The 57,101-nt window shown below is 71.1% G+C and carries 46 protein-coding genes, 5 tRNA genes and 1 pseudogene (1 of these 52 running past the window's edge); 33 read left to right on the top strand and 19 right to left on the bottom strand.

The genetic code is table 11. The features are described from left to right. Positions 1-122: 122 nt before the first annotated feature. Positions 123-1,655: an MFS transporter gene (locus tag ACIRU3_RS21550; protein WP_404058493.1), complete on the bottom strand. Its 1,533-nt coding sequence runs from the start codon at positions 1,653-1,655 to the stop codon at positions 123-125. A 97-nt stretch (positions 1,656-1,752) separates the two neighbouring features. Between ACIRU3_RS21550 and ACIRU3_RS21555 the strand changes: the two genes are divergently transcribed. Beyond that, positions 1,753-2,349 carry a TetR/AcrR family transcriptional regulator gene (locus tag ACIRU3_RS21555; RefSeq protein ID WP_404058495.1) on the top strand — a complete coding sequence of 199 codons (597 nt, stop codon included), beginning with the start codon at positions 1,753-1,755 and terminating at the stop codon, positions 2,347-2,349. Between the two features lie 30 nt (positions 2,350-2,379). Here ACIRU3_RS21555 and ACIRU3_RS21560 read toward each other — a convergent pair whose 3' ends face one another. Next, positions 2,380-3,651, bottom strand: coding sequence for an MFS transporter (locus ACIRU3_RS21560; protein WP_404058497.1), 1,272 nt, complete (start codon positions 3,649-3,651; stop codon positions 2,380-2,382). 47 nt (positions 3,652-3,698) lie between these two features. Here ACIRU3_RS21560 and ACIRU3_RS21565 point away from each other — a divergent pair, with 47 nt between their 5' ends. Next, a complete protein-coding gene (locus ACIRU3_RS21565) occupies positions 3,699-5,150 on the top strand; it encodes a PLP-dependent aminotransferase family protein (RefSeq protein ID WP_404058499.1) in 1,452 nt (483 codons plus the stop codon). Here the strand turns inward: ACIRU3_RS21565 and ACIRU3_RS21570 are convergent. Beyond that, the gene (locus tag ACIRU3_RS21570) at positions 5,147-6,409 is read right to left on the bottom strand and encodes a PucR family transcriptional regulator (protein WP_404058501.1); all 1,263 of its coding nucleotides are present in this window, start codon (positions 6,407-6,409) and stop codon (positions 5,147-5,149) included. The genes ACIRU3_RS21565 and ACIRU3_RS21570 overlap by 4 nt on opposite strands. A gap of 167 nt (positions 6,410-6,576) precedes the next feature. Between ACIRU3_RS21570 and ACIRU3_RS21575 the strand changes: the two genes are divergently transcribed. The 5 genes and pseudogenes from ACIRU3_RS21575 (at position 6,577) to ACIRU3_RS21595 (ending at position 10,652) form a co-directional block, all read left to right on the top strand. Beyond that, positions 6,577-7,503 carry a proline dehydrogenase family protein gene (locus tag ACIRU3_RS21575; RefSeq protein WP_404058503.1) on the top strand — a complete coding sequence of 309 codons (927 nt, stop codon included), beginning with the start codon at positions 6,577-6,579 and terminating at the stop codon, positions 7,501-7,503. A 39-nt stretch (positions 7,504-7,542) separates the two neighbouring features. Next, entirely contained in the window at positions 7,543-9,174 is a 1,632-nt protein-coding gene (gene pruA, locus ACIRU3_RS21580) for an L-glutamate gamma-semialdehyde dehydrogenase (protein WP_404058505.1), read from the top strand. A 156-nt stretch (positions 9,175-9,330) separates the two neighbouring features. Next, on the top strand, positions 9,331-9,873 hold the full coding sequence (locus tag ACIRU3_RS21585) for an aminoglycoside 2'-N-acetyltransferase (RefSeq protein ID WP_404058507.1): 543 nt from the start codon (positions 9,331-9,333) through the stop codon (positions 9,871-9,873). A gap of 87 nt (positions 9,874-9,960) precedes the next feature. Next, positions 9,961-10,305 (top strand): annotated as a pseudogene (locus tag ACIRU3_RS21590) (LysR substrate-binding domain-containing protein); the annotation flags it as partial. A 218-nt stretch (positions 10,306-10,523) separates the two neighbouring features. Continuing rightward, the gene (locus tag ACIRU3_RS21595) at positions 10,524-10,652 is read left to right on the top strand and encodes a hypothetical protein (RefSeq protein ID WP_404058508.1); all 129 of its coding nucleotides are present in this window, start codon (positions 10,524-10,526) and stop codon (positions 10,650-10,652) included. Positions 10,653-10,768: 116 nt separating this feature from the next. Here ACIRU3_RS21595 and ACIRU3_RS21600 read toward each other — a convergent pair whose 3' ends face one another. Beyond that, entirely contained in the window at positions 10,769-12,322 is a 1,554-nt protein-coding gene (locus ACIRU3_RS21600) for a purple acid phosphatase family protein (protein ID WP_404058510.1), read from the bottom strand. 142 nt (positions 12,323-12,464) lie between these two features. Between ACIRU3_RS21600 and ACIRU3_RS21605 the strand changes: the two genes are divergently transcribed. Next, positions 12,465-13,508 carry a 3-isopropylmalate dehydrogenase gene (locus tag ACIRU3_RS21605; RefSeq protein WP_404058512.1) on the top strand — a complete coding sequence of 348 codons (1,044 nt, stop codon included), beginning with the start codon at positions 12,465-12,467 and terminating at the stop codon, positions 13,506-13,508. Between the two features lie 252 nt (positions 13,509-13,760). Further along, positions 13,761-14,867 (top strand): branched-chain amino acid aminotransferase, encoded by a 1,107-nt coding sequence (locus tag ACIRU3_RS21610; protein ID WP_404058514.1) that lies wholly within the window; start codon positions 13,761-13,763, stop codon positions 14,865-14,867. Here ACIRU3_RS21610 and ACIRU3_RS21615 read toward each other — a convergent pair. Continuing rightward, positions 14,864-16,309, bottom strand: a complete 1,446-nt coding sequence (locus tag ACIRU3_RS21615; RefSeq protein WP_404058516.1) for a cytosine permease — start codon at positions 16,307-16,309, stop codon at positions 14,864-14,866. The genes ACIRU3_RS21610 and ACIRU3_RS21615 overlap by 4 nt on opposite strands. Before the next feature lie 147 nt (positions 16,310-16,456). Here ACIRU3_RS21615 and ureA point away from each other — a divergent pair, with 147 nt between their 5' ends. From ureA to ACIRU3_RS21645, 6 genes are all read left to right on the top strand, one after another. Continuing rightward, positions 16,457-17,149 carry an urease subunit gamma gene (gene ureA / locus ACIRU3_RS21620; protein WP_404058518.1) on the top strand — a complete coding sequence of 231 codons (693 nt, stop codon included), beginning with the start codon at positions 16,457-16,459 and terminating at the stop codon, positions 17,147-17,149. Next, positions 17,149-18,873, top strand: coding sequence for an urease subunit alpha (locus ACIRU3_RS21625; RefSeq protein ID WP_404058520.1), 1,725 nt, complete (start codon positions 17,149-17,151; stop codon positions 18,871-18,873). The genes ureA and ACIRU3_RS21625 overlap by 1 nt, the downstream gene beginning before the upstream one ends. 11 nt (positions 18,874-18,884) lie before the next feature. After that, the gene (locus tag ACIRU3_RS21630; RefSeq protein ID WP_404058522.1) at positions 18,885-19,925 is read left to right on the top strand and encodes an agmatine/peptidylarginine deiminase; all 1,041 of its coding nucleotides are present in this window, start codon (positions 18,885-18,887) and stop codon (positions 19,923-19,925) included. Positions 19,926-19,941: 16 nt separating this feature from the next. After that, complete coding sequence (locus tag ACIRU3_RS21635; RefSeq protein ID WP_404058524.1) at positions 19,942-20,553, top strand: TetR/AcrR family transcriptional regulator; 612 nt, start codon at positions 19,942-19,944, stop codon at positions 20,551-20,553. A gap of 299 nt (positions 20,554-20,852) precedes the next feature. Beyond that, a complete protein-coding gene (gene cimA, locus ACIRU3_RS21640) occupies positions 20,853-22,463 on the top strand; it encodes a citramalate synthase (protein ID WP_404058526.1) in 1,611 nt (536 codons plus the stop codon). A 43-nt stretch (positions 22,464-22,506) separates the two neighbouring features. Then, entirely contained in the window at positions 22,507-22,929 is a 423-nt protein-coding gene (locus ACIRU3_RS21645; RefSeq protein WP_404058528.1) for a VOC family protein, read from the top strand. A gap of 19 nt (positions 22,930-22,948) precedes the next feature. On the opposite strand, the gene ACIRU3_RS21650 is transcribed toward ACIRU3_RS21645, so the two are convergent. Both ACIRU3_RS21650 and ACIRU3_RS21655 read right to left on the bottom strand, forming a co-directional pair. Continuing rightward, positions 22,949-23,563, bottom strand: a complete 615-nt coding sequence (locus ACIRU3_RS21650) for a GPP34 family phosphoprotein (RefSeq protein WP_404058530.1) — start codon at positions 23,561-23,563, stop codon at positions 22,949-22,951. A 700-nt stretch (positions 23,564-24,263) separates the two neighbouring features. Next, entirely contained in the window at positions 24,264-26,132 is a 1,869-nt protein-coding gene (locus ACIRU3_RS21655) for a lectin (protein WP_404058532.1), read from the bottom strand. Between the two features lie 249 nt (positions 26,133-26,381). On the opposite strand from ACIRU3_RS21655, the gene ACIRU3_RS21660 reads away from it, so the two are divergent. From ACIRU3_RS21660 to ACIRU3_RS21670, 3 genes are read left to right on the top strand one after another with little or no spacing between them, the layout of a single operon-like run. Next, positions 26,382-29,438, top strand: coding sequence for a glycoside hydrolase family 3 protein (locus tag ACIRU3_RS21660; RefSeq protein ID WP_404058534.1), 3,057 nt, complete (start codon positions 26,382-26,384; stop codon positions 29,436-29,438). 58 nt (positions 29,439-29,496) lie between these two features. Beyond that, complete coding sequence (locus ACIRU3_RS21665) at positions 29,497-30,864, top strand: hypothetical protein (RefSeq protein ID WP_404058536.1); 1,368 nt, start codon at positions 29,497-29,499, stop codon at positions 30,862-30,864. A gap of 8 nt (positions 30,865-30,872) precedes the next feature. After that, the gene (locus ACIRU3_RS21670; RefSeq protein ID WP_404058935.1) at positions 30,873-31,316 is read left to right on the top strand and encodes an FUSC family protein; all 444 of its coding nucleotides are present in this window, start codon (positions 30,873-30,875) and stop codon (positions 31,314-31,316) included. Here the strand turns inward: ACIRU3_RS21670 and ACIRU3_RS21675 are convergent. After that, positions 31,292-31,507, bottom strand: coding sequence for a hypothetical protein (locus ACIRU3_RS21675; protein ID WP_404058538.1), 216 nt, complete (start codon positions 31,505-31,507; stop codon positions 31,292-31,294). The genes ACIRU3_RS21670 and ACIRU3_RS21675 overlap by 25 nt on opposite strands. Before the next feature lie 274 nt (positions 31,508-31,781). Continuing rightward, positions 31,782-32,387 carry a YceI family protein gene (locus ACIRU3_RS21680; RefSeq protein ID WP_404058540.1) on the bottom strand — a complete coding sequence of 202 codons (606 nt, stop codon included), beginning with the start codon at positions 32,385-32,387 and terminating at the stop codon, positions 31,782-31,784. Positions 32,388-32,646: 259 nt separating this feature from the next. On the opposite strand from ACIRU3_RS21680, the gene ACIRU3_RS21685 reads away from it, so the two are divergent. From ACIRU3_RS21685 to ACIRU3_RS21700, 4 genes are all read left to right on the top strand, one after another. Beyond that, the gene (locus tag ACIRU3_RS21685) at positions 32,647-33,144 is read left to right on the top strand and encodes a hypothetical protein (protein WP_404058542.1); all 498 of its coding nucleotides are present in this window, start codon (positions 32,647-32,649) and stop codon (positions 33,142-33,144) included. 21 nt (positions 33,145-33,165) lie between these two features. After that, the gene (locus ACIRU3_RS21690) at positions 33,166-35,484 is read left to right on the top strand and encodes a polysaccharide lyase 8 family protein (protein WP_404058544.1); all 2,319 of its coding nucleotides are present in this window, start codon (positions 33,166-33,168) and stop codon (positions 35,482-35,484) included. A 154-nt stretch (positions 35,485-35,638) separates the two neighbouring features. Next, the gene (locus ACIRU3_RS21695) at positions 35,639-37,234 is read left to right on the top strand and encodes an acyl-CoA carboxylase subunit beta (protein WP_404058546.1); all 1,596 of its coding nucleotides are present in this window, start codon (positions 35,639-35,641) and stop codon (positions 37,232-37,234) included. 57 nt (positions 37,235-37,291) lie between these two features. Beyond that, positions 37,292-37,480: an acyl-CoA carboxylase subunit epsilon gene (locus ACIRU3_RS21700; protein ID WP_404058548.1), complete on the top strand. Its 189-nt coding sequence runs from the start codon at positions 37,292-37,294 to the stop codon at positions 37,478-37,480. A gap of 231 nt (positions 37,481-37,711) precedes the next feature. Here ACIRU3_RS21700 and ACIRU3_RS21705 read toward each other — a convergent pair whose 3' ends face one another. The 8 genes from ACIRU3_RS21705 to ACIRU3_RS21740 all read right to left on the bottom strand — a co-directional run bounded on the left by ACIRU3_RS21705 (position 37,712) and on the right by ACIRU3_RS21740 (position 48,239). After that, positions 37,712-38,293 carry an ATP/GTP-binding protein gene (locus tag ACIRU3_RS21705; RefSeq protein WP_328678727.1) on the bottom strand — a complete coding sequence of 194 codons (582 nt, stop codon included), beginning with the start codon at positions 38,291-38,293 and terminating at the stop codon, positions 37,712-37,714. Next, a complete protein-coding gene (locus ACIRU3_RS21710; protein ID WP_404058550.1) occupies positions 38,274-38,837 on the bottom strand; it encodes a DUF742 domain-containing protein in 564 nt (187 codons plus the stop codon). Before ACIRU3_RS21710 ends, ACIRU3_RS21705 begins: the two co-directional genes overlap by 20 nt. 94 nt (positions 38,838-38,931) lie before the next feature. Continuing rightward, the gene (locus ACIRU3_RS21715; RefSeq protein WP_005479603.1) at positions 38,932-39,345 is read right to left on the bottom strand and encodes a roadblock/LC7 domain-containing protein; all 414 of its coding nucleotides are present in this window, start codon (positions 39,343-39,345) and stop codon (positions 38,932-38,934) included. Positions 39,346-39,355: 10 nt separating this feature from the next. Further along, positions 39,356-42,613, bottom strand: a complete 3,258-nt coding sequence (locus ACIRU3_RS21720; protein ID WP_404058552.1) for a nitrate- and nitrite sensing domain-containing protein — start codon at positions 42,611-42,613, stop codon at positions 39,356-39,358. Between the two features lie 380 nt (positions 42,614-42,993). Next, a complete protein-coding gene (locus tag ACIRU3_RS21725) occupies positions 42,994-43,569 on the bottom strand; it encodes an ATP/GTP-binding protein (RefSeq protein WP_358653295.1) in 576 nt (191 codons plus the stop codon). Further along, a complete protein-coding gene (locus ACIRU3_RS21730) occupies positions 43,550-43,948 on the bottom strand; it encodes a DUF742 domain-containing protein (RefSeq protein ID WP_019058642.1) in 399 nt (132 codons plus the stop codon). The genes ACIRU3_RS21725 and ACIRU3_RS21730 overlap by 20 nt, the downstream gene beginning before the upstream one ends. Positions 43,949-44,060: 112 nt before the next feature. After that, on the bottom strand, positions 44,061-44,474 hold the full coding sequence (locus ACIRU3_RS21735) for a roadblock/LC7 domain-containing protein (RefSeq protein WP_005479910.1): 414 nt from the start codon (positions 44,472-44,474) through the stop codon (positions 44,061-44,063). A 9-nt stretch (positions 44,475-44,483) separates the two neighbouring features. Beyond that, positions 44,484-48,239, bottom strand: coding sequence for a nitrate- and nitrite sensing domain-containing protein (locus tag ACIRU3_RS21740; protein WP_404058555.1), 3,756 nt, complete (start codon positions 48,237-48,239; stop codon positions 44,484-44,486). 569 nt (positions 48,240-48,808) lie between these two features. Between ACIRU3_RS21740 and ACIRU3_RS21745 the strand changes: the two genes are divergently transcribed. The 10 genes from ACIRU3_RS21745 (at position 48,809) to ACIRU3_RS21790 (ending at position 55,287) form a co-directional block, all read left to right on the top strand. Beyond that, complete coding sequence (locus tag ACIRU3_RS21745) at positions 48,809-49,003, top strand: hypothetical protein (protein ID WP_404058557.1); 195 nt, start codon at positions 48,809-48,811, stop codon at positions 49,001-49,003. A 249-nt stretch (positions 49,004-49,252) separates the two neighbouring features. Further along, positions 49,253-50,038: a fumarylacetoacetate hydrolase family protein gene (locus ACIRU3_RS21750; protein ID WP_404058559.1), complete on the top strand. Its 786-nt coding sequence runs from the start codon at positions 49,253-49,255 to the stop codon at positions 50,036-50,038. Next, a complete protein-coding gene (gene gltX, locus ACIRU3_RS21755) occupies positions 50,031-51,515 on the top strand; it encodes a glutamate--tRNA ligase (protein ID WP_404058561.1) in 1,485 nt (494 codons plus the stop codon). Before ACIRU3_RS21750 ends, gltX begins: the two co-directional genes overlap by 8 nt. Before the next feature lie 211 nt (positions 51,516-51,726). Further along, a complete protein-coding gene (locus tag ACIRU3_RS21760; RefSeq protein WP_404058563.1) occupies positions 51,727-53,976 on the top strand; it encodes a FlgD immunoglobulin-like domain containing protein in 2,250 nt (749 codons plus the stop codon). A 27-nt stretch (positions 53,977-54,003) separates the two neighbouring features. Beyond that, complete coding sequence (locus ACIRU3_RS21765) at positions 54,004-54,735, top strand: HAD family hydrolase (RefSeq protein WP_404058565.1); 732 nt, start codon at positions 54,004-54,006, stop codon at positions 54,733-54,735. Between the two features lie 91 nt (positions 54,736-54,826). Further along, a tRNA-Gln gene (locus ACIRU3_RS21770) sits at positions 54,827-54,898 on the top strand. A 21-nt stretch (positions 54,899-54,919) separates the two neighbouring features. Then, a tRNA-Glu gene (locus ACIRU3_RS21775) sits at positions 54,920-54,992 on the top strand. A gap of 29 nt (positions 54,993-55,021) precedes the next feature. Continuing rightward, positions 55,022-55,094, top strand: a tRNA-Glu gene (locus tag ACIRU3_RS21780). A 20-nt stretch (positions 55,095-55,114) separates the two neighbouring features. Further along, positions 55,115-55,186 (top strand) — tRNA-Gln (locus tag ACIRU3_RS21785). Between the two features lie 28 nt (positions 55,187-55,214). Continuing rightward, positions 55,215-55,287: transfer RNA gene (locus tag ACIRU3_RS21790), tRNA-Glu, on the top strand. Positions 55,288-55,338: 51 nt separating this feature from the next. Here ACIRU3_RS21790 and ACIRU3_RS21795 read toward each other — a convergent pair. Further along, positions 55,339-55,983, bottom strand: a complete 645-nt coding sequence (locus ACIRU3_RS21795; RefSeq protein WP_404058567.1) for a MerR family transcriptional regulator — start codon at positions 55,981-55,983, stop codon at positions 55,339-55,341. An 81-nt stretch (positions 55,984-56,064) separates the two neighbouring features. Here ACIRU3_RS21795 and ACIRU3_RS21800 point away from each other — a divergent pair, with 81 nt between their 5' ends. Then, positions 56,065-56,583: a DUF4188 domain-containing protein gene (locus ACIRU3_RS21800; protein ID WP_404058569.1), complete on the top strand. Its 519-nt coding sequence runs from the start codon at positions 56,065-56,067 to the stop codon at positions 56,581-56,583. 88 nt (positions 56,584-56,671) lie between these two features. Here ACIRU3_RS21800 and ndgR read toward each other — a convergent pair whose 3' ends face one another. Beyond that, on the bottom strand, positions 56,672-57,101 hold the 3' portion of the coding sequence (gene ndgR / locus ACIRU3_RS21805) for an IclR family transcriptional regulator NdgR (protein ID WP_053762813.1). The gene runs 287 nt beyond the window's last position; the window shows 430 of its 717 coding nt (coding positions 288-717); its start codon lies off the right edge, out of view; the stop codon is at positions 56,672-56,674.

The raw sequence follows: 57,101 nt of genomic DNA on the forward strand, positions 1-57,101 counted from the left end.
GCCTCGGCCCCCCGGCCCGCGCCCCCGGGGGGGGGGGGGCCCCCCCCCGCGCCCTTGGGCTGGGGTGCGGGGGGGGGGGGGGGGGGCGTATCCCCCCCCCCCCCGGCGCTCTGTCGTGCGGCCTACTTGCCGGCCGCCCCGATCCTGCGCAGCGTCACCGCCGCACCAGCGGCGGCTCCCGCGAGGACCACCGCCCCGGCGATCGCCGCCCCGTGCATCCCCGTGGTGAAGGCGTCGCGGGCCGTGGCGAGCAGGGTCTCGCCGCTGCGGCCGGGCAGCTGGGCGGCCGTAGCGAGGGCGCCGCCCAGGGTTTCGTGAGCCTCGGCCGGGGCCGAGGACGGCATCTCGTGGCGGTACAGGGCCGTACCGATGGAGCCGAGGACCGCCATGCCGAGCGCGCCGCCGAACTCCGTGCCGGTCTCCAGGAGCGCGGAGGCCGTGCCCGCCCGCTCCACCGGGGCCGTGCTCAGCGCGAGGTCCGTCAGCTGGGACATCACCGTGACGACTCCGCAGGCGAGGACACCGGCGGCCACCAGGACCAGCCACAGGGAGTCGGTGCCGGTGGAGGCGAGGAGCGCGTAGCCGGCCGCGGAGACGGCGAAGCCGGTGGCGACGACGTAGCCGCGGTTGGCGCCACGGGCGACGAGCTGTCCGGTGACCGGGCCGGCGATGCCGATGAGGACCGAGGGGAGCAGGCTCCACAGCGCGGCCTGGAGCGGGCTCTTGCCGAGGACCGACTGCAGGTACTGCGTGGTGAAGATGGCCGAGCCCATCATGCCGAACGCCGAGACCAGGGTCAGGGCCAGCGCCGGGGTGAAGCCGTGGCCCCGGAGCAGGGCCGGCGGGATCAGCGGGGAGGCCGTGGTGCGCTGGCGGTGGACGAAGAGCGCGGCGAAGAGCAGACCGACCGTCACCGAGACGACGTACTGCGGGTGCCAGCCCTCGGAGGGGATCTCCTTGAGGCCGTAGACCACGGGGAGCACGGCGGCCATCGACAGCGGGACGCTCAGCCAGTCGAAGCGGCCGGGGTTCGGATTCTTCGACTCGGGGAGCAGGACCGGGCCGAGGATCAGCAGAAGGGCCATCGCGGGCAGGTTGACCAGGAAGACCGAGCCCCACCAGAAGTGCTCGACGAGGACGCCGCTCATCACCGAGCCGAGCGCGATGCCGCCGGTCATCACGCCGGACCAGAGCCCGATCGCCTTCGCCCGCTCGCCCGGGTCGGTGAACATCGTGCGCACGAGGGCCATCGTGGACGGCATCAGGGTCGCCCCGCCGATGCCGAGGATCGCGCGGGCCGCGATGAGCGTCTCGGCGCTGTTCGCGTACGCCGCGAGGAGCGAGGCGGCACCGAAGGCGGCGGCGCCCGTCAGCAGGAGCCTGCGGCGGCCGATGCGGTCGCCCAGCGATCCCATCGTCATCAGCAGGCCGGCCAGGACGAAGCCGTAGATGTCGAAGATCCACAGCTGCTGGGCGCCGCTCGGCCGCAGGTCGGCGCTGATCGCGGGGGTCGCGAAGTAGAGGACGGAGACGTCCATCGAGACCAGCAGCAGCGGGAGCATCAGCACGCCGAGAGCGGTCCATTCGCGGCGTCCGGCGCGGACGGGGGCGCTCTCGGCGCCGACGGGGACGTTCGTACTCGTCGAGTTCGTCATGCCAGTGACTGTACGGGCGTCTTAAACGCTTGTCTAGAACATTTGTATAGGTCATGCGTCTAGGACGGTTGTATGGATCGGCGGTAGGGTGGTCCGCATGGGACACCGTGAGGATCTGCTCGAAGGCGCCAAGCGCTGCCTGCTGGAAAAGGGCTTCGCGCGCACGACGGCACGCGACATCGTGAAGGCGTCGGGGACCAACCTCGCCTCCATCGGCTACCACTACGGTTCGAAGGACGCGCTGCTCGCGCAGGCCTACGTCGCGCTCGTGGAGAACATGTCCGACGCTTTCGACGGGCGCGGCCCCGGCATCGAGGGTGCGCCCGGTTCGCTGGAGCGCTTCCGCTGGGTGTGGTCGAACATCGTCGCCACCATGCGGGAGCCCGGCTCGGTGTGGCGGCTCAGCATGGAGGTCATGACGATCGAACTGCCCGAGGTCCGCGAACACTTGGCCAGTGCCCAGCGCGAGGGCGGGCGCGGTCTCGTGGCGCTGCTGACGGGGGTGCCGGAGGAGGACGTCACGGACGAGACCGCGGACACGCTCGGCAGGTTCTATATGACGCTGATGACCGGACTCATCGCGCAGTGGACGTTCGACGCCAGGACCGCGCCCGACGGGGATGCCCTCACCGAGGGCCTGCGTCAGGTCATCGAAGCGGCCGTGAAACCGGCCTCGGACGCGGGAACACGGTGAACGGGCCTCGGCCGGTACCGCGCCGATGACTCACCGGTCGGCGCGGCGCGGGTCTTCCGTCCCGTCGGCCCGGCGCCCGTGACCGGTCTGCCGGTCGTGCACCACCGGGGCCAGTGCGCCCAGCATCAGCACCGCCGTCAGGGCGAACGCCCACGCATACCCCGTGTGCCCCGCGAGAAGGCCGAAGCCGGCGGCGCCCACGCCCATGCCCCCGTCGTAGCCGAGGTTCCACAGCGCGGTGACCGTGCCGTACGAGGGGCGGGAGACACGGCTGTACATGACGGCGAGGGTGGCGTTCTGGGCGACTCCGAAGCCCGCCCCGAAGACCACCGCGCCCACGAGCACGGCGACCGGACTGGAGGTCGCGGCCATGGCGAGCATGCCGGCGGCCGACAACAGCAGGCCCGGGGCGACCAGTTGCCCGGAGCCGTGTCGGTCGCCGTACCGCCCGGCCGCCCAACGGGCCGCGGTCGAGGCGGCGCTCTGCGCCAGCAGCGCCGCCGTCGCCACGCCGGCCGACGCGTGCGGCACGGCCAGCGGCAGAAAGGTGACCAGGATCCCGGCGGCGAGCGCGGTGGTGGCGAAGACCACCGCGGGCCGCCGCAGACCGGCGACGCGCACGGCCGCGATCATGCCGAGGGCCGCCGGCCCGGCACCCGGTGCCCGTGGGCCCGGTGCCCGCGTCCCACCGCCGGTCGTCCCGCGCTCCGCCGGCGCACCCTCCCGCAGCCCCGGCACCGAGGGGATCGTCGCCAGTGCCGCCACGCCCGCGGCCACGGTGACCGCCCCGTAGCCGACGTTCCCGGCCAGCCACACGCCCAGGGGCAGGGCGACGAGCGACGGCACACCCCCGACCACTCCGACGAGGGCCAGTCCTTCGCCCCTGCGCTCCGCCGGGATCAGCGCCGCGGTCAGGGCGCCGCCCGCGACGATCGTGAGGGCGAACCCCAGCCCGCGCACCAGGCACACCGCCGCGGTCCAGGCCTGGGCCTCGGAGGCGGGCAGCGCCAACGCGGGCGCACCGAGCAGGAACAGCCCGGCCATCAGCGGCCCCCGGGTGCCGTACCGGGCGATGATCCAGGGTCCGGCCAGTTCACCCAGCACCGTGGACAGCATCAGCGCGCCGGTGGCGAGGCCCGCCCCACCGCGTCCGGCGTGCGCGGGCACCGCCGACAGCAGCAGGAAGAAGCTCACCGAGGCGCCGACCATGCTCACGAACCGCAGCAGCAGCGCGCGGGTCAGCAACGGTGGCCGGGCACGCGAAGTCAGCTCATGGTCAGAGGAGTCGGCGTGGGTCGTCATGCCGTCGACGCTAGGTGGCGAGCGGCCCCCCGGTAAGCTCCAATCTCATGCTTGTGAAGTGGGCCGGTCTGTCCCCCGAGTTGCTGCTGACCGTGGACCGGAGCAGCGGCGAACAGCTGCGCGCGCAGCTGGAGAGCCAGCTGCGCGACGCGATCCGCACGGGGCGGCTGCGGGAGGACGAGCGCCTGCCCTCCTCCCGCGAACTCGCCCGCGCCCTGGGCCTGTCCCGCGGCCTCGTCCAGGACTGCTACGCCCAACTGCAGGCCGAGGGCTACCTGGTGACCCGCGTCGGCTCGGCCACCCGGGTGGCGCCCTGCGGACAGCCCCCGGCGCCGCCCGCCACCGAACGGGCCGCCGAACTCCCGCGCCTGATCGCCGACTTCCGCCACGGCGTCCCCGACCTGGCCTCCTTCCCGCGCGCCGACTGGCTGTGGGCGGTTCGGGAGGCGGCCCGCCACATGCCCACGGCCGACCTCGGCTACGGCGACCCAGGCGGCAGCAGGGCCCTGCGTACGGTCGTCGCCGCCTATCTCCGCCGGGTCCGCGCGGCCGCGGCCGATCCCGGCCACACCCTCGTCTGCTCCGGCTACGCCCAGGGTCTCGGCCTCGCCCTCCAGGCCCTGGCCCGCACCGGGGTCCGCGCGGTGGCCCACGAGGACCCCGGGAGCCCCGCCACCGCCACCGCCTCGGTACGGACGGCGGGCCTCACGCCCGTCCCCGTCCCGGTCGACGCACACGGCATCGACGTACGGGCCCTGGACGCGACCGGAGCGCGCGTCGTGATCGTCACCCCCGCCCATCAGTGGCCGACCGGTGTCGTCCTCGCGCCGGAGCGCCGGCACGCGCTTCTCGCCTGGGCACGGCGACGCGACGCCTACGTCATCGAGGACGACTACGACGCCGAGTTCCGCTACGACAAGGAGCCGGTCGGCGCGCTCCAGGGCCTCGCGGCCGACCGCGTGATCTCCATCGGGACGGTCAGCAAGTCCCTCGCACCCGCCCTGCGCATCGGCTGGCTGCTGAGCCCGCCCGCGCTCACCCCACAGCTCACCGAGCTGAAACGGATCGCCGACCGGGGCACACCCACCCTCGACCAGCTGGCCCTCGCCCTGCTGATCGAGTCCGGCCGCTACGACCGCCATCTGCGCCGCATGCGCACGACGTACGCGGCCCGCCGCACCGCCCTGGTCGCGGCCCTCGCCGCACACGCGCCGCAGGTACGGCTGACGGGCCTGGCCGCGGGCTTCCACGCGGTGGCCCACCTGCCGGACGGGACCGAGGAGGAGCAGGTGCTCACCGAGGCGCGGTCCCGGCGCGTCGGGCTGTACGGCATGAGCGCCTGCCGCGCGTCACGGGCACCCGGCCCGCCCCAGCTCGTCCTGGGCTTCGGCGACGTCCCCGAGCGCGCGATCACGGACGGCATCACGGCGGTGGCCGACCTGCTCGGCGGGCAGGGCCCGTCAGGGACTGTCCGGCATGATCCGCCGGACGGGCCTTAGAGCCGCGCCCTCTTGAGCGCCATGTGCAGCAGCAGACGGTCCTCGCCGTCGTCCAGGTCCAGGCCCGTCAGCTGCTCCACGCGGGAGAGGCGGTAGTAGAGGGTCTGCCGGTGGATGCCCAGTTCGGCGGCGGTGCGGCCGGCCTGGCCCGCGCAGTCGAGGTAGACCTCGGCGGTGCGGGCAAGCTCCTGCTGGGCGGGGGAGAGGAGCGGGCCCACCACGGGGTCGTGGGCGGCCTCCGTCGGCAGTGCGGTCAGCAGCCGGTACGGCCCGATGCGCCGCCACTCGGCGACGGGCCCGAGCCGCGGCTCGGCCAGCGCGGCGCGCGCGGCGGCGGAGGCCTCCTGCCAGACGGCCCCCAGCTCGGCCAGGCCGGAGCGGGGCTCACCGAGTCCGGCGGCGACCCCGGTGCCGAGCCCGCCGGCCCCCGCCTTGCTTCCAGGTGCGCGTACGACGCCTCCCCGGGCCCCCTCCGCCTCCTTCAGCAACCGTGCGGCCGCCGTCAGCGCGGGCGTCCCCACATCCGTCGAGCGGAGCCGGACCAGGACCGCGAGGCTCTGGGCCGTGGCTCCCCACGGAACCGTGCACAGCGCCGTGGCGTGCGGGACCGTGCGGACGGACGGGGCCTCGTCGGGGTCGGCCGAGGGCCAGGGGGCGACGCAGACCAGCGTGTGGGGCGCGGCCGCGCGGGGGCCGAGGGCCGTGCGGAGTTCGGCCACCGCCATGTCCTGCTGCCAGCCGGGCTCCGCGGCCAGCACCGCCCGCAGCTCCCGGCCGAGCCCGGCCCCCGCCTGCGCCTCGTCGGCGAGCAGCGCGCCGATCCGGCCCGTCACCTGCATGGCGGCGGCCAGTTGCGCGTCCGTCGGGCCGGGATCGTCGTCCAGGAGCCAGACGTAGCCGAGGACCACACCCCGGTGGCGTACCGGCAGGCAGATGCGGCCGCGATAGACACCGGCCTCGGGTGTCGGCGGGATCCGCACCGGTCCCGTCGCGCGCGTGATGCCGAAGCCCTCGAACCAGGTCCGCACCGCCGCCGTGGAGCGCCGGGTCAGGATCGAGCGGGTGCGCACCGGGTCCAGCGCCGAGGGATCCAGATCGCCCTCGCTGTCGTACGCACCGAAGGCGATCAGCTCGAAGTCACGGTTCTCCAGGGTCGCGGGCGCGCCCAGCAGCTCCGAGATCTCGTCGACCAGCTCCTGGTAGTCACCCACGCTTTTGAAGGATGGAGTATCGGCCGCCATCCGGGCATTCTCGCGCATTTCCGCGACGCCTTCATACATCTGTCTGAGATCCAGGGCACGGATGCGTGACAGCTGTCGATGGCCGACGATCGGAGAGATCCTTAGGTTTCACGGTGGTTCTCCGTGCCGTACCCGAATCGTGGGATGGCGGCCGTCTTCTGGTGCTTTTGTTGTGGAGGTGCCCCGTGCTGGGTCCCGTGATTCTCGCCGCGTCGCGCAGCGACCGGATGCGTCGCCTGATCTCGGCCGCCCCGGTGACCAAGCAGGTCGTGGACCGCTTCATCCCCGGTGAGACCGTGGACGACATCGTTCCGATCATCAAGGACCTGACGACCAAGGGCCTGGAGCTGACGATGGACGTCGTCGGCGAGGACATCACCACCCCCGAGCAGGCCGCCGCCGCCCGGGACGCCTACCTGGAGCTGGTCGAGCGGCTGCGCGACCTGGAGCTGGGCGAGAAGGTCGAGATGTCCGTCAAGCTGTCCATGTTCGGGCAAGCACTGGAGGGCGGCCACGAGCTGGCTCTCGCGAACGTCCGCCCGGTCGTCGAGGCCGCCGCCGCCATCGGTACGACCGTCACGCTCGACGCCGAGGACCACACCACCCTGGACTCGATGTTCGCCATCCACGAGGAGCTGCGGAAGGACTTCCCGCAGACCGGCTGTGTCATCCAGGCCTATCTCTTCCGCACCGAGGCGGACGCCCGGCGCCTCGCCGCGGCCGGCAGCCGTGTCCGCCTCGTGAAGGGCGCCTACAAGGAGCCCGCCGAGGTCGCGTACCAGCAGAAGCACGAGATCGACAAGGCCTACGTGCGCATCCTGAAGACGCTGATGGAGGGCGAGGGCTACCCGATGATCGGGTCCCACGACCCGCGCCTGATCGCCATCGCCCAGGAGCTGGCCCACCAGGCCGGGCGCAAACTGGACGAGTACGAGTTCCAGATGCTCTACGGCATCCGCAGCGAGGAGCACCTGCGGCTTGCCGCGGAGGGCCACCGCATGCGCGTCTACACCGCCTACGGCACCGACTGGTACGGCTACTTCATGCGCCGCCTGGCCGAGAAGCCGGCCAACCTGCGCTTCTTCGTCCGCAGCATGATCAGCAAGGGCTGAGCCCGAACACCCGCTCACGTACAAGGAGTTACGGATCTCATGGACGCTGTGACCCAGGTCCCCACCCCCGTCAACGAGCCGGTGCACGGCTACGCCCCCGGCTCGCCCGAGCGCGCCCGCCTGGAGGCCAGGCTGAAGGAGCTGGCCGAGAACCCGATCGACCTGCCGATGACCATCGGCGGGGAGCAGCGGATGGGCGGCGGCGAGACCTTCCAGGTCGTCCAGCCGCACAACCACAAGGCCGTCATCGGCACCCTGCGCAACGCCACCCAGCAGGACGCGCAGGACGCCGTCGACGCGGCCCTCGCGGCCGCGCCCGCCTGGCGCGCGATGTCCTTCGACGACCGCGCGGCGATCATCCTGCGCGCCGCCGAGCTGCTGGCCGGCCCCTGGCGCGAGACCATCGCCGCCTCCACCATGCTCGGCCAGTCCAAGACCGCCCAGCAGGCCGAGATCGACTCCCCCTGCGAGCTGGTCGACTTCTGGCGCTTCAACGTCCACTACGCCCGCCAGATCCTCGCCGAGCAGCCCCCGGCGAACTCCCCGGGCGTGTGGAACCGCATGGACCACCGTCCGCTGGAGGGCTTCGTCTACGCGATCACGCCCTTCAACTTCAGCGCCATCGCGGGCAACCTGCCCACCGCGCCCGCGCTGATGGGCAACGTCGTGGTCTGGAAGCCGTCCCCGACGCAGACCCACGCGGCCGTCCTCCTCATGCAGCTGCTGGAGGAGGCCGGTCTGCCCAAGGGCGTCATCAACCTCGTCACCGGTGACGGCATCGAGGTCTCCAAGGTCGCTCTGGAGCACCGCGACCTGGCGGGCATCCACTTCACCGGCTCGACCAAGACCTTCCAGTACCTGTGGAAGACGGTCGGCAACAACATCGAGAAGTACCGCACCTACCCGCGTCTGGTCGGCGAGACCGGCGGCAAGGACTTCCTGGTCGCCCACCCGAGCGCCGACCGCGCCGTCCTGAAGACCGCCCTGACCCGCGGTGCCTTCGAGTACCAGGGCCAGAAGTGCAGCGCGACCTCCCGCGCCTACATCCCGGCCTCCATCTGGAACTCCGGCTTCAAGGAGGAGTTCGCGGCCGAGGTCGACTACCTGACCATGGGTGACGTCACCGACCTGTCGAACTTCATCGGCGCCGTGATCGACGACCGTGCCTTCGCCAAGAACAAGGCCGCGATCGACCGCGCCAAGCAGGACCCGACCTGCACGATCGTCGCGGGCGGCAGCTACGACGACGCGGTCGGCTACTTCGTCCGCCCGACCGTCATCGAGTCCACCGACCCGGAGAACGAGATCTTCCGGACGGAGTACTTCGGCCCGGTCCTCGGTGTGTACGTCTACGAGGACGACAAGTACGACGAGATGCTGGCCCAGATGGAGTCGGTCTCCGACTACGCCCTGACCGGTGCGGTCATCTCCAACGACCGTGCCGCGGCCGCCCACACGATGGAGAAGCTCCGCTACGCGGCCGGAAACTTCTACATCAACGACAAGTCGACCGGCGCCGTCGTCGGCCAGCAGCCCTTCGGCGGCGGCCGCGCCTCCGGCACCAACGACAAGGCCGGCGCCCCGCAGAACCTGCTGCGCTGGACCCTGACCCGCGCCATCAAGGAGACGCTGGTCGCGCCGACCGACTACACGTACCCGCACATGGGCTGACCGGCCCTTCCCCCCGAGCGACGGGCCGGGGAGCCTGACATCGGAGCAGGCTTCCCGGCCCGTTTCCAATTCCCGCCACCGGGGCGAGATCCGGACCGGAGCCGGACCCGCACCCGAGGTCCGGTCGAGTTCGGGCAGCGGGCTGATACTTGGTGCATGCCCCTTCCCCTGCGCACCGCCCACACGGCCGACCTCGATCCCGCCGAACTCCGCGCCGTCCGCTCCCTCCTGGACGAGGCGTTCGACGGGGACTTCGGCGACGAGGACTGGGACCACAGCCTCGGCGGCATGCACGCCCTCGTCCGCGACGGCGCCGGGCCGGCCGCGCACGGCTCGGTCGTGATGCGGCGGATACGGCACCGGGGACGCTGGCTGCGCACCGGGTACGTGGAGGCCGTCGCCGTACGGGCCGATGTGCGCCGGACCGGCCTGGGCGGGCAGGTCATGGCGGCGCTGGAGGGGATCGTCGACCGGGCCTACGACCTCGGCGCGCTCTCCGCGAGCGCGGACGGCGCCCCGCTGTACACGGCCCGGGGCTGGCAGCAGTGGAGCGGACGCGTGTGCGCCCTCTCGCCCGACGGGATCGTCCATCTCCCGGAGGAGGAAGGGGGCGTCCACCTGCGGCCGGCCCGCACCGGGCGGCCGCTCGACCCGGACCACGAGCTGGTCTTCGACTGGCGGGACGGGGACATCGCCTGAGAGCACCTCAGGCCTTGCGGATCAGCGTCTTCCCCGTGTTGCCGCCCCGCAGCATCAGCAGGAACGCCTCGACGATCCGCTCGAACCCGTCCACCACCGCTGGTCGACTGGATGGAGAACTGCAGCTCCTACACCCGCGACTGGTGGGCCGCCCAGGACTGGATCCCGGCCGCGACCGTGCGGGCGGAGGACGACGGAGCGGTGCTGTCGATGGTGGGCAGAGGCCTCGGCATGGCGATCATGCCCGCGCTCTCACTGGCCGAGGCCCCGCCGTCCGTGGCGGTCACCGATCTGGGACCTGAGCGTCCGTACCGCTGCGTCGGGTACGTCACCACCCCCGAACTGGCCGCGACCACCGCCGTTCGGGCGCTGGTGCGGGAGCTGCGCTCCCTCCATCCGCGTACGGAAAGAGCGCAGGTCACGGCGGTGTGACCCAATCCGCCGTCTCAGATAGTAGGAAGTCCGAGTAATTGTGCAGACAGCTGCGGCGGACTCCCTTAGTTTTGTAGGAGCCGAACGTCTCGCTCGATCCAGCGAATGGCGGTCGTGAGCCGGGCCCCGTGCAGGCAACCCCTGTGGCACCGCTCCCCGCCCCTCCGGCGTCTCGTACCCCCTTGCCGCGCTCCGTTCGCCGAAGGAGTCGATTTCCCATGGCCGAGACGACCGTCCGCCGAGTCCGTCACGTGACCCGCACCAGCGAGTCCGACCGCAAGAACGCAGCCGCCGCCCTCCAGCGTGCCCTCGACCGCCGTGACAACGGCGGCGAGACCGGCCACTGAGCGGTCCGCCGAACCGTTCACCGAGCCGTCCACCGAGCCGTCCACCGAGCCGGGAGCCGCACCCCCCACTCCGGGCTTCGCCCGAGCGGGGGACCCCCACGAGGTGCGGTGCAGCCTCAGCCGCCGCGCCGCACCTCGAAGTGGTCGATCCGCCGCCCGTCCTCGGCCAGCGCCGACACCATGAGCCGCGGTGACGGACCCGGCCGCGCCTCCACCGCGAGGAGCGAGAAGCCGGTGTACCGCACCCGCGACCACTGAGCCGTCTCCGGCGCGCGCTCCTTGCCCTCGGCCCAGTGGAAGGTGTCCACCTCGTCGTGCCGGGTGATGTTCCCCTCGTAGCTGTCCTTGACGCCCGAGGGGAAGGAGTACAGGTCCCGGCCGCCGCCGCCCGCGGTGACGTACACGATCCCGTCCCGTGCGGGGTCGGTCGAGCCGCCGACCGGCACCGCCCGGCCCACCTTCCCGTCCCGGATCGCGTCCGTGCGCTCGTAGACGTGGTTGTGCCCGTTGATCACCAGGTCCACCCGGTGCCTGGCGAACAGCGGCAGCCACTCGGCCCGCACCCCGCCGTCCGAGGCGTGCTGCGAGGTGGAGTAGGCGCAGTGGTGGAAGAAGACGACCAGGAAGTCCACGCCCTTCGCCGCGCGCAGCTCGCCCAGCTTGGCGTCCAGCCACTTGGTCTGCCGGCCGCCGCTGTGCCCGAGGTTGGCGGGGATCTCGTACGACACGTCGTTGGCGTCCAGCGCCACGAAGCCGGTGTTGCCGTAGGTGAACGCGTAGACGCCCGGCGTCCCCTGCGGGTCGAAGCCGTTGTCCGGCAGGGCGAAGCGGGCGAGCTGGCCGCCGTAGCCGTCCGGCGAGTACCACGCCTCCATGTCGTGGTTGCCGGTCGTCACCATCCACGGCACCGACTTCGCGACCGGCTCGTTCTGCTTCAGGAACTGGTCCCAGAACGTCGGGTCGTAGCCGTCCGAGGTCTGCCCTGCGCCGTTGACGTCCGCGTAGCAGATGTCGCCCGCGTGCAGGTGGAAGGCGGGATCCTGGCGCTGCACCAGGTGGTCGTTGGCGTCGGCGGCCCGTCCCACGCCCTGGTCGCCGAAGGCCGTGAAGACGAAACGCTCCGGGGAGGCGGGTGCCGTGCGGAAGGAGGCGACGGCGGAGCGCCGGCCGGCCGCGGCCGGGTCCCAGCCGTCGTGGCCGACGCCGTAGTAGTACGTCGTGCCGGGCAGCAGGCGGTCCAGGGCCGCGTGCACGTAGTACTGCTCGACCGCCGGCCGCACCCCCTGCACCCCGGGCGTGTGCAGGTCGCGCACCTCGGCCTCGATGCGCCGGCCGAGGTCGTCGGGGCGCAGCCCGATGCGCACGTACGGCCGCCGCACCGCGAACGGAACCTGCCAGGAGACCCGCATCTGCGTCTTCGGATCGGCGCCGAAGGCCAGATGGCGGCCGAACGGGCGGACCGCCGAGCCGGGCACCTGCGAGGTGGCCGGGGCCGGGCGGGCCGTGGCCCCGGAGCCGGAGGAGCAGCCCGTCAGCAGGCCGCCCGCCACCGCGCCCGCGGTCACCAGGGTGCGGCGGCGGACCAGCCGGGTGCGCAGGTACTCGTACTGTTCGGCCATGCTCATCCGCTCCGCGAGGGGCCGCGGGATGCCGAAGTCGGGGGTCTCCATGCCGGGGAACTTTCCACGGGGCTCCAACACCCGTGCCACGTCCGGGTGAACGCCAGCCGACGGGATGACACCGCGACCCGTTCGGGTGTCCGTATGGCGGACAAGGCATGTCATCCCCTGGGACGAGGAGTAGGGTGCCGACATGTCTCGCAGCATCAATCTCGCAGTGATTCCCGGTGACGGCATCGGCCAGGAAGTCGTGGCCGAAGGCCTCAAGGTCCTCTCCGCCGTCCTCCCGCAGGATGTGAAGCTGGAGACCAAGGACTACGACTTCGGCGCCAAGCGCTACCACGCCACCGGTGAGACCCTCACCGACGCCGATGTCGACGCGCTGAAGAAGCACGACGCCATCCTGCTCGGCGCCATCGGCGACCCGAGCGTCCCGTCCGGCGTTCTCGAGCGCGGCTTCCTGCTCAAGCTCCGCTTCGCCCTGGACCACCACGTCAACCTGCGCCCCTCGAAGCTGCTCCCCGGTGTCGCGACCCCGCTGGCCGGCCAGCCGGAGATCGACTTCGTCGTCGTCCGCGAGGGCACCGAGGGCCCCTACACGGGCAACGGCGGCACCATCCGCAAGGGCACCGAGCACGAGGTCGCCACCGAGGTCTCCGTCAACACGGCCTTCGGTGTCGAGCGTGTGGTCCGCGACGCCTTCGAGCGCGCCCAGGCCCGCCCGCGCAAGAAGCTCACGCTGGTCCACAAGAACAACGTGCTGACCTTCGCCGGGCACCTGTGGACGAACATCTTCAACAAGGTGGCCGCGGAGTACCCCGAGGTCACCACCGACTACATCCACGTCGACGCGGCCACCATCTTCCTGGTGACCCAGCCCGAGCGGTTCGACGTGATCGTCACCGACAACCTCTTCGGCGACATCATCACCGACCTCGCCGCGGCCGTCTCCGGCGGCATCGGTGTGGCCGCCTCCGGCAACATCAACCCCGGTGGTGAGTTCCCGTCCATGTTCGAGCCGGTCCACGGCTCGGCCCCGGACATCGCCGGTCAGGGCAAGGCGGACCCCACCGCCACGGTCCTGTCCGTCGCCCTGCTGCTGCGCCACCTCGGTTACGACGCCGAGGCCGACCGCATCGACAGGGCGGTCGCCGCCGACCTCGCCGAGCGCGGCGGCAAGCCCGCCCGCGGCACCTCCGAGATCGGCGACGCTCTCGCCGTACGAGTAGCCGGCTGACCCGCCGCGTCGCTCGACATCGTTTCGAAGCCGCCGGGTCGCATCCGCACCCGGCGGCTTTTCCTTTGCGGTCGCCGGGTGCCACCATCGACCCTGGGCCGATTTCACCCCGATTCCTTCCGTCGGGAGCCCCGCGCGATAATCGAACGCGGAGCCGCGGTATGAGGGAAAGCTCGGACGTCCTAGCACTGACGACTGGCAGTATGGGCGTGAGCGCGGCCCGACACTACAACCGGTGAAGGACACCCACTCATGACGACGCCCACGATCGAGCTCAAGCCCTCCGCCCATCCACTCGCCGCCGCGGAGCGCGAGGCGATCCTGGAGGGCCCCGGATTCGGCCGCCACTTCACCGACCACATGGTGACGATCAAGTGGACCGAGGGCCGCGGCTGGCACGACGGCCAGCTCGTTCCGTACGCGCCGATCCCGCTCGACCCGGCCACCAACGTCCTTCACTACGCCCAGGAGATCTTCGAGGGCCTGAAGGCCTACCGGCAGCCCGACGGCTCGGTCGCCACCTTCCGCCCGGACCAGAACGCCAAGCGTTTCCAGCGTTCCGCGCGCCGCCTGGCCATGCCGGAGCTGCCCGTCGAGACGTTCGTCGAGGCCTGTGACGTCCTGGTCCAGCAGGACCGGGACTGGGTGCCCGCGCACGGCGGCGAGGAGTCCCTCTACCTGCGCCCGTTCATGATCGCCACCGAGGTCGGGCTCGGCGTCAAGCCCGCCAACGAGTACCTCTTCATCGTCATCGCCTCTCCGGCCGGTGCCTACTTCCCCGGCGGCGTGAAGCCGGTGTCGATCTGGGTCTCCGAGGACCGTGTCCGCGCCGTCCCCGGTGGCATGGGCGACGCGAAGACCGGCGGCAACTACGCGGCCTCCCTGCTCGCCCAGGCCGAGGCGGCCGCCAAGGGCTGCGACCAGGTCTGCTACCTCGACGCGGTCGACCACCAGTGGGTCGAGGAACTCGGCGGGATGAACCTGTACTTCGTGTACGGCGGCGCGTCCGATGAAAAGCCGGTGATCGTCACGCCGGCCCTGACCGGCTCGATCCTGGAGGGCGTCACCCGTGACTCCCTGCTGGCCGTCGCCCGTGACCTCGGCTACGAGTCCCAGGAGGGCCGCGTCTCCGTCGAGCAGTGGCAGCGCGACTCCGAGAACGGCACCCTCACCGAGGTCTTCGCCTGCGGCACCGCGGCCGTGATCACCCCGGTCGGCACCGTCAAGCGGGCGAGCGCCGAGTGGAAGCAGGGCGGCGGAGAGCCCGGCGAGGTCACGCTGCGCCTGCGCCAGGCCCTCCTCGACATCCAGCGCGGCACCGCCGAGGACAAGCACGGCTGGATGCACAAGCTGGGCTAGGAGCGCTCCCCGCTCATGCTCAGGGCCGCCCCGGACTCCACGTCCGCGGCGGCCCTGCCGCGTTCCGGGGCGAGGGTCAGCAGCAGGTACACCAGCCCGCCGACGGCACCCGACAGCAGGAAGCTGCAGTCCACCCCGCCGGTGAGCGTCAGCAGCGGGCCCTCGTACGACGGCAGGGACACGGCCAGCAGGCCGACCGCGGCGCCGGCGGCCCAGGACACGGTGGCCCGGATGTTCCAGCCGGCCCGGTACCAGTAGATCCCGCCCCGCGAACGGCGGTTGAAGACCTGCAGGGCGTCGGCGTCGTACACGGCGCGACAGCGGGCGAAGCCGATGAGGGTGATGACCGCCCACGGTGTGCCGATGGCGGTGAGCAGCAGTACGAAGGACGTCATCGCGGACTGGGCGTCCCAGGCGTAGTGGCCGACGAAGACGCAGACCGTTGCCACGACGGCGACCGTGCAGGTGGCACGGGCACGGGAGGCCCGGGGCAGGATGGCGTCCAGGTCCAGGCCCATGGAGTACAGCATCAGGCCGGCGTTGCCGACCGAGCCCGCGGAGGCGGACAGCAGCAGCGGGACCAGGTACCAGGCGGGGGAGGCGGACACCAGGGGGCCCGCGTAGTCGGTGGTGGCGCGGGCCGCGTACGCCGTGAAGGTGCCGAACAGCTGGGGCACCAGCAGGCCGAGGATCAGCCCCAGCCAGGTGGCGTGCAGAACGCGGCGGCCGGAGTGCCGGGCGGGGGAGATGTAGCGGGTGTAGTCGCCGAGCAGGGTGATGAAGGCGATCGGACCTGACAGTCCTGCCGCCACCGCCGCCAGGAACCAGGTCGGCCAGAAGGAGCCCAGCAGATAGCCGCCCGCCCCCGGCAGCGCCGAGGTGGTGAAGTGCGGGGCGTAGGCGAAGACCCCGAGGACCAGCAGGGCGGTCATGCCGAACGCCAGCACCCGGGACATGGCGAGCAGCACCCGGTAGCCGTACACCGCGCCCGCGACCGTCGCGGCCGCGAGCAGCCCGTACACGGCGGCGTACGACAGGCCGTCCGCGGGCAGCCCGAACAGCCGGCCGAGCACGCCCAGCATCACGTCGCCGCCGATCCACACGGTCAGGGCGGTGTAGCCGAGGGCCAGCAGCAGGCCGACGACCGAGCCGACCAGCCGGCCCCGTACGCCGAACTGGGCGCCGGAGGAGGTGGAGAGGTTGGTCGCGGTGCGCAGGGAGACCAGCGCCAGCGGGGCGGTGAACAGTGTGCCGATCACCGTGCCCGCCACGACCGAGCTCACCGACGCCCACCAGCCGAGCCCGAAGGACGGCGGCAGCCAGCCGAAGATGATCACCCCGAGGCAGAGGTTGGAGCCGAGCAGGATCGAGACCAGGTCCCGTGGACCACTGGTCCGTTCCTCGTCCGGGATGGTGTCGACACCGCGCTGTTCGATCGGCATGGCTGGGTCTCCTTCGACGGCCGCCTCTGTCAGTTTGAGCGACGTTCAATGTGACGTGAACCGAGGCCGTCGGTCAATGCTTCAGTTTCATGAATAGTGCGTTTAGAGTGATGCTCAAACATAGGGAAGGCAAGGAGGTGCCGCGTCGTGAGACTGACCCCCACGGAACGTGACCGGCTGCTGCTCTTCGGGGCAGCAGAGCTGGCCCGGGCCCGCCGGGCGCGCGGTCTGCGGCTCAATGTGCCGGAGGCCACCGCGCTGATCGCGGACACGGTCTGCGAGGCCGCGCGGGACGGCCGACGGCTCGCGGAGGCCATCGAAGCGGCCCGGTCGGTCCTCGGTCCCGAGGACGTGCTGCCGGGCGTCGCCGACGTCGTCACCGAGGTGCACGTCGAGGCAGTCTTCGACGACGGCTCCCGGCTCGCCGTGGTCTCCGACCCCATCGGCGCCGGCTCGGGCGAGGACGGTCCGGGCGCGCTGCTGCCCGGCCCCGAGCACGCCGAGCCCGAGCCGGCCGTCCGGCTCACGGTCACCAACACCGCGACCGTGCCGGTCTCCGTCACCTCCCACTTCCACTTCTTCGAGGCCAACCCGCGGCTGGACTTCACCCGGGCGGAGGCCTACGGCATGCGGCTCGCCGTACCCGCCGGATCCTCGGTGCGGTTCGGCCCGGGGGAGAGCGAGGAGGTCGGGCTTCTACCGATCGGCGGCGAGCGGATCGCCATCGGCTTCGCCGGTCTGGTCGACGGGGCGCTGGATGCGCCCGGAGCGAAGGAAGAGGCCCTGCGCAGGGCCGCAGCCTGCGGATATCTGGGAGTCACGCCGGAAGGAGGCCAGTGATGAGCCGCTCGAAGGGACGCGAGGTGAGCCGGTCGACGCACATCGACCCGCACGCCTACGCCGCCACCCACGGACCCCGCGCCGGTGACCGTGTGCGCCTTGGTGATTCGGGGCTGGTGATCCGGGTGGAGTCGGACGCCCAGAAGCACGGCGACGAGTTCCTCGCCGGGTTCGGCAAGACCGCCCGCGACGGACTGCACCTCAAGGCCGCCGCCGTCCGCGAGACCTGCGACGTGGTGATCAGCAACGTCGTCGTGATCGACGCGGCGCAGGGCATCCGCAAGGTGTCCATCGGTATCCGCGAGGGCCGGATCTGCGCGATCGGGCGGGCCGGGAACCCGGACACCCTCGACGGGGTGGACGTCGTCGTCGGCACCGGCACATCGATCGTCTCCGGCGAGGGCCTCATCGCCACCGCGGGCGCCGTCGACACCCACGTGCACCTGCTGTCGCCGCGGATCATGGAGGCCTCCCTCGCCTCCGGCGTGACCACGATCATCGGTCAGGAGTTCGGCCCGGTGTGGGGCGTGGGTGTCAATTCGCCGTGGGCACTCAAGCACGCCTTCGGCGCCTTCGATGCCTGGCCGGTCAACATCGGCTTCCTGGGGCGGGGTTCGTCGTCCCACCACGCCCCGCTCGTGGAGGCTCTCGCCGAGGGCGGCGCCTCGGGCTTCAAGGTGCACGAGGACATGGGCGCCCACACCCGCGCCCTGGACACCGCGCTGCGGGTCGCCGAGGAGCACGACGTCCAGGTCGCCCTGCACAGCGACGGGCTGAACGAGTGCCTCTCGGTCGAGGACACCCTGCGCGTCCTCGACGGCCGCACGATCCACGCCTTCCACATCGAGGGCTGCGGCGGCGGACACGTCCCCAACGTGCTCAAGATGGCCGGCGTGCCGAACGTCATCGGCTCCTCCACCAACCCCACCCTGCCCTTCGGGCGGGACGCGGTCGCCGAGCACTACGGCATGATCGTCTCCGTCCACGACCTGAAGACCGACCTGCCCGGCGACGCCGCGATGGCCCGCGACCGCATCCGCGCCGGCACCATGGGCGCCGAGGACGTGCTGCACGACCTGGGCGCGATCGGCATCACCTCCTCCGACGCGCAGGGCATGGGCCGCGCCGGCGAGACGGTCCGCCGCACCTTCGCCATGGCCGGGAAGATGAAGGCCGAACTGGGCCCGATGGCGGGCGACGGCGAGGGCGACGACAACGCCCGTGTCCTGCGCTACATGGCCAAGCTGACCATCAACCCCGCCATCGCGCACGGCCTGTCCCACGAGGTCGGCTCGATCGAGACCGGCAAGATGGCCGACATCGTGCTGTGGCGCCCGGAGTACTTCGGCGCCAAGCCGCAGCTCGTCCTCAAGTCCGGCTTCCCCGCCTACGGCGTGACCGGCGACCCCAACGCCGCCACCGACACCTGCGAACCCCTCGTACTGGGCCCGCAGTTCGGGGCGCACGGCGCCACACCCGCCGAGATCTCCGTCGCCTTCGTCGCCCGGGCAGCCGTCGACCAGGGGGGCGACACGATGCCCACCCGGCGCCGCAGGGTCGCCGTGCGCGGCACCCGGGGCATCGGCCCCGCCGACCTGCGCCTGAACGCGCGCATCGGAGCGGTCGACGTCGACCAGCGCACCGGTCTCGTCACCCTCGACGGCGACCCGCTGCGCTCCGAGCCCGCCGAATCCGTCTCCCTCAACCGCCTCTACTTCCTCTAAGGACCCGCGACATGACCACCCCCGCCGCCGACGGCTTCCGCATGCCTGCCGAGTGGACCCCGCACGAGCGCACCTGGATGGCGTGGCCGGGCCCCAACCCCACCTTCGACGAACCCGAGGACCTGGCCGCCTCCCGCATCGCCTGGGCGTCGGTCGCCCGGGCCGTGCGCCGCTTCGAACCGGTGACCGTCGTGTGCGGCCTTGGCCAGGCCATGGAGGCCCAGGCGCTGCTCGGCCCGGACATCGACACCGTCGAGCGCGACCTCGACGACGCCTGGATGCGGGACATCGGCCCCACCTTCCTGACCAACGGCGAGGGCGAACTGGCGGCCGTGGACTGGACGTTCAACGGCTGGGGCGCCCAGGACTGGGCCCGCTGGGAGCACGACTCGAAGATCGGCGCGTACGTCTCGGACCTCGCGGGCGCGAGGACGTACGCCTCGAAGCTGGTCAACGAGGGCGGCGCGATCCACGTCGACGGCGAGGGCACCGTGCTGCTCACCGAGACGGTCCAGCTCGGCCCCGAGCGCAACCCGCACTGGACCCGCGAACAGGTCGAGGCGGAGATCCACGCCCACCTCGGCACCAGCAAGGCCATCTGGCTGCCGCGCGGCCTCACCGGCGACTACCCGCCCTACGGCTTCGGCACCCTCGGGCACGTCGACATCGTCGCCGCCTTCGCCCGCCCCGGTGTGGTCGTCGCCCACCACCAGCCGGACCCGGCCCACCCCGACCACGAGGTCACCAAGGAGGTCCTCGGCATCCTGAGGTCGGCGACCGACGCCCGCGGCCGCTGCCTGGAAGTGGTCGAGGTGCCCGCCCCGACCGTCCTGGAGGCCGACGGCCACTGGGCCGACTACTCCTACATCAACCACTACCTCTGCAACGGCGGGGTCGTGCTCTGCGGCTTCGACGACCCGCGCGACGAGATCGCCGCCGGGATCTTCCGCCGCCTCTTCCCGGAGCGGACGGTGACCCTGGTGGACGCCCGTACGATCTTCTCCGGTGGTGGTGGCATCCACTGCATCACCCAGCAGCAGCCGAAGGTCTGACACACAGGAGCAGCAGATGGCCGGTGCGGCCCGTGCGCGCAGGAACGCGCCGCCGCGCGAGGAGGTTCTTGTCGCCGCCATGGACATGATCGCCGAGCGCGGCCTGGAGAAACTCACCATGGCGGGGCTCGGCCGCGAGGTCGGGATGAGCAGCGGCCATCTGCTGTACTACTTCCGCTCCAAGGACGAGCTGCTGCTGCAGACCCTGGAGTGGAGCGAGGGAAGGCTGGGCGCCGAGCGCAGCCGCCTGCTCACCCGCCCGGGCTCCGCCCGGGAGCGCCTGGAGGCGTACGTCGACCTGTACGTCCCCGACGGCCACCGCGACCCGCACTGGACGCTCTGGCTGGAGGTCTGGAACCGCTCGCAGAACGCCGATGGCGACGCCCGCGAGCGGCAGGCCGCCATCGAGGGCGCCTGGCACCGCGATCTGGTCGCCCTGATCGCCGAGGGCATCTCGCGCGGCGAGTTCCGCCCGGTCGACGCCGACCGCTTCGCCGCCCGGCTGCGCGCCCTGCTGGACGGCTTCTCCATCCATGTCGCCATCGGTCTGCGCGGCACGGACCGGGACCAAGTGATCGCGCACGTCCGGGAGTTCCTGGGGGAGACACTCCTCACGCCGGACGCCTGACGACCGCATCCTGAGACGGTCGGTGAGCCGGGGACAGCACTGTGCGACACTGCCGTCGTGCTCTCGTTCGCCATGATTATTGGCAGCAGGCGCGCCGGTCCGCAGTGACCACACGTACGACCAGGTACGGGTGGCCACCGTCGTCCTCGACCCGCGCGCAGACCTCTCGCACCCGCGAGGGGTTTTTTCGTTTTCCGGCCCACCTACAGCCGGGAGCGGAGCGCGAGGGACTATTGGGGGGACGGTGGAGCCGGTCATTCCGGTAAGACCGAAGATCCACAATCAGGAGCCTTGAGACCATGACCGAGACGGCAACCAGCGAGCTCGACGACTCGTTCCACGTCTTCGACACCACGCTGCGCGACGGCGCGCAGCGCGAGGGCATCAACCTCACCGTCGCGGACAAGCTCGCCATCGCACGGCACCTGGACGACTTCGGCGTCGGCTTCATCGAGGGCGGCTGGCCCGGCGCGAACCCGCGGGACACCGAGTTCTTCGCCCGGGCCCAGCAGGAGATCGACTTCCGCCACGCCCGGCTGGTCGCCTTCGGCGCCACCCGCCGCGCCGGCGGGAAAGCCGCCGACGACCCGCAGGTCAGGGCGCTCCTGGACTCGGGTGCCCCGGTGATCACCCTGGTCGCGAAGTCGCACGACCGGCACGTGGAGCTGGCCCTGCGCACCACGCTCGACGAGAACCTGGACATGGTCCGGGACACCGTGTCCTACCTGCGTGAGCAGGGCCGCCAGGTGTTCGTGGACTGCGAGCACTTCTTCGACGGCTACCGCGCGAACCCGGAATACGCGAAGGCGGTCGTCCGCACGGCCTCGGAGGCCGGCGCGGACGTCGTCATCCTTTGCGACACCAACGGCGGCATGCTCCCCGCCCAGGTCCAGGCGGTCGTCTCCACGGTCCTCGCCGACACAGGCGCCCGGCTCGGCATCCACGCCCAGGACGACACCGGCTGCGCGGTCGCGAACACCCTGGCCGCGGTGGACGCCGGCGCGACCCACGTGCAGTGCACGGCCAACGGTTACGGCGAGCGCGTCGGCAACGCCAACCTCTTCCCGGTGGTCGCCGCCCTGGAGCTGAAGTACGGCAAGAAGGTGCTGCCTGAAGGCCGCCTGCGCGAGATGACCCGCATCTCCCACGCCATCGCCGAGGTCGTCAACCTCACGCCCTCGACCCACCAGCCGTACGTGGGCGTCTCGGCCTTCGCGCACAAGGCGGGCCTGCACGCCTCCGCCATCAAGGTCGACCCGGACCTCTACCAGCACATCGACCCCGAGCAGGTCGGCAACACCATGCGCATGCTGGTCTCCGACATGGCGGGCCGCGCCTCGGTCGAGCTGAAGGGCAAGGAACTCGGCGTCGACCTGGGCGGCGACCGGGAACTGGTCGGCCGGGTGGTCGAGCGGGTGAAGGAACGCGAGCTCAAGGGCTACACCTACGAGGCCGCCGACGCCTCCTTCGAGCTGCTGCTGCGCGCCGAGGTCGAGGGCAAGCCCCTGAAGTACTTCGAGGTCGAGTCCTGGCGGGCCATCGTCGAGGACCGCCCCGACGGCACCCACGCCAACGAGGCCACGGTCAAACTCTGGGCCAAGAGCGAGCGGATCGTCGCCACCGCGGAGGGCAACGGCCCGGTCAACGCCCTGGACCGGGCGCTGCGCGTGGCCCTGGAGAAGATCTACCCGCAGCTGGCCAAGCTGGACCTGGTGGACTACAAGGTCCGCATCCTGGAGGGCGTGCACGGCACCTCGTCCACCACCCGCGTCCTGATCTCCACCTCCGACGGCTCGGGCGAGTGGTCCACGGTCGGCGTGGCGGAGAACGTCATCGCCGCCTCCTGGCAGGCACTGGAGGACGCCTACACGTACGGCCTGCTGCGGGCGGGCGTCGAGCCGGCGGAGTAGCCGGACGAGCCACTCTGCCCCGGTCACGGGGCAGAGTGGAGGCATGGAAACGAACCGCAGCCCCCTGTCCCGGTCCCGCGTGGCGACACGACTGCCCGCCGGGGACCTGGACCGGGCCAGGCGCTTCTACGCCGAGCAGCTCGGTCTGGAGCCCGTCGACGAGCGTCCCGGCGGGCTGCTGTACCGGTGCGGAAACGTGGACTTCGTGGTGTTCCGGTCCACCGGGACCTCGCCCGGCAGCTTCACCCAGATGGCGTTCGAGGTGGACGACCTCGACGCGGTCGTCAGGGAGCTCAGGCGGCGAGGTGTGGCGTTCGAGGACGTGGACGCCCCCGGATTCCGCACCCGGGACGGCATCGCCGAGATCGAGGGCAACTACCCGAGCAAGGGAGCGCGCGGGGAGCGTGCCGCCTGGTTCCGGGACAGCGAGGGCAACCTGCTGGGTATCGGACAGCCGACGCGGTAGCCGGGGACCGTCAGGACGGTCAGGGGGCACGCCAGACGTTGTCGAAGGCGTCGTCCTCGATGCGCCGGCGCTGCCGTACGGCTTCGAGCTCCGTCAGGGCGTCGCCGACCGCGGCCAGCACGGTCTCCACCCTGTCCTCGCCGGTCGCGGCGTGGGCCGTTCGTTCGGCCGGCGGCGAGTCCTGGATGCCCAGGGCTGCAGCCAGAGCGACGAGGACGGGCTCGTGCGAGGCCCAGCGGTCGCGCGCGTGGCGGCGGGCCGGTGTGTCGGCCGGTGCGGTGCGGTCGCCTCGGCGGGGGAGCCAGTGACGGGATTTTCCGCCGCCCCGTTCTTCCTCCTTCATCGCGTCGGCGTATGCCGCGGCGAGCCCGCGTCCTCTGCGCCACAGCCAGTCCTCGACCGTCTCGTACGGTGCCTGCCTGAGGAGCTGGGCACCCGCCCGGTCCAGCAGACGATCGCCGGTGACGCGCTCGGCGGAGGGTACGAGGCGATCGTCCTCCAGGGTGACGGCCTGGGCGTCGAGGAGGTCGAGGAGCTCGGCTCCGGCCAGGGCGAGCGAGAGGTCCCCCTGGCCGACGGGCCGGCTGGACGGGACATCAAGGGCGACGATCAGCAGATCCTGCGGTGTGGTCATACCACCACGATGTGGTGAGGGGGGCGGATCCGCAGCTCTGCCCTCCGGGGAGATGCGGGTGGGTGGGGGATATGCCGCATTTTGCCCACCCACCCGCCCGTCTCGGTGGGCTGGGTGGTGGCCCTGGTTTCGGGGCTGCGCCCCGTTCTGCCCACCCACCCGCCCGACTCGGTGGGCTGGGTGGTGGCCCTGGTTTCGGGGCTGCGCCCCGTTCTGACCACCCGCCCACCCGACTCGGTGGGCTGGGTGGTGCTCCTCGTCCTCGGGCTCCGCCCCGGACCCCGATCGCCCCATCCGACTCGGTAACCCGAGAGGCGCGTCCACCCCCCACCTACGCCAACCCCACCCCCTCCGGCTCGCCGAGCGACCATCCCGCCCCCTCCGGCCCGCCGAGTGCCCGCCTCGCCCACTCTCTGGCCCGCCGAGTGCCCGCCCAACCCACCCTCCGGCCCGCCGAGCGCCCCCCACGCCCTCCCCCCCGTCTCCCCTCCAGCCCACTCAGCCTCCGCCCCGCCCACCCTCCAGCCCACCGAGTCGGGTGGTGGGTGGGCATAGGTCGGGGGTCCAGGGGGCGGAGCCCCCTGGGGGGTGGCGTGGAGCGGCCGTGCGCCAGGTGGCGGAGGGGGACGGGGCCGGTCGGAGGTGAGGGGCGCGGCGTGGGCCGAGCCCCGCTGCAGCTCCCTTCAGCCCCGCGGCAGCCCTACTGCAACCTCCACTTCTGGTTGGTCGCCCCCGTGCAGGACCAGATCTGCACCCTCGCCCCGTTCGCCGACGAGTTGTCCGTCACGTCCAGGCACCTGTTCGCCGCCGTGTTCACCACATCACCCGTCGCGGCGTTGTACGCCCACCGCTGCGCCCCGGTCCCGTTGCAGTCGTACAGCTGGACCTTCGCCCCGTCCGCAGTGGAACCCGATGTCACGTCCAGGCACTTGCCGAGCGCCTGGACGGACCCATCGGCCTGCACGGTCCACCTCTGCGCAGCGCTCCCGTTGCAGTCGTACAGCTGTACCGCCGTCCCGTTGGCGCTCGAACCGCCCGCCACGTCCAGGCACTTGCCCGCCGGTCCCGCGAAGGCCCCGCTCCGGCCGCCCCCGCCCGACTGGGTGCCGGCCCAGGTGAAGGTCGCCGAGGTCTTTCCGGGCAGTGAGTAGGTGGCGTGCTGCGAGCCCCAGTCGATCGTGACCGTCCGGGCCGAGGCGGAGTCGTTGTACGCGATCAGCGCCTTGCTGCCGTCCGGGTTGCGCCACGCCACGTTCGGTACCGCGGCCGATGCCGTCGAGGCGATCCGCTGGGCGCCCGGGCGGACGAACTTCGTCAGGTGGCCCATGGTGTAGTACTCGACCGTGTAGTCGACCGTCCCGCTCGCGCCGTCCCCGTTGTGCACGGTGATCAGCCCGGTGCAGGTGCCGCAACCCCCGTTGTGCGGGCCCATGTTCTGGTCCACCGCCAGCGACCACTTGGTCACCGACTTGGCCCAGTTGCGCGTGTAGTCGATGATGTTCGCCATGTCCTCGCGCTGCTGATCGGCGATCCAGGTGCCACCGGAGTGCTCGGTGCCGAAGGCGTCCAGCGCGGGGTACTGGTTGTGCACGGATGTCTGCTTGGTGATGTCACCGCCGTAGCCGTGCCAGGCGATCCCGCCGAAGTTCGGGTGGTTGCGGACCGCCGCGTCGTCCACCGTCCCGGCCGCGTAGGAGTCGTAGACGTCCCAGTTCCAGTCGTGCGCGAGCACCTTCGTCGACAGGCCCGCCGCCTGGAGCTCAGGCAGCAGCTCGCTCTTGGTGAAGTAGGCCAGCCCGCTCGCGTTCCAGCTCATCGAGGGATAGCCCGAGCAGCAGGTGGGCTCGTTCTGCGCGGTCACGTACGAGACGTCGATGCCCTGGTCCTTGTAGGCCTGCAGGTACTTCACGAAGTACGAGGCGTATGCCCCGTAGTCCTCCGCCTTCAGCCAGCCTCCGTTGAGCTGACCGCTGTCCTTCATCCAGGCCGGCGCCGTCCACGGCGAGGCCATCACCGTCAGGGACGGGTTGAGCTGGAGCGCCTGCTTCGTCAGCGGGGCGACGTCCGCGAGATCGTGTGCGATCGAGAACTTCGACAGGGAGAGGTCCGTCTGGCCGGCCGGCACGTCGTCGTACGTGTAGCCGTACCGTGCCAGGTCCGAGGCGCCCATCGGGTTGCGCAGGAACGACAGCCCGATCCCGTCCGTCGGCGAGAACAGCTTGCGCATGGTGGCGTCCCGCGTGGCCTGCGACAACGCCCCGCTGCTGTTCATCAGCCAGGCCGCGGTGTCCGTGAAGGACGCACCGCCGCCGGTGAAGGTCTGGTAGCGGGTGTTCTCGTCGACGGTGATGTTCTCGCCGCTGCCCCCGGTCCCGGACTGGAAGGCGAACGGTGTCTGCGCCTGGAGCCCGCGCACGACATGCCGTCCGGCGGAGTCGTCGGTGGTGGTGAGCCAGGCCGTGACCTGCTCGCCGGCCGCGTGCGCGGAGGGCGTGCCGAGGGTCGTGAGCCCGGCGGTGGTCAGCAGGCCGGCGAGGAGCAGCCGTGCCGTGCGCAGGGGTCTTCTCATGGTGCGCCACCCTTCGGGAGGTGGGGGATGGGAGGCGTGCGAGCCGTGAGTACGAGCCGTGAGTAAATGACGGCTCGGGATGTGCGTCAAGGGGGTGCGCATTCAGCTCTCGAACGCACAACGGCCTGGAACCGGCCGCCCGTTGGCTCTGCATCACTTCTGACGTGAAGTCTTGACGATGGCCGGAGGTCTCAGTTAACTCACGGCGTGATCTAAGTCATGAGTGAATCATGAGTCGAGGGAAGGTCCATGCGAAGAACCGCCCTGCTCGTCTCCGCCGCTCTGCTGACGGCACTGCTCCCGCTGACCGCGGCCGCCACCGCCTCCGGAGCCGAGGACCCCGCACCTTCCCCCACTGCCTTGAAGGCGTGGGAGGTACCCCCACCCGTCGACCGCTTCGAGGGCGAGGTGCCCTTCGCCTCCCAGCCCGCCGAGGGCATCTTCACCTGGGGAAGCGACGCCGACGACCCGCCGGCCCTGCAACTGACCGCCCGCTCCGACGCCCCCGAGGGTGCCAAGGTCCTCGCCGGCGGCTACGACATCAGCGGCTACGGCGGCTTCACCCACGACTTCGCCGCCGGAGAGCCCGCCCACGACTGGTCCGCCCACCGCGGCATCCGGTTCTGGTGGGACGGACAGGACAACGGCAAGAAGATCGCCTTCGAGATCAAGGACGGCGGGGCCCACGGCGAGGCCTCGGAGCTCTGGACGACCTCCTTCACCGACGACTTCACCGGCTGGAAACAGATCGAGATCCCCTTCACCGACTTCACCTATCGCACGGACTACCAACCCGTCGGCGGCATCGACCACGTCCTCGGCCTGACGCAGATGTGGGGGTACGCGGTCACGCTCCCGGCCGGCGTCAAGGGCCACTTCGCCCTGGACGGGGTCGAGTTGTACGGCAAGGCCGACCAGTCCCTGCGCGCCTCCGTCACCACCGACGCCTCCGTCTACCCCGTCGGGGAGGGCGGGACCGCCAAGGTCAGGGTCACCGTCGCCACCACCGGCTCGCAGCCCGTCGACGACCCGGTCACCGTCACCTATGCGACCACCACGGACGGCACCGCCGGCCCCGGCAAGGACTACACCCCGGTCTCCGGCACCCTCACCTTCCCGGCCGGCACGGCCTCCGGCACCGCGCAGACCATCGAGGTGCCCACCCTCAAGGACAGGGCGGCCGAGTCCGCCGAGACGATCCCGCTCAAGCTCACGGTGACCGGCGCCAAGGCCCCCGCCGAGACCCCGCAGGTCGTCGTCGACGCGCACGGACTGCCGTACCTGGACGCCGGGCTGCCGGTGCGCAAGCGGGTCGCCGATCTGCTGGGCCGCATGTCGCTCGCGGAAAAGGCCGGCCAGATGACCCAGGCCGAGCGCGGCGCACTGACGAACCAGGGGGACATCGCCGCCTACGCCCTCGGCTCACTGCTCTCGGGCGGCGGCTCGACCCCCACGCCCAACACCCCCGAGGCCTGGGCGAAGATGATCGACGGCTTCCAGCTGCGCGCCCAGGCCACCCGCTTCCAGATCCCGCTGATCTACGGCGTCGACGCGGTCCACGGCCACAACAATCTCGTCGGCGCCACGGTCATGCCGCACAACATCGGCATCGGTGCCACCCGTGACCCCGGGCTCGCCGAGAAGACCGGCGCGGTGACGGCCGCCGAGGTGCGGGCCACCGGCATCCCCTGGGACTTCGCGCCCTGCCTGTGCGTGAGCCGCGACGAACGCTGGGGCCGTTCCTACGAGTCCTTCGGCGAGGACCCGGCGCTGGTCGAGTCCATGGAGACCGTCGTCCAGGGCCTGCAGGGCCGCGCCGACGGCAAGGACCTGAGCCGCGACGACAAGGTCCTGGCCACCGCCAAGCACTTCGTCGGCGACGGCGGCACCGAGTACGGCTCCTCGACCACCGGCACGTACAAGATCGACCAGGGCGTCACCAAGGTCACCCGGCAGCAGCTGGAGGCCGTCCACCTGGCGCCGTTCCGGACCGCTGTGGACCGGGGCATCGGCACGGTCATGCCGTCGTACTCCTCGCTGGATGTGCTCGGCGACGGGCAGGGCCCGGTGAAGATGCACGCCCGGGCCGACATGATCAACGGCGTCCTCAAGGACCGCATGGGTTTCGACGGCTTCGTCATCAGTGACTGGAACGCCATCGACCAGCTTCCCGGCGACTACGCGTCCCACGTCCGTACCTCGGTCAACGCCGGCCTGGACATGATGATGGTCCCGTACACCTACAAGGACTTCACCGGCACGCTCACCGACGAGGTGAAGGCGGGCCGGATCAGCGAGCGGCGGATCGACGACGCCGTCTCCCGCATCCTGACCCAGAAGTTCCGTCTGGGACTGTTCGAGCACCCCTACGCCGACACCAGTGGCGCCGCCGCGATCGGCTCCGCGGCCCACCGGGCGGTGGCCCGCCAGGCCGCAGCCGAGTCCCAGGTGCTGCTGAAGAACACCGGCGGGCTGCTGCCCCTGAAGAAGAGCGAGAAGGTGTACGTCGCCGGGTCCAACGCCGACGACATCGGCAACCAGGCCGGCGGCTGGACCGTCACCTGGCAGGGCTCCTCCGGGAACATCACCCAGGGCACGACCATCGTGCAGGGCATGCGCGAGGCGGGCGGGGACGTCACCTACTCCAAGGACGCCTCCGCACCGACCGGCGGCTACGACGTCGGTGTGGTCGTCGTCGGCGAGACCCCCTACGCCGAGGGCGTCGGTGACATCGGCAACGGCCACTCCCTTCAGCTGTCCGCCGCCGACCGGGCCGCAGTGGACAAGGTGTGCGCGGCGATGAAGTGCGCGGTGCTGATCGTCTCCGGACGCCCGCAGCTGGTCGGCGACCGGCTCGGCACCATCGACGCGCTCGTGGCCTCCTGGCTGCCCGGCACCGAGGGCGAGGGCGTCGCCGACGTCCTCTACGGCAGGCGGCCGTTCACCGGACAGCTCCCGGTCACCTGGCCCAGGTCCGAGTCCCAGCTGCCGATCAACGTCGGCGATTCCTCGTACGACCCCCAGTTCCCCTACGGCTGGGGCCTGACCACCCTCACGCACGTCCCGCAGGGCGGTACGGCGACCTTGCGCGCGCTCGCCCTGGCGGCGACGGCGGCCGAGAGGGCCGGTGCCGACCGGGCCGGACGCGAGCTGGTCGCCAAGGCGCGCCTGATCGTCCAGCAGAAGGCGGGCGAGCGGATCACTCAGGCCGTGGCGAAGCCCTTCGCCGACGCGGACCACCTGCTGCTGGCCGGCAGGTACGGAGAGGCGGTGCAGAAGCTGACGCAGGCCTACCGGGCCGCGTGAGCCCATTCGTCTGACCTGTCCGTCCCCCATTTTGGGAGGCTTCGGGTAGTTTCGAAGGATGAAGGCCGTCCTGCGGACCCGGAGCCTCCCAGCGCTGTTGCTGGCCGCCCTGACGCTGGTGATCGTCACCGTGCTGACGCCCGGTGCGATGGCGGCCACCAGCGTCTCCACGATCGCCGAGGCCCTCCGCAAGGGCCCGGTCTACGTCGACCCGGCGGCGTCCGCCCAGCTCTCCGCAGCCGACGCCGACACGCTCGCCAAGCGGATCAAGAACGCGAACAAACCCCTGTTCATCGCGGTCCTGCCGGCCGGCCACCCCACCCAGAACCTCTTCTCCGACCTGCGCACGGCCACCGGAGTCACCGGCCTGTACGCCATCCGTCTCGGTGACCGCTTCGACGCCCGCGCCGACTCCTCGGTGCTCCCGCGCAGCGCTGTGCGGAATCTCGTCAGCAGCGTCCAGGGAGAGAGCGCAAAGACCCAGCTCGCCGACTTCACCGACCGGGCTCTGGCCAACATGGGCGGCCACGCCCCCTCGTCCTGGGGCTCCTCCGGCTCGGACGGCGGAGTGTCCGGTACGGCGCTGATCGCGGTGGGCGCGGTCCTGGTGGCCGGCGGCGCGGGAGCCTACGCCCTGGTCCGCCGCAATCGCCGCCGCCACGCGGAGGAGCAGCGGGCCGCCCTGGACCGGCTGCGGGTGGTGGTGGACGAGGACATCACCGCCTTCGGCGAGGAACTCGACCGGCTGGACTTCCACCCGGCCGAGGCGGGTGCCGACGACGCCATGCGCGCGGACTACGAACGGGCCCTGGACGCCTACGACAAGGCCAAGCAGTACATGGGCGAGGCCCGCAGACCCGAGGACGTCCGGGCGGTCACCGAGTCCCTGGAGGACGGCCGTTTCTCCCTCGCCCAGCTGGCCGCCCGCCGCGAGGGACGCCCTCTCCCGGAACGCCGCCCGCCCTGCTTCTTCGACCCCCGCCACGGCCCCTCGGTCACCGACGCCGGGTGGACCCCGCCCGGCGGCGCCCCGCGCGAGGTCCCGGTCTGCGCGGCGGACGCCACCCGTCTGGCCGACGGCCGTGACCCGGTGATCCGCGAGGTCGACACCGACTACGGCCGCCGCCCGTACTGGGACGCGGGCCCGGCCTACGGCCCCTGGGCGGGCGGCTACTTCGGCGGCGGCATCCTGCCCGGCCTGCTCGTGGGCACCCTGCTGGGCAGCATGATGGCCACGCCGTCGTACGCGTCCGACTACGGCACCGGATACGGCGACTTCGGTGGTGCGGGCTTCGGCAGCGGCGGCTACGAGGGCGGCGACATGTCCGGCGCGGACTTCGATCCGGGCGACTTCGGAGGCGGCTTCGGCGACGGCGGAGGCGGGGACTTCGGCGGGGGAGGCGGGGACTTCGGGGGCGGGTTCTGACCGTGTCGATGGCGGGGGCGGTGGCCGCCTCGTTCGCGCTCGGCCGACTGCTCCAGGACGGCCACTGGCCCTGGCTGGTCCTCACCGCGTACGTCGTCGCAAGCGGCAACCGGGGCCGTACCGACGTACTGCGCAAGGGAGTCGGACGATTCCTGGGCGCCTGCGCCGGCACCCACCTCGCGACGGGCGTGGCGGCGGCCGGCATCACCGGCCACGCGGCGGTGGCGGTGCTGTTCGCCGTGCTGGCCGTGGCCCTGTGGCTGCGCCCGCTCGACTACGCGTACTGGGCGGCCGGCATGACCACGGCACTCTCACTGCTTCTCGGCTACTTCGGCCAGGACGCGGCAGACCTGCTGCCGACCCGGCTGGCCGCGATCGCCGTCGGCGCGGTGCTGGCCGTGTCGGCGGCGTGGTGGCTCCTGCCGGTTCAGCGCCCGTACCGGCGGGCGTAACGCTCACCGGAGGCATGCCACCAGGCGGGCGGCGAGGGACCGTCGACGACGGAGGTCGGCTGGCCGGGATGCAGGCCGAGCCGCCACAGCGCACGGGCGTCCGCCTTCAGGCTCAGCGTGCCGCGCCAGTGCCCGTCCTCGGCGATGCGGCACATGAGATCGATCCGTATCTCCTCCTGCGTGAACGGCATCCAGTCGATGCCGCGTTCCCGCAGTCAAGCGAAGAGGACGAACGGGGGGCGGGGGCGGCCCGGCAGGTTCTCGTACGAGGTGAGGTGGACCCAGTCGATCTGTTCGTGCTGCCCGGAGGGCGATGCCATCGTGGACCTCGCTGTGTGCTGATCGGTCGTCGGAGGAGGCCATCCTCGCGCGCACACGTCAGTGCCCGCCTTCCATTTTCGGGGGAGTGGAGGGCGGGCACTCTCGGAAAGCCGCGGTCCCGGCACCGGCCGGACCGCCGGAGGTTCACGCGTTCTTGATCGCCGAGATGTCGAAGTTCAGCTTGATCTTGTCGGAGACGAGGAAGCCGCCGGTCTCCAGCGCCGCGTTCCAGGTCAGGCCCCAGTCGGAGCGCAGGATCTCGGCCTTGCCCTCGAAGCCGACGCGCTCGTTGCCGAACGGGTCCTTCGCGGCGCCGTTGAACTCCAGGTCGATGCTGATCGGCTTGGTCACGCCGAGGATGGAGAGGTCACCGGTGATGCGGTAGTCGTCGCCGCCCAGGGCCTCCGCCTTGGTGGAGCGGAAGGTCATCGCCGGGAACTCGTCGGTCTTGAAGAAGTCCGCGGACTTCAGGTGACCGTCACGGTCGGCGTTGCCGGTCTCGACGCTCTCCATCCGGACGTCGAGGGTGGCGGTGGACTTGGTGGGGTCCTCACCGTCCAGGTGCAGGGTGCCGGTGAAGTCCTGGAAGCTGCCCTTGACGTTGGTGACCATCGCGTGGCGCGCCACGAAGCCGATCGCCGTGTGCGCAGGGTCGAGCGTGTAGTCACCGGTCAGCGCGGCCAGGCCGGGGTTGACGGCGGTCGGCTCCGAGGTGGCGGGGGTGGTGTCCTTGCGGCCGAAGATGCCCATGAGGTGCTCCTTGGGGACGGGCGCGGCTCCGGTGCGAAGTCGCGGCAGTTACTAGGTTGAATGTTCAACGAATCCAACGGGACCGACGGTAGACCTATTCCGTTCAGTTTTCAACAGCATCCGGAACGTGTTGTCATCGTCGCACGGAGTAACCAGACAGGCCCTCTGGCGGACTCGCGCAGCGCTCGGGCACCATCTCCGTGCGCCACCTGCACAGCCGACCCACAGGAAGCACGGCCATCCGCAGGAAGGTCCCCCCATGAAGGTCCGCTCCGTCCTGACCGCGCTCGCCCTCGTCGTCGCCCCCGGCGTCGCCGTCGTGGGCACCGCCACCGACGCCTTCGCCGTCACCAGAATCAGCCACGCGACCGCCACCCAGATGTTCCGCGACGTCGGCATCACCTGGTCGTCCTCGGGCAACTGCTCCGACCGGAACAACTCCACCTGTACGTCCTTCGACCAGCTCAACCTCGCCACCGCACAGGGTGCCCAGACCCTGAAGCGCGCCAGTGGCTGCGCCCTCAACATCACCGGTGGTACCGAAACCGGCCACGCCTCCGGCACCTACTCCCACTGGAACGGCTACAAGCTCGACTACGGCAAGAACACCTGCGTCACGTCGTACATCAAGAACAACTTCACCTACATCGGCCTGCGCGGCGACGGCGCCCCGCAGTACCGGTCCGGCTCCGGCAACATCTACGCCGACGAGGGCAACCACTGGGACGTCCTCTACTACAACTGCGGCGGCTGCTGAACCGGGGCGGTGAACAGCGACATGGGCACGACCGGACCGACGCGGCGCGCCCTCCTGCTGGCCGCCGCCCTCCCCGCCACCCTCGCGCCCCGGACCCGCGCGGCACCCGCCGCCGACCCCTACGACACCCTCCGGCGCCGCTGGCTCGACATCGCTCTCGGCACGGGATACGACCCGACGGCCGAGCCGTACGCCGCACGGCTCGGCCAACTCGGGGCAATGGCCAGGGACTTCCGTTCCGCCATGGCCCCCGCCCCCACCTCCCTCTGGCCCGGTCACCCTTTCGACCCGCCCGCCGGCATCACCTTCAGCTACGGCCGCCTGTGGACCATGACCCAGGCCTACACCCAGCCCGGCACCGGCTCCACCGGCGACGGCCCCCTCCTCGCCGACGTGCTCCGCGGCCTCGACCACCTCCGCGCCACGGTCTACAACCCGGTCACCACCCGCTACGGCAACTGGTGGGAATGGCAGATCGGCAGCCCCCGGCTGCTCATGGACATCACGGCCGCCCTGTACGACCACCTCGGCGAGAGCCGTGTCGCGGCCGCCTGTGCCGCCGTCGACCACTTCATCCCCGACACGATGCTCACCGACTACTCCGGCACCTCCACCGGCGCCAACCGCGTCGACCTGTGCCGGTCCGTCGCCCTGCGCGGCATCCTCGGCCGGGCCGGCGACCGTGTCGCGCTCGCCCGGGACGCCCTCGCGCCGGTCTTCCCGTACGTCACCCGGGGCGACGGTCTCTACGCCGACGGCTCCTTCGTCCAGCACACCTGGGTCGCCTACTCCGGGACGTACGGCCAGGTCCTGCTCGACGGCCTCGGGCGGCTGTTCGCCCTGCTCGCCGGGTCGCCGTGGGAGGTCACCGACCCGGCCCGGCGGAACATCCTGGACAGTGTCGAGCACGCCTGCGCGCCGCTGATCCACGACGGGTTGGTGATGGACTGCGTCAACGGGCGTGCCATCAGCCGGGGTTACCTGCGGGGCGACGATCTGCAGGTCATGCGCAGCGACCACTACCACGGCCAGGCCCTGATCGCGGCCCTCGCCCTGCTCGCGGACGGCGCGAGCGAGGAGGATCGGGAGCGGTGGTACGGCGACATCAAGGGCTGGATCGAACGGGACACCGTGACATCCGCTCTGACGTCACGTCAGTTCGGGGTCGCCGACCTCGCACGGCTGCACGCCGTCGCCGACTCGGCCGTTCCCGCGCGCCCGGAACCCGTCGGGCACCGCCTCTTCCCGGCCATGGACCGGGCCGTCCACCGCCGCCCCCGCTTCACCGCCGCGCTCTCCATGGCCAGCGACCGCATCGCGCACTACGAGTGCGGAAACGGCGAGAACCCGCGCGGCTGGCACACCGGCTCGGGGATGCTCTCCTGGTGGCCGGCGGGCCGGTCCGACCAGTACACGGACTGGTACTGGCCGACCGTGGACTGCTACCGCCTGCCCGGCACGACCGTGTCGACCCGGCGCCTGGCCGACCGGGCCGGCGGCGAGTGGGGCGTCCCCAAGCCGGACGTGCGCTGGGTGGGCGGCACGACCGATGGCGAGTACGCGGCTGTCGGCCAGCATCTGAAGGGCCTCGGCTCGACGCTCCGGGCCCGCAAGTCCTGGTTCTTCCTCGCCGACGCCGTCGTCTGCCTGGGCGCCGGGATCACCTGTGCCGACGGTGTCCCGGTCGAGACCGTCGTGGACAACCGCAACCTAGGCGAGGGCGGCACCCAGCGCTTCGTACGCGGCCCCGGCTGGGCCCATCTGGAGGGCCACGGTGGCTGGATCCTGCCGTGTGGCGGCGAGCTGCGTGCCCTCCGTGAGGACCGCACCGGAGCGTGGTCCGACATCAACGCCACCAGTACGAGCGAGCGGCGCACCCGCCGCTGGCAGACCCTCTGGCTCGACCACGGCACCGACCCGGCCGACGCCGCCTATGCGTACGTCCTGCTGCCCGGCGCCTCCCGTGACGAGGTGGCCGCCCGGGCCGCCGACCACCGCCGGCTGTCCGTCCTCGCCAACGACGCCCGCCGCCAGGCCGTCGCCGTTCACTCTTTCGGCCTGATCGCCGCGAACTTCTGGGAGGCCGGTACGGTGGGTGGCCTGACCGTGTCGGCCGGCGCGAGCGTGCTGGTCCGGCGCCGGGGCCGGACCGCTAGGCTCTGCGTCAGCGAGCCACCCCGCACGGGCGCGCCGCTGGAGGTCGTCTGGGACCGTCCCGTGCGCTCGGTCGTCCGGGCCGACGACACCGTGCAGATTCTCTCGGCGGACGGCCGTCTGAGGCTCCGTGTCACTCCAGGGATGGCATGTTCCACCCATGAATGTGAGGTGGCTCTGCGGTAATGCCTTTGTGGCACCCCTACAACGCTGATGCCCCCTGAGCAGTCGGAACGGCTGCATGCGGTTGTGGTTCTGTTCAGTGGTACCAGGAAAACGGGCTGGAGACTGTACGGAGTCGACGGCTCGCTTTCCTTGGTGTCCTTCGTAAGGTCGCTACATGACCGTTTTGGAAGAGACCACGGGTGAGCCGACCGGCGAGCCGACGGACGCGCGCGGGCGGGTCGCCGAGCTGCACGAGATCCGTGCGCAGGCCGTGGCGGGCCCCAGCGAGAAGGCGACCGAGGCGCAGCACGCCAAGGGCAAGCTGACGGCGCGGGAGCGCATCGAGCTGCTCCTGGACCCAGGGTCCTTCCAGGAGGTCGAGCAGCTGCGCCGGCACCGGGCGACCGGTTTCGGTCTGGAGGCGAAGAAGCCGTACACGGACGGTGTGATCACCGGCTGGGGCACGGTGGAGGGCCGCACGGTCTTCGTCTACGCCCATGACTTCCGGATCTTCGGCGGCGCGCTGGGCGAGGCCCACGCCACGAAGATCCACAAGATCATGGACATGGCCATCGCGGCCGGTGCCCCTCTGGTCTCCCTGAACGACGGCGCGGGCGCCCGTATCCAGGAGGGCGTCAGCGCCCTCGCCGGTTACGGCGGCATCTTCCAGCGGAACACGAAGGCCTCGGGTGTCATCCCGCAGATCTCCGTGATGCTGGGCCCGTGCGCCGGCGGCGCGGCCTACTCCCCGGCGCTGACAGACTTCGTGTTCATGGTCCGCGAGACGTCCCAGATGTTCATCACCGGCCCGGACGTCGTCAAGGCGGTCACCGGTGAGGAGATCACCCAGAACGGCCTGGGCGGCGCGGACGTCCACGCGGAGACCAGCGGTGTCTGCCACTTCGCGTACGACGACGAGGAGACCTGCATCGCCGAGGTGCGCTACCTCCTCTCGCTCCTCCCGCAGAACAACCGTGAGAACCCGCCCCGGGCGGACTCCGGCGACCCGGTGGACCGCCGCAGCGACGTCCTCCTCGACCTGGTCCCGGCGGACGGCAACCGGCCGTACGACATGGCCAAGGTCATCGAGGAGATCGTCGACGACGGCGAGTACCTGGAGGTCCACGAGCGCTGGGCGCGGAACATCATCTGCGCGCTGGCCCGGCTGGACGGCCAGGTGGTCGGCATCATCGCCAACCAGCCCCAGGTGCTGGCCGGTGTCCTGGACATCGAGGCGAGCGAAAAAGCTGCGCGCTTTGTCCAGATGTGTGACGCTTTCAATGTCCCGATCGTGACCTTCCTGGACGTACCGGGGTTCCTGCCCGGTGTCGACCAGGAGCACGGCGGAATCATCCGCCACGGCGCGAAGCTGCTGTACGCCTACTGCAACGCGACCGTGCCGAGGATTTCGCTCATCCTGCGCAAGGCGTACGGAGGTGCCTACATCGTCATGGACTCCCAGTCGATCGGCGCCGACCTCACCTACGCCTGGCCCACCAACGAGATCGCCGTGATGGGCGCGGAAGGCGCGGCCAACGTCATCTTCCGCCGGCAGATCGCCGAGGCCGAGGACCCCGAGGCCATGCGGCAGAAGATGGTCAAGGAGTACAAGGCCGAGCTGATGCACCCGTACTACGCGGCGGAGCGCGGCCTGGTGGACGACGTCATCGACCCCGCCGAGACCCGTGAGGTCCTGGTCAAGTCCCTGGCGATGCTGCAGTCCAAGCACGCGGACCTGCCCTCCCGCAAGCACGGCAACCCCCCGCAGTAACCGAGCGGACCCGCCGCGGCAACCCCGCGGACCCCTCTCTCCCGGAGACTGACATCCATGAACACGCCTGACATCCGCGTCGAGAAGGGCCACGCCGAGCCCGAGGAAGTCGCCGCCATCACGGCCGTCCTCCTGGCCCGTGCGGCCGCCCAGCCGGCCGCCCCGGCTCACCGTGGCCGAGCGAAGGCCGGCTGGCGCCGGCTGGAGCGCGAGCCCGGCTTCCGTGCGCCGCACAGCTGGCACTGAATTTTTGCGCATGACCACGGCCCCGCCGCTCCTTCGGGAGGGCGGGGCCGTCGCGTTGTCCGCCTGCCAAGTCCCCCTCCGCACGGAGGCATTCGGATCGTGCACGGACACGGGGCCACCGGGCGGCCGGCCTCGCCCGGCCGGCATCACCCACTGCGCAGGCCGCGCCCCCACGCAACCCGGCCCCCGAACCGCATGGTTCGGGGGCCGTCGTCGCGACGTGCGGGCGCGCTACCGCAGGCGCGCCATCAGGGCGTGCTCCACCAGCGTGATCAGCCCACTCTTGGCGTCCGCGCGGTGGCGGGCGTCCGTCGTGATGATCGGGGTGTCGGGACCGATCTGCAGGGCCTCGCGGACCTCGTCGGGGTTGTACGGCTGCTGGCCGTCGAATCCGTTGAGGGCGATGACGAAGGGCAGGCCCGAGTTCTCGAAGTAGTCGACCGCGGGGAAGCAGTCGGCCAGGCGCCGGGTGTCGACCAGGACGATCGCGCCGATCGCGCCGCGCACCAGGTCGTCCCACATGAACCAGAAGCGGTCCTGGCCCGGCGTACCGAAGAGGTACAGGATCAGGTCCTGGTCCAGGGTGATACGGCCGAAGTCCATCGCCACCGTGGTGGTGGTCTTGTCCCCGGTGTGGGTGAGGTCGTCGATGCCCGCCGAGGCGGACGTCATGACGGCCTCTGTGCGCAGCGGGTTGATCTCCGAAACGGCGCCGACGAACGTGGTCTTGCCCACGCCGAAGCCGCCCGCCACCACGATCTTCGCGGAGGTGGTGGAGCGGGAAGGACCGCCGCTAGAGCTTGCGAAGTCCACTGAGCACCCTTTCGAGCAGTGTCACGTCTGGCTGGCCACCGGCGTTCTCGTCGCCGCCGGGCTGATGGATGGCGACCAGGCCCGCCTCCGCCAAGTCGGCGACGAGGATCCTGGCCACGCCGAGGGGAATCGACAGCAGGGCCGAGACCTCGGCCACCGACTTGATCTCCCGGCACAGGTTGCAGATCCGCTGATGCTCGGGCAGCTGGCCCTGCATCTGGTGCGGCTGCGCGGTGGTGTGCACCAGTGCCTCGATGGCGAGCTGGTAGCGCGGGCGGGTACGGCCGCCGGTCATGGCGTACGGACGCACCAGGGGGTTGTTGGCTGCCGGCGCCGGCTCGGGGCGGCGCTGCGGCTGAACCGGCTGGATACGCGGGGCCGGCGGCTGGTCGTACGGCGACGGGCCGGGGCCCTGCGGCGCGTACGGCTGCCGGTGGCTCGGGGCGGAGGGGAAGTTGTACCGGTTCGCCGATCCGTCGCCCTGGCCCTGGGCAGGGCCGTACGACCAGTTGCCCGAAGACGAACCGCCTGGGGGTGTTGCCACTTTCTCCTCCTCCGACCGTGCCGGGCACCCATCCGTGTGGAGCCGCGTCCCGAAACCTTACGGCCCCGGGACGCGTATACGCACCGTTCGTCTGTTAGTTGAGAAGGCTTCCCTGGAGCTCCGCGCGGAGATCCGGGGTGAGGACCGTGCCCGCGCGGTCCACCAGAAGAGCCATCTCGTACCCGATGAGGCCGATGTCCGCCTCCGGGTGGGCCAGAACCGCGAGCGAGGAACCGTCGGATACGGACATGATGAAGAGGAATCCTCGCTCCATCTCCACAACCGTCTGGTTCACACTGCCGCCCTCGAAGATGCGGGAGGCGCCTGCCGTCAGAGACGTCAGACCGGAGGCGACGGCCGCGAGCTGGTCGGCGCGGTCGCGCGGGAAGCCTTCGGACATCGCCAGAAGGAGTCCGTCGGCGGAGACCACCACCGTGTGGGACACCCCCGGGGTGTTGTCCACGAAGTTGGTGATCAACCAGTTCAGGTTCTGTGCCGCCTGGCTCATCGGGCTCACACTAACGCTCCTGGTTGTAGGTGCTGTCAGGACCGAAGCCCTGGCCGTTCGTTTCACTGCCTGCGTTGCGTCCGCGCTGGACGCCTCGACGCAGGTTGCTCAGCCTGCCCCGGACGTCCTCCGGGGCGCGGGAGACCTGAGGGCCTCCCTGGGGGGTGCTCTCGGCGGTTCCCTCGACCAGGTTGGCCTTGGGAACCCGCCGCGGCAGGCCCGAGGAGGTGACCCCGCCCGCCTTGGGCTTCCGGAGCTGCGAGGCCTGCTGCCAGCGCTCGTCGTTCGCCGAACGCCAGTCGTTGTCGCCGTTCTGCCCCGGGGTGTTACCCGGTGCGGGAGCCGGCGTTTCCTGCTGTACGCGCGCCGTGCCGTTGGAGGCACTGGAGCCGTTGGAACCGCTCGCGCCGGATCCGCGGCGGGGCAGCCCGGCGTCGGTCAGCTGGTGGGCGGCGGGAGAGGCCGGTCCCGGACGGTCGAAGCCTACGCGGTTCCGCTCACTTGCGTCAGCGGCCTGCGAGGATTCCGTTTCCGGAGCGTACTGGGCCGGGTAGCCGTTCTGGTAACCGTCCTGCTGCGGCCAGTCGTCCTGGTAGGACGGGCTTTCGTAGGAGCCGAATCCGTCGGACGCGGCGGAGTGCGCCGGGGCGTGCTCCTCCTGGGCAGGCTCCGCATACGCGGACTCGGGGTAGCCGCCGCCGTTCGAGCCGAAGCCGTCGTTCTGCGGCAGACCGCCGTTCGGCGAGTAGTACTGGTCGTCGTACGACTTCTCGTACGAGGTGCGCTGCTGCTCCTCGTACGTCTGCTCCTGGTACGCCTGCTGCGGCTGCTCCTGGTACGCCGGCTGCTCGGTGTAGCCCGTGCTGCTGCCGTCGTAGCCCCGCTGCGCGTCGAACTCGTCCCGGTAACCGGACTGCTCGGCGGTCTCCTGCGGCTGGCCGTGGTTCTGGGCCTCCAGGGCCGCCCGGCGCTCCTCGCGCATCCGGGTGCGGCCGACGGGGTCCAGCTCACGGATGTCGTCGGGGACGTCGGAGTAGCGGCTGTCGTCGAAGCCCAGCTCCGCGGCGGTGCGCATCGGCGGCACCTGGGCGAAGCTCTCACCCTGGAACTGCTGATCCGGGATGATCTGGGAGACCGTGAACTCCTCGCGGTCCAGCGGCGTCTCGGCGCCACCGCCGTGCGTGATCGCGTCCGGCAGCATGACCAGGGAGGTCGTGCCGGCCTGCTCGCCCGAGGGGCGCAGCTGGACGCGGATGCCGTGCCGGTCGGACAGCCGGCCGACCACGAACAGGCCCATGCGCTGGGAGATCGCGGCGTCCACGGTCGGCGGGTTGGCCAGCTTGTGGTTGATGTCCGCGAAGTCCTCGGCGGTGAGGCCGATGCCCTTGTCGTGGATCTCGATCATGACCCGACCGTCGGGGAGACGGGTGGCCGTGACGCGAACCTTGGTCTGCGGGGAGGAGAACGTCGTGGCGTTCTCCAGCAGCTCGGCGAGCAGGTGCACGAGGTCGGTGACGGCGCGGCCGTGGATCTCGGCCTCCGGGACGCCCGACAGCTCGATGCGCTCGTACTGCTCCACCTCGGAGGAGGCGGCGCGCAGGACGTCGACCAGCGGAACCGGCTGGTCCCAGCGGCGGCCGGGCTCTTCGCCGGCGAGGACCAGGAGGTTCTCGCCGTTGCGGCGCATACGGGTGGCGAGGTGGTCCAGGCGGAAGAGGTTCTCCAGCTGGTCCGGGTCCGCCTCGTTGTTCTCCAGATCGGTGATCAGGGTCAGCTGGCCCTCGATCAGCGACTGGTTGCGTCGCGAGAGGTTGGTGAAGATCGCGTTGATGTTGCCCCGCAGCAGGGCCTGCTCGGCGGCCAGCCGGACCGCCTCGCGGTGGACCTGGTCGAAGGCGCGGGCGACCTCGCCGATCTCGTCGCGGGTGTTGATCGGGATGGGCTGGACGCGGGTGTCCACGCGGCCCGGGTCGGTGCGCGAGAGCTGGTCGACCAGCATCGGCAGGCGCTGCTCGGCGATGCCGAAGGCGGCGTTGCGCAGCTGGCGCATCGAGCGGCTCATCTGGCGGGCCACGGCACCGGCCAGGATGAACGCGAGGAGCAGGGCGACGACGACCACGGCACCGGTGGTGATCGCGGAGGTCTTGGCGTCGTCGGCGATGCCCGAGGCCTCGTTCACGGCCTTGTCCGCCAGATCCGACTCGATCTTGCGGTAGGCGTCGTACCTGAGCGTGTTGGCCGCCCACCAGTTCGCCGCGGTGGTGCCCTTGGCAGCGAGCTGCTGGCGGGAGAGGGGGCTGGTGTCCTTCAGACCGACCAGCGCCGTGACCATCCCGGTCGGGTTGGACGGCGGCGGGACGTAGCTCGGGTCCTTCTGCTTGGCCGCCGCGGCCATGGCGGCCCCGTCCGTCTTCATCTTCGCCTGCGCGTCGGCCAGCTTCTGCGCGTCGGCGTCGGTGCCACCGCCGAGGTACTCCTCCAGAGCGATGCGCTCCAGGTAGGCGTACGAGGACAGGGACACGCGCTGGGTCGCCAGGTTCGGGGCGTCCGGGCCGGGCTTGACCAGCAGGTGCATGCCGATCGACCGCTCCAGCGACAGCGCCGCCTTGGTGAGCGAGATGGCGTAGACGGTACGGCCGTAGGAGGTGATGTTGCCGGTGCCCAGACCGAGTTCGTTGGCGAACTCCATCAGCTTGTGGCTGACGTTGACGTAGCCCTCTTCGGTCGCCACGCCGGTGGCGTTCTTCGTGTACGCGATCTGGCGCAGCTTCGTCAGGCTGGGCTCGACCTTGCGGAACTGCTGCAGCCTGCGCTTCAGACCGGACTTGTCCGGCATGTTCTGAGCGGCCTCGTCGAAGGTGCCGGCGGCCAGGTCCGTGTTCTTACGGGCCTGGGTGACGACGTTCTTGTCCCTGTCCAGCAGGATCGGCGCAGCGGTGACGTCACGCTCGGTCTCGAGGGCGTCGGCGTAGCTGAGCGCGGCGCGCACCAGACGGGCGGTGTTCTCCGCGTCCCGGGCCTGCTGCCAGGTGTCGATGGAGCTCTTCACCTGGAAGCCGCCCATGACGAGACCCACCGCCACGGGTATGAGCAGAATCGCGTTCAGCCGGGTCGGCACGCGCCAGTTGCGCGGGGAGAAGCGGCCGCCGCTCTTCGCGGGAGTGGCCGCCGGCTCCGAACCGGGCACAGGGGTGGGCGCCGCAGCGCGCGGCGGCGGGGTGAAGTTGCCCCGCGCCGACGGCTCGGGACCGTTCTTGCTTCGCCTCACTCGACCAACAACCTCTCGGCGGTCGGCACCTACGTCGTGCCGCAGTCTCTCAGAGCCCGGATCGCCACAGACCACTACTGAGTACGTCTTTGACTATTGGGCAGTTCAGGCATTCCAGCACGTCATCCAGCGCTCTTCCAAACAGCGGAAACCTGCGGAGCGCCCCCGTGTATGCCCTAGATAAAACGGGCATAAAGAGCGAGCCCCGCCAAAAGGCGGGGCGTTTGTGAGCGCAGCGGCACCGATCGACCGCGTCGCGTGGTGAAGCCGGGGGATTCCTCTGCCGAACTGTTATGAACACCGGAGCCGACCGTGTCAAAGGCCACAGTCGGCTCCGAAGTGTTTACGACAACTGCCGTACGGCACGTCTCACTTGCGTGCTAGCGCAGGCGCGCCATCAGGGCGTGCTCCACCAGCGTGATCAGCGCACTCTTGGCATCGGCGCGGTGGCGGGCGTCCGTCGTGATGATCGGGGCGTCCGGGCCGATCTGCAGGGCCTCGCGGACCTCGTCGGGGTTGTACGGCTGCTGGCCGTCGAATCCGTTGAGGGCGATGACGAACGGCAGGCCCGAGTTCTCGAAGTAGTCGACCGCGGGGAAGCAGTCCGCCAGGCGCCGGGTGTCCACGAGCACCACCGCGCCGATCGCGCCGCGCACCAGGTCGTCCCACATGAACCAGAAGCGGTCCTGACCGGGCGTACCGAAGAGGTACAGGATCAGGTCCTGGTCCAGGGTGATACGGCCGAAGTCCATCGCCACCGTGGTGGTGGTCTTGTCCCCGGTGTGGGTGAGGTCGTCGATGCCCGCCGAGGCGGACGTCATGACGGCCTCCGTGCGCAGCGGGTTGATCTCCGAGACGGCGCCGACGAACGTGGTCTTGCCCACGCCGAAGCCGCCCGCCACCACGATCTTCGCCGAGGTGGTGGCCCGGCCCGCGTCAGAGCTTGCGAAGTCCACTGAGCACCCTTTCGAGCAGCGTCACGTCCGGAGCGCCACCGTTGTTCTCGTCGCCACCCGGCTGGTGGATGGCGACCAGGCCGGCCTCGGCGAGGTCGGCCACCAGGATCCTGGCCACGCCGAGCGGCATGGCCAGCAGCGCCGACACCTCCGCGACCGACTTGACCTCCCGGCACAGATGGCAGATGCGCTGGTGCTCCGGGAGCAGCCCCATGAGCGCTGCCGGGTCGGCCGTGGTGCTGATCAGCGCCTCGATGGCGAGCTGATAGCGCGGCCGCGTCCGGCCGCCGGTCATCGCATAGGGACGTACCAGCGGCTGGTCGCCCTCGTCCCCGTACGGCTCCGCGTACGGATCATGAGAGGCGGTGGGCGGGGTCATGAATCCTCCGGGCGGGACAGCAAGTCGGTCAGTCGTGCCGTCTGACGGGGGCCGGTGGGGGGATTGTGGCGGCCGGACGGTGTTTTCGTGAGGTGGGTGGTGCCGGGGCCGTTCAGTGGAGCAGACTGCCCTGGAGTTCGGCGCGCAGATCCGGGGTGAGTACCGCACCCGCGCGGTCGACGAGCAGTGCCATCTCGTAGCCGACGAGGCCGATGTCGCACTCGGGGTGGGCGAGGACGGCCAGGGACGACCCGTCCGAGACGGACATGAGGAAGAGGAAGCCGCGCTCCATCTCGACGACCGTCTGCGCCACGTCGCCACCCTCGAAGATCCGGGATGCCCCGGCCGTGAGGGAGGTCAACCCGGACGCGACGGCCGCCAGCTGGTCGGCGCGGTCCCGCGGGAATCCTTCGGACATTGCCAGCAGAAGGCCGTCGGCGGAGACCACCACCGTGTGCGACACCCCAGGGGTGTTGTCCACGAAGTTGGTGATCAACCAGTTCAGGTTCTGTGCCGCCTGGCTCATCGGACTCAACTAACGCTCCTGCTGGTGAGTGGGGCTCGGGAAGCTGCCGGTCTGGCCGTTGCCGGCCTGTCGACCCTGCGCGATGCCCCGACGGAGATTGGTCAGCCGTCCGCGTACGTCGTCAGGCGCACGCGAGACCTGCGGACCGGCTTGGTTCTGTTGCTGCTGAGCCGTTCCCGGGACGAGATTCGCCCGGGGCACCCGGCGCGGCAGGCCGGACGTGGTGATGCCGCCCGCCGCAGGCTGCCGTACGCGCTCCGCCTGACGGACGAGTTCGTCGTTGGGCGAGGTGCGCCAGGAGCCGGTGGCGGAAGGGGGTGCGGAACGCTGGGGAGCCGGCGCGGGCGACTGCTGCTGCGGTGCCGGTGCCGGGGTGTTGTCCGGCTGCTGGCCCTGCTGGCTGCCGTGGAACCAGTTGGTCTCCAGCGTGTCGTACAGCGGGGTACGGCCGTCGCCCGGGCCGCTGGCCGGCGGGAGCGCCTCCGGCTCCTGCCGGGCCGGACGCTGCGGAGCCGGACGCTGCTGGGCCGGACGCTGCTGGGCCGGCGGGCGCGGGGCGCCGAAGTCACCGTGGCCGCCCTGCTGCGGGCGTTCGAACTGACCGGTGTTCGCCGGGCCCTGGCCCTGGCGGCCGGGCAGCACGTGCTGACCCGTGGAGCTGCCGTCGAAGCCGGCGTCGTAGGCCTGCGGGGCCGCGAACTGGCCCGTGCTCTGCGGGCTCTGCTGCCCGGGCGCCGGCGTGCCGAAGACGTCGGGGCGGACGAACTGGCCGCTGTTGTCCTGCTGCTGGCCGTACTGGCCGTTGCCCTGCTGAGTGCCGGGGCGCGGGAACTGGCCGGTCTGCTGCGGGGCGTCGGCGCCGGGGCGCGCGAACTGGCCCGTCGAGCCGTTCGTGCCGAAGTCCGGGCGGGGGAACTCGCCGGTGGCCGACGGGCCCTGCGCGTCGTTGCGGGGAATCGCCGGTATCTCTGCGGTCGAACCCGGGCCCTGCCGGTCGTCGACCCGCGGCATCCGGGCGGTCTGCGCCGGGTCCCGCTCGTCATGGCCGCGCGGAGTGTCCAGCGAGGCACGTGACACCGGGCCCTGGGCGTTGCTCCAGTCCGGGGTGCGCGACTGCGGGTTGCCACCGGGCAGCTCGGCCCGCGGACCGCCGCGCGGCGGCAGCTGGGGCTGACGGCCCTGGTCGGAGGCGCCGGCGCCACCGCGCGGCGGAACCGCGCCACGACCGCCGAAGGCGTCCTGCTGTGATCCGCCGGGGCCCTGCGAGGCACCCGGAGCCTGACCGCCGAAGCCGCCCGCACCCGCCGGGGCCGGCCGGCCCTGCTGGGGCGCACCCGGACCCTGCGGACCGCGGGCTCCGCCCGGCGCACCGGGACGGCCGCCCTGGCCGGTGCCGGGCAGCGCGGCCCGGGGACCCTGGCCGGAGCCGACCTGGCCGCGCGGGCCCGCGCCTGCGCCGAGGAGTCCGCCGCCGGACGGCGCACCGCCGAGGGCGCCGCCCGGGCCGCTGCCGCCGCTGTTGCGACGGGCGGCGGCCATACCGGCCGCTGCCTGCGCGGCGGCCGGACCACCGGTCGTCGCGGGGGCGCCGGGCTTGCCCGGAGTGGGCTTCTTGCCGCCCTGTGCGACATCGACGGGGAGCATGACCAGCGCGGTCGTACCACCGGAGTCGGACGGGCGCAGCTGGATCCGGATGCCGTGCCGCTGCGACAGACGACCGACCACGAACAGACCCATGCGGCGGGAGACCGAGACGTCCACGGTGGGCGGCGAGGCGAGCCGCTCGTTGATCGCCGCGAGGTCCTCGGGGGAGAGGCCGATACCGGTGTCGTGGATCTCGATCAGGACGCGGCCGTCGGGCAGCGCGTGACCGGTGACCTTGACCTTGGTCTGCGGCGAGGAGAAGGAGGTGGCGTTTTCGAGCAGCTCGGCGAGGAGGTGCACGAGGTCGTTGACCACGCGGCCGGCCACTTCGGTGGTCGGCACGGCGGCCAGCTCGATGCGCTCGTACTGCTCCACCTCGGACGCGGCGGCACGGAGCACGTCGACCAGCGGGACCGGGCGGGTCCAGCGGCGGCCGGGCTCTTCACCCGCGAGGACGAGGAGGTTCTCACCGTTACGGCGCATACGGGTGGCGAGGTGGTCGAGCTTGAACAGCGAGGACAGCTGGTCCGGGTCGGCCTCGCGGGACTCCAGTTCGGAGATGAGCGACAGCTGACGCTGGATGAGGCCCTGGGAGCGGCGCGAGAGGTTGGTGAACATCGCGTTGACGTTGCCCCGCAGCAGGGCCTGCTCGGCGGCGAGGCGGACCGCCTCGCGGTGCACGTCGTCGAAGGCCGCGGCCACCTGGCCGATCTCGTCCCGGGAGTGCACACCGACCGACTCCACGGACGTGTCGACGTCCTGCGGGTCGGACTCGGACAGCTGCTTGACCAGCTCGGGCAGCCGGTCCTGGGCCACCTTGGTGGCGGTCTCCTGCAGCCGGCGCAGCGAGCGGATCATGGACCGGGCCACGACGAAGGCGCCGACGAGCGAGATGCCGAGCACGATCAGGATCAGGACACCGGAGATGATCGCATCGCGCTCGGAGGCGCTGCGCAGCTCGCGGGCCTTCTGCTCCATGTCCTCGAGCAGCGTGTGCTCGATCTTCTTCATCTGCTCGATCTTGGTCGAGCTGTCGTCCACCCAGTCGCGGTAGGAGCGCGCCGGCAGGCCGTCGAGGCCGTCGCGGGACTCGAAGGTCCGCTTGGCGTACAGGTCGGCGGCCTGGATCGTCGGGTTGTTCTCCTCGATCGGCTTGAGGAGTTCGTCCGGGTTCTGGCTGCTGTAGATCTTCCGGAAGATCGCGACCTCGGAGTTTTCGCTCTCGTACGCCGACTCGCCGTAGAGGCGGTCGTTCTCGGAGAGCGTGCCCTTGGTGGTGTTGCTCGAGGTCAGGGCCGCGGCGATGACGGCGCGCTGCACCGACGCGTATTCCTTGGCGGTGGAGAACGCCGCCAGGGCGCGGGTGCGGGAGATCATCTCCGGGTTGCTGGACGCCTCCGCCATGGCCTGGGAGAGGTCGACCAGCTGGGTGATCAGTCGGTGGTACGCCTCGACCGTCTGCGTCGAGTTGTTCTTCGACTGGTAGGCGGTCCGGCGGATCTTGGCCAGGTCGTCCAGCTGGTTGGCGAGGCTCACCAGCGTGTCTCGGACGCCCTGGAGACTGCCGTTCTTGCTCGCCTCGTCGATCTCCTCGGAGGCGTTGAGGAAGTTCTCGCGGGCGCGGTCCGTCTTGTCCTGGTAGCCCTTGACCTCATAGGTCGCCGTCACGCCGTGCGCCAGCGGACCGGCGGACTGGTCGCGCTCCTCCTGGAGCGCGGCTGCCAGCTCGGTGGCCTGCTTGGTCATGTCCGTCAGCAGCTTCATGTTGTCGAGCTGCTGGATGTCGTCCAGGTTCTGGTTGATGCGCAGCGCACCCAGCGAGGTCGCCGCGACGACGGGGAGCGCGAGCAGCGACACCAGGCGCGTGGAGATGCGCCAGTTGCGCAGCGCCACGCGCGATCCGGGGCCGGTGGGGCCCTTGACGGGCTTCACGGCCGGAGTGGGGTTCCCGGTCTTCGCCGAGCCCGCCGAGGAGGACACGCCGGGGCGCCCGGGGCGCTCACCGCCGTCCCCGGACGGGGCCGGGTTCTGGGCGTGCTGGGGCGAGGAACCGCGGTCGGTCCCGCCATGCGGCTCCGGCTCCGCCGAAGCACTGCCATCCCTCTTGAAACGTCCCTGCACTAGCGTCGCAACCTCTGGACCAGGCACCCCCCCGCGCGAACGGAGGGACACGGTGTCGGCGTCTTGGAGAGCGCCCTGAATACGCCCCCCGGTTGTCTTGAGTGACCGGCGCTGGATCCCCCCTGTCTCGCCGCCACTCGGCGCTGCGTTGCGCCCTGCGCGCCGGCTCGATCCCGCGGCGGTCCGTGGAATTCCAGCACAGTGCCGGATCTCCCAACAAGGGCCGTGCCCCGAGCTGTGACCTACGTGACGGGCTGTGAGGCCCGGATTACCAGCTGTGGAGCGTGATTCCGAGCAAAACGGGCGTATACCTGCGAGTCGCCCCTCGGTGTCACGTGTCCCAGTCGAGATGATCAGGAGCGGAATGATGGCTTCAGGGGGTCAATGTCCGTTTCGTTGGGGAGGGTTGTAGGCCGGAATTGACCGGTTTGCCCTTGGATTCGTGAGCAAACTCACATGCAGATCAGGGGGAGTTCACGTCAGTGGCAGGGAATCGCATGTTTAGCCTGACGCTTTACAGGACGGGCGACTCTGCCAACCCCACGACACAAGGGCACAGGACGACAACGGTGAAGACGACGATGATGTTCCGCACCATAGCCAACCCGCGGCGCACGACTCTGGCGCACCTCGAGGACGCCGAGGACCTGCAGATGCCCGAGTTGCCGGAGCACTCCGCCGAACTGCCCGCCCAGACGGCCAACCCCAGGCGCACCGTCCTGATGGAGGTCCCGGTGGGTGCGGGGGCCGGGTCCGGCGAGTAGCCGGGAGGGGACCCCGTACGGCGAGCGCGGCCCGGAGATCACGCACCCGTGAAGATCTTCCCGGCCGCGCTCATCCTTTTCCCGGGATTCCGGCCGCGCCGGAACACCTGGAATTCGAAATCCCGACACGGCGGTTTCCGCCGCCGGAAAAGCCCCGGCCGCCACGCCGTACTGCCCGAACGCCGGGCACCCGACCGGTTAACCTGGGGCGTCAGTACGCCGGTTCTCAGTGAGGGGCGCAAGGATCCCGTGCGCATCGCCAGGTTCTCCATCGACGGGAACGTCGCCTTCGGCGCGGTCGAGGGCGACAAGCAGGACGAACTCGTCCTCGACATCATCAAGGGCATCCCGTTCGCGGACCACGAGCTGTCCGGGACGAAGGTCCCGCTGAGCAAGGTCAGGCTGCTCCCGCCGGTCCTCCCGAACAAGGTCGTGGCATTCGGCCGCAACTACGCCCAGCACGCCAAGGAGCTGGGCAACGAGGTGCCCGACGCCCCGTTCGCCTTCTTCAAGCCGTCCACCTCGGTGATCGGCCCCGGCGACGAGATCCAGTACCCGTCCTTCTCGCAGGAGCTGCACCACGAGGCCGAGCTGGCCGTCGTCATCGGCCGCATGTGCCGAGAGGTCCCGCGGGAGCGGGTCAAGGACGTGATCCTCGGCTACACCTGCGCCAACGACGTCACCGCCCGCGACGTGCAGAAACGTGAGAAGCAGTGGGCCCGGGCCAAGGGCTTCGACACCTCCTGCCCGCTCGGCCCCTGGGTGGAGACGGATCTTGACCTCGAGCGCGCGAACGACCTGACCATCCAGCTCACCGTCAACGGCGAGCAGCGCCAGCTGGGCCGTACCAGCGAGATGATCCACTCCATCGAGGACCTGGTCGTCAACATCTCCGAGGCCATGACCCTGCTCCCCGGAGACGTCATCCTCACCGGCACTCCCGCGGGGGTCGGCCCCCTGCACGTCGGCGACGAGGTCGCCGTCACCATCGAAGGCATCGGCACTCTCACCAACAAGGTTGTCAAGCGTGGCTAGCGCATCCGGCTCCCCCGTACGCGTCCGTTTCTGCCCCTCGCCCACCGGTAACCCCCATGTGGGCCTGGTCCGCACCGCCCTGTTCAACTGGGCGTTCGCCCGGCACCACCAGGGCACCCTGGTCTTCCGCATCGAGGACACCGACGCGGCCCGCGACTCCGAGGAGTCGTACAACCAGCTCCTCGACGCGATGCGCTGGCTGGGCTTCGACTGGGACGAGGGCCCCGAGGTCGGCGGCCCGCACGCGCCGTACCGCCAGTCGCAGCGCATGGACCTGTACGCCGATGTCGCGCAGAAACTGCTGGACGGCGGCCACGCCTACCACTGCTACTGCTCCCAGGAAGAGCTGGACACCCGCCGCGAGGCGGCCCGCGCCGCCGGCAAGCCCTCCGGCTACGACGGTCACTGCCGTGAGCTGAGCGCCGGACAGGTCGAGGAGTACAAGGCCCAGGGCCGCACCCCGATCGTCCGCTTCCGGATGCCGGACGAGACGATCACCTTCACGGACCTGGTCCGCGGCGAGCTGACCTTCACCCCGGAGAACGTCCCGGACTACGGCATCGTCCGTGCCAACGGCGCCCCGCTGTACACGCTGGTCAACCCGGTCGACGACGCCCTGATGGAGATCACCCACGTCCTGCGCGGCGAGGACCTGCTCTCCTCCACCCCGCGGCAGATCGCCCTGTACAAGGCGCTGATCGAGCTGGGCATCGCGAAGCAGATCCCGGCCTTCGGCCACCTGCCGTACGTGATGGGCGAGGGCAACAAGAAGCTCTCCAAGCGCGACCCGCAGTCGTCCCTCAACCTCTACCGCGAGCGGGGCTTCCTGCCCGAGGGCCTGCTCAACTATCTGTCGCTGCTCGGCTGGTCCCTCTCCGCCGACCAGGACATCTTCGGCATCGACGAGATGGTCGCGGCCTTCGACATCGCCGATGTGAACCCCAACCCGGCGCGCTTCGACCTCAAGAAGTGCGAGGCGATCAACGCCGACCACATCCGCATGCTGGAGGTGAAGGACTTCACGGAGCGCTGCCGCCCGTGGCTGAGGGCCCCCTTCGCCCCGTGGGCGCCGGAGGACTTCGACGAGGCCAAGTGGATGGCGGTCGCCCCGCACGCCCAGACCCGTCTCAAGGTCCTGTCCGAGATCACCGACAACGTCGACTTCCTCTTCCTTTCCGAGCCGGTCTTCGACGAGGCGAGCTGGACGAAGGCGATGAAGGAGGGCTCGGACGCGCTGCTGCGCACGGCGCGGGAGAAGCTGGAGTCCGCGGACTGGACCTTGGCCGAGTCCCTCAAGGAGGCCGTCCTGGCCGCCGGCGAGGCCCACGGCCTCAAGCTCGGCAAGGCCCAGGCCCCCGTCCGGGTGGCCGTCACCGGCCGTACGGTCGGCCTGCCGCTGTTCGAGTCCCTGGAGATCCTGGGCAGGGAGAAGACGCTGGCCCGCATCGACGCGGCGCTGGCCAGGCTCTCCGCGTAGCGGTTGCTCGCGCGCCGGTTTCACGCACGCCGGCTCTTCGTACGGCAAGGCCACGACAGGGCGGCGTCCGGTTCGGACGCCGCCCTTCACGCGTCCACCGATCCGTCGCTCAGAGTTAATCTTCGCGGCCGACTCCCGCTTCCCGGACGGACGTTGGATGTTCCCTGTTGCGCATGATGTGCATGCGCGGTCCGTGCAGGGGGTGGGGAACGTGACTCGTTCACGCAACGCAGCTGTCCGTTCGAGAAGACTCGCCACGCTGGCCGTAGCCGGCACAGCGGCTCTGACCTGCGCCGGGGTGACCGCGCCCGCGCAGGCCGGGCCCGCCCTCCCGCCGCCGGCCGGCACCGTCACGCTCAGGTCGGAGCAGCCGACCTCCGTCGACTACCTGTGGGCGGGGGCGTCCGGGTTCCAGTGGCGTGCGCACAACGCCGCGAGCTCCGGCACCTGGGTGGGCTACCCGGACTTCGTCCCACCCGCGCATGCCGGCCCGGACGACCTGGCCACCGGCACCGACGTGGTCAGCACCAGGGACGGTGCCACGGTCACGCAGCAGCACCGCTCCACCGGCGTGGCCGCCACCGTCGTGATCCCGGCGGGCCAGACCTACGCGACGGCGACCGGCTGGAGCGTGCTCACCAAGGATGCCTCGGGCAGCCTCCATGTGCTGCGCGCCGCGAGCGACGGCTCCACCGCGGACCTCCCGGTGGCAGGTCTCCCCGAGGGCGCCCGGCCCACCCGGTACATCCCGGGCGGTTCGGTCCGCCGCGTCGCGGTCGTCTACACCCTGGACGGCACGACCTCCGTGGGCCTCGTGGACCTCCAGGACGGCACCTTCCGCAGCTACGTCACGGGCGTGACCGCCGACCCGCCGGTCCGTTTCAACGACCGCTGGCTGGTCGCCGACTGGCAGTACCTGCGCACCGACGCCGCCCCCGGCACCGAGCCCACCCGGCTCACCCGCCTGGGCGCCGAGCTGGTGGCCGTCGTCGGCGACCAGCTCCTCATCGGCAACCCGACCTTCGTCCAGGCCGGCACCGAGCCCGCGCTGACCGGTCGCTCGCTGGTCACCGGCGAGACCCGCACCGTGCTCGCGGACTCCTCCGGGGCGCTGGCACCGACCCCGGACGGGGGCGCGCTCGCCACCGCCGGCCCCTCCAGCCTCGACTGGAACGTCCACCGCATCACCCCCACCGAGACCGGCGGGACCGCCACCGAGAAGGTGGCCCAGATCCCGGCCGACCGGATACGGGTGGAGGGCCTGGCCCTCGCCGGGGGCGAACTGTTCCTGGACGGCAGCCAGGGGACGGGCCACCGGTTCTCCGGCTTCGCGCTGGACACCGACGGCCGGCCGGTCGGACCGCAGACCCGGCGCAGCCCCGGCCTGGCCGACACGACCTGCCTCACGGGCGACGCGGCCTGCCCCCAGATGGAGGCCCTCGGCGACGGACGCGTCGCCCACCTGTGGACCGATTCCGCAGGTCATGAATCGGTGATCCGGACGGGCCTCGACACCGGCTCCCTGCCGAGCGTGCCCACCGGCGCCGCCGGCGGCCGCATCGCCGGTGGCACCGGCCGCTACGTCCTCTACAACGGCGGTACGCCCGGCATGCAGAAGATCGTGGACTTCCCGCGCGGTGCCACGTCCGGCACGGTGGCGCTCGACCGGAGCCGCACCGCCGCGGCCGTCTGGGGCCAGACCCTGTGGACGCCCGGCAGCACCGCGGGGTCCGTCACCGGCCTCAATCTGAAGACCGGCACCAGCGCGTCGACCGTCGCCACCGGCGCCCCGTGCACGCCCACCGACATCCAGGCCGTCAACACGTGGCTCTACTGGAGCTGCGGCTCGGCCGGTCCGGCCGGGATCTACGACCGGGCGGCCAAGCGGAACATCCCGGTCCCCGCCGACCAGGGCCCGGCCCGCCTCGCCGACGGATTCCTGGTGCGCGAGAACCGCACCACGCACGAACTGCTGCTGACGGATGTCCACACCGGTACCGCGAGTACCCGTACCGTGGCCGTGCTGCCCGCGACGGACCAGAACACCGGCGGCAGCAACGGGCGCTGGGCCGTGGACCGCTTCGGCGGCCAGATCGCCTACCTCACCGCGACCTACGGACAGGTCACGATCGTCCCCAGCGGCGTCCCCACCTCGCCGCTCGCGCAGATGGAGGCCCAGGTCCACTCGCCGTCCGTCATCGGCAAGGGGATGCCCTGGGCGCCCGTGTGGCAGCTGAACAAGCCGTCCAACTGGACACTGACGCTCTCCAGTTCCTTCGGCACCGTGATCCGCACCCTGACCGGAGCCTCCACGGGCGCGGCCCTGCGCCCGGAGTGGGACGGCACGACGGACAGCGGCGCCGGGGCCCGGTCCGGCACCTACACCTGGAAGCTCACCGCCCAGCCCCGCGACGGGCAGGGCCCGGACCTGACCCTGACCGGAACGATGACCCTCGGCTGACGGCTTGCGAAGAGTACGGTCGGTGTCATGACGATCAGAGCTGTCGTGTGGGACGTGGACGACACCCTCTTCGACTACACCACCGCAGATCGCGAGGGCATGCGCGCCCATCTCGCGGCGGAGGGCCTGCTCGCCGGGTACGACACCCCGGAGCAGGCCCTCGCCCGGTGGCGGGAGATAACCGACGGGCAGTGGGCGCGCTTCTCCGCCGGTGAGGTCTCCTTCGAGGGGCAGCGACGCGACCGCGTCCGGGTCTTCCTGGACCAGGAGCTGTCCGACGCCGAGGCCGACGCCTGGTTCCGGCGTTACATCGGTCACTACGAGACCGCCTGGAGCCTGTTCCCGGACGTGCTGCCGGCCCTGGACGCCCTCGCCGCCAGTCACCGGCACTCGGTGCTGTCCAACTCCAGCCTCACGGTCCAGGAACACAAGCTGCGCACCCTCGGCGTCCGCGACCGTTTCGAGAGCGTGCTGTGCGCCGCCGAGCTGGGTGTGTCCAAGCCGGAGCCCGGGGCGTTCCTCGCCGCCTGCGAGGCGCTGGGCCTGCCTCCGCAGCAGGTGGCGTACGTCGGCGACCATCCGGAGATCGACGGGCGGGGCGCCGCCGAGGCCGGGCTGCTGTCCGTCTGGATCGATCGCGGCGGGGTGTACGCGCAGGGTGCGGACGCCGCGGCGGCGCACCGGATCTCGACCCTCGCCGAACTCCCCGCGCTGGTGCGCTCGGATACTCGTTTTGGAGCCCCGTCCACCTTCGGGTAATGTTCTTCCTGCGCCGCCGGGGAGCGGGCCGAAAGGCCGGGAACCGGAGGAGCAAACTAGAACGAGATCCCCACAGGGGCTTGAGTTCCAGTGGCCTATGGTGTAATTGGCAGCACGACTGATTCTGGTTCAGTTAGTCTTGGTTCGAGTCCAGGTAGGCCAGCTCGCAGAGCTCATCTGCAAAGCCCCCGTTGTGTAGCGGCCTAGCACGCTGCCCTCTCAAGGCAGTAGCGCCGGTTCGAATCCGGTCGGGGGTACTGATCCTGATCTTGTCGGGATCGCTAGGGCCCCCGTTGTGTAGCGGCCTAGCACGCCGCCCTCTCAAGGCGGTAGCGCCGGTTCGAATCCGGTCGGGGGTACGACTGGTCTAAACCATCATTGGTCTATGGTGTAATTGGCAGCACGACTGATTCTGGTTCAGTTAGTCTTGGTTCGAGTCCAGGTAGACCAGCTCGGATCTGCGGAAACGTAAGATCCGTGCCCCCGTTGTGTAGCGGCCTAGCACGCCGCCCTCTCAAGGCGGTAGCGCCGGTTCGAATCCGGTCGGGGGTACGCACAGGGAAGACCCTCCACTTCGGTGGGGGGTCTTCGTCGTACCCGGCCCTACTCGTAGCCGTACCGCCTGCCCGACTCCTCCTCCTGGGCCAGTCGGCGCAGCGCGTGCAGCATCGGCTCGGTCAGTACCGTGCCGAGCACCGCCGTCTCCACCTTCTCCGCCTGTGACGGCTGGGTGTCCACGAAGTCCAAGTCGAGTTTCGCGACCTCGTGCATCAACTTCCCGTAGGTCACCAGCAGTTCGGCGCCCCATTCGTAGCCGAGCCGGCGGAACGCGGCCACCGCCACCACCAGGGAGCGGTACGCGGGCGAGACGGTCGTCAGCTGTCGGGCGTTGGACCAGCCCAGCGTCTCCAGCAGCTCGTCCGCCTCCCGGCGCGCGGCCAGCACGAACTCGTCCTCCTCGTCCGGCTCCGGCACCTGCGGCAGCGCCCACAGGGCCGCGCCCAGCCGGATCGTGTGGCCCAGCGAGTAGTCGTCGACGTTCCGGAGCACCTCGCGGACCGTGGCCACCGGCACCCGGCCGACCTGGATCATCGCGCGCACCAGTCGCAGCCGGCGCAGATGCACCTCGTCGTACTCGGCCGTCGTGGTGTTGATCTGGCGGCCCGGCGGCAACAGCCCTTCGCGCAGGTAGTACTTGATCGTCGCCGTGGACACACCGCTGCGCTCGCTGAGTTCCGCCAGCCGCATCTCTTGCGCCTCTCCTTGGTAAGTGCCACTATCTAAACATCGCCGGAAGGATAGTGGCGCTATCTGACGAGGGGGACCGTCATGTTCGCGAAGCCTGTGCGGGGCCACACCACCGCGGCGGCCGAGGGTGATGTGGTGGTGCTGCTCATCGGTATGCGGATCAACCACTTCTGGGCGGTGCACCAGTGGCTGCCGGTCGCGCTGTCGATGGTCCGCATGCTGGGGGAGCTTGCGCGGGACCGCGACCGGGGGCTGCTGGGCCACGTGATGCTGACGGCCTCGCCGCGGACGTACTACGTCGTGCAGTACTGGGAGTCCAAGGAGAAGCTGTACGCCTACGCGACCTCGCCGGACATGGCCCACCACAAGGTCTGGGCGGCCCTCAACCGCAAAGATCGCCAGGGCCGGCTGCGCGGACACGTGGGCCGGTGGCACGAGGCGTACATCGTGCCCGAGGGCTCCTACGAGTCGATCTACTTCGACATGCCGGCCTTCGGCCTCGCGAAGGTGCACGGCCAGGTGCCGGTCGAGCGGCGCGGCAGGTACGCGGACGACCGGTTCGCGTACCGATCGGCGGGTGCGGCCCGCGAGGCGGGGTGACCGGGAGAGGCCGGGGGGAATCGGGGGAGCGAGGAGGGCCTGCCGCGGCGTTGAGGCAGGCCCTCCTCGGTGTTCCCGGGGCGTTCGCTCAGCCTGAGCGGCGCAGGGCCTCCGACAGGCGGGCGGCGGCGTCGATGACCGCCTGGGCGTGCATACGGCCAGGGTGGCGGGTCAGACGCTCGATGGGGCCGGAGACGGAGACGGCGGCCACCACGCGGTTGGAGGGGCCGCGCACGGGCGCGGAGACGGACGCGACGCCCGGCTCGCGCTCGCCGATGGACTGGGCCCAGCCGCGCCGCCGGACGCCCGACAGGGCCGTCGCCGTGAAGCGGGCGCCCTGCAGGCCCCGGTGCAGGCGCTCCGGCTCTTCCCAGGCCATCAGGATCTGGGCGGACGAGCCGGCCTTCATGGTCAGCGTGGAGCCGACCGGGACCGTGTCCCGCAGGCCGGACAGGCGTTCCGCCGCGGCCACACAGATCCGCATGTCACCCTGGCGCCGGTAGAGCTGCGCGCTCTCG

Origin of the sequence: Streptomyces sp. NPDC101151, assembly GCF_044768335.1 — a bacterium.
Taxonomy (GTDB): Bacteria; Actinomycetota; Actinomycetes; order Streptomycetales; family Streptomycetaceae; genus Streptomyces.

Coding starts and splice junctions, on each gene's coding strand:
- ACIRU3_RS21570 (WP_404058501.1), bottom strand. CDS start 6,409: ATGCGCGAGAATGCCCGGATGGCGGCCGATACTCCATCCTTCAAAAGC.
- pruA (WP_404058505.1), top strand. CDS start 7,543: ATGGACGCTGTGACCCAGGTCCCCACCCCCGTCAACGAGCCGGTGCAC.
- ACIRU3_RS21555 (WP_404058495.1), top strand. CDS start 1,753: ATGGGACACCGTGAGGATCTGCTCGAAGGCGCCAAGCGCTGCCTGCTG.
- ACIRU3_RS21585 (WP_404058507.1), top strand. CDS start 9,331: ATGCCCCTTCCCCTGCGCACCGCCCACACGGCCGACCTCGATCCCGCC.
- ACIRU3_RS21695 (WP_404058546.1), top strand. CDS start 35,639: ATGACCGTTTTGGAAGAGACCACGGGTGAGCCGACCGGCGAGCCGACG.
- ACIRU3_RS21680 (WP_404058540.1), bottom strand. CDS start 32,387: ATGGGCATCTTCGGCCGCAAGGACACCACCCCCGCCACCTCGGAGCCG.
- cimA (WP_404058526.1), top strand. CDS start 20,853: ATGACCGAGACGGCAACCAGCGAGCTCGACGACTCGTTCCACGTCTTC.
- ACIRU3_RS21665 (WP_404058536.1), top strand. CDS start 29,497: ATGAAGGCCGTCCTGCGGACCCGGAGCCTCCCAGCGCTGTTGCTGGCC.
- ACIRU3_RS21690 (WP_404058544.1), top strand. CDS start 33,166: ATGGGCACGACCGGACCGACGCGGCGCGCCCTCCTGCTGGCCGCCGCC.
- ACIRU3_RS21685 (WP_404058542.1), top strand. CDS start 32,647: ATGAAGGTCCGCTCCGTCCTGACCGCGCTCGCCCTCGTCGTCGCCCCC.
- ACIRU3_RS21550 (WP_404058493.1), bottom strand. CDS start 1,655: ATGACGAACTCGACGAGTACGAACGTCCCCGTCGGCGCCGAGAGCGCC.
- ACIRU3_RS21565 (WP_404058499.1), top strand. CDS start 3,699: ATGCTTGTGAAGTGGGCCGGTCTGTCCCCCGAGTTGCTGCTGACCGTG.
- ACIRU3_RS21795 (WP_404058567.1), bottom strand. CDS start 55,983: ATGCGGCTGGCGGAACTCAGCGAGCGCAGCGGTGTGTCCACGGCGACG.
- ACIRU3_RS21655 (WP_404058532.1), bottom strand. CDS start 26,132: ATGAGAAGACCCCTGCGCACGGCACGGCTGCTCCTCGCCGGCCTGCTG.
- ACIRU3_RS21600 (WP_404058510.1), bottom strand. CDS start 12,322: ATGGAGACCCCCGACTTCGGCATCCCGCGGCCCCTCGCGGAGCGGATG.
- ACIRU3_RS21730 (WP_019058642.1), bottom strand. CDS start 43,948: ATGACCCCGCCCACCGCCTCTCATGATCCGTACGCGGAGCCGTACGGG.
- ACIRU3_RS21560 (WP_404058497.1), bottom strand. CDS start 3,651: ATGACGACCCACGCCGACTCCTCTGACCATGAGCTGACTTCGCGTGCC.
- ACIRU3_RS21800 (WP_404058569.1), top strand. CDS start 56,065: ATGTTCGCGAAGCCTGTGCGGGGCCACACCACCGCGGCGGCCGAGGGT.
- ACIRU3_RS21700 (WP_404058548.1), top strand. CDS start 37,292: ATGAACACGCCTGACATCCGCGTCGAGAAGGGCCACGCCGAGCCCGAG.
- ACIRU3_RS21670 (WP_404058935.1), top strand. CDS start 30,873: ATGGCGGGGGCGGTGGCCGCCTCGTTCGCGCTCGGCCGACTGCTCCAG.
- ACIRU3_RS21615 (WP_404058516.1), bottom strand. CDS start 16,309: ATGCCGATCGAACAGCGCGGTGTCGACACCATCCCGGACGAGGAACGG.
- ACIRU3_RS21635 (WP_404058524.1), top strand. CDS start 19,942: ATGGCCGGTGCGGCCCGTGCGCGCAGGAACGCGCCGCCGCGCGAGGAG.
- ACIRU3_RS21715 (WP_005479603.1), bottom strand. CDS start 39,345: ATGAGCCAGGCGGCACAGAACCTGAACTGGTTGATCACCAACTTCGTG.
- ACIRU3_RS21610 (WP_404058514.1), top strand. CDS start 13,761: ATGACGACGCCCACGATCGAGCTCAAGCCCTCCGCCCATCCACTCGCC.
- ACIRU3_RS21595 (WP_404058508.1), top strand. CDS start 10,524: ATGGCCGAGACGACCGTCCGCCGAGTCCGTCACGTGACCCGCACCAGC.
- ACIRU3_RS21605 (WP_404058512.1), top strand. CDS start 12,465: ATGTCTCGCAGCATCAATCTCGCAGTGATTCCCGGTGACGGCATCGGC.
- ACIRU3_RS21735 (WP_005479910.1), bottom strand. CDS start 44,474: ATGAGCCAGGCGGCACAGAACCTGAACTGGTTGATCACCAACTTCGTG.
- ACIRU3_RS21645 (WP_404058528.1), top strand. CDS start 22,507: ATGGAAACGAACCGCAGCCCCCTGTCCCGGTCCCGCGTGGCGACACGA.
- ACIRU3_RS21675 (WP_404058538.1), bottom strand. CDS start 31,507: ATGCCGTTCACGCAGGAGGAGATACGGATCGATCTCATGTGCCGCATC.
- ACIRU3_RS21625 (WP_404058520.1), top strand. CDS start 17,149: ATGAGCCGCTCGAAGGGACGCGAGGTGAGCCGGTCGACGCACATCGAC.
- ACIRU3_RS21630 (WP_404058522.1), top strand. CDS start 18,885: ATGACCACCCCCGCCGCCGACGGCTTCCGCATGCCTGCCGAGTGGACC.
- ACIRU3_RS21650 (WP_404058530.1), bottom strand. CDS start 23,563: ATGACCACACCGCAGGATCTGCTGATCGTCGCCCTTGATGTCCCGTCC.
- ACIRU3_RS21660 (WP_404058534.1), top strand. CDS start 26,382: ATGCGAAGAACCGCCCTGCTCGTCTCCGCCGCTCTGCTGACGGCACTG.
- ACIRU3_RS21765 (WP_404058565.1), top strand. CDS start 54,004: ATGACGATCAGAGCTGTCGTGTGGGACGTGGACGACACCCTCTTCGAC.